The following is a 46,258-nucleotide window of genomic DNA, read 5'->3' as shown; positions in this document are numbered from 1 at the left end:
GCGTTTTCCTGAAACTGCTCCACGACGGACTCGTCCGATACGTTGCGGATGTGCTTCAGGATGATGAGCCCGGTCATGAGACGGATCGGCTTGTTCGGCGCACCCATTTTGTCGTCAAACCGTTTCGAAAACTCGGTCTCGAACTTGTTCCAGTCAATCTTGTTCGCGAGAACGTAGAGGGGGTGCTTGTGGTTCAACTGCTCCTCAAGGGAACAGAAAAGGCTTGTCTGTGCGTGGGATTTTGGCGGTCTGTACATGGGAAAAATTGCAAGGTTTTCAGTCATATTTTAGAAAACCTTGCAATATTTTCACAGGGTGGAAATCAGTTTTTCCCAATAGTTATGCGGGCTGGGCGGGATTTTAAGGGACGACTAATTAACTATAAATATTCTCTTTAATTTTCTAAAGAGAGTATTTTTATTTTCTGCGCCATAGGCGCTTTACTAAAAATTTCTCATTCCTCTCTCCTAATTTCTCAGTAAATCTATGTACGACGATTATTCGATTAACGAAGAATTATTCCATTGGCAAAGTCAGTGCACCACATCCGAAAACTCAAAAACCGGTTTGCGCTACATTCACCACCGAGAATTGAATAGCAAAATTTTGCTCTTTGTCCGCGAATATAAAACCGATTCCGTGAGCGGTGCTGCCGCGGCTTACACTTTTTTAGGCCTCGCCGATTACGTTACCCACAAAGGCTCGCGCCCGATGAGCATCACGTGGAAATTAGAGCGCTCCATTCCCGCAAAATTCATCAAGAAAACAAACAAGCTCGCAGTGGGATAGGAAAAAATGAGGAATGAGTGGTTAGTAATTAGTGGGCAGTGCTCAGAGAGCGAAAATTTGCAAAATTTCATCTCCGGAGTTCCGATGAATAAATTTTGCAGGTAAAATGTTATCTCCGGAATCCCGACGGACAAATTTTGCGGGTAAAATGTTATCTCCGGAGTTCCGATGAACAAATTTTGCGGGTAAAATGTTATTTCCGGAGTTCCGATGAACAAATTTTGCGGGTAAAATGTTATCTCCGGAGTCCCGACGGACAAATTTTGCAGCAAAATAATCACCCAAATTTTCAAACGGTCAAATTCTGAATTCAAAATTCGCGCAAATGATCTTAGAGAATTCTAAGATCAAAGTTCTAAGCTCTAAGTTCTTTCCTCCGGCGCGCCATCATCTACATTTTTCATTTAAAAAGTTGTTAGTTTTTCAACCATTCAATAGGAGACAAAAAACATGTTCAAATCCAAAATTGTATTTGCATTGGCGATGGGGTTCACATTCTTGATGATGAGCGCTTGCGATGATTCTAGCTCGTCGCCGACCGATGACTCGGAAAATAATTTGTCTAGCGTCTCAACTCCCGCAACAAGTTCTTCGAGCGGAAATTCTGAAATTGAAAATCCGACTTCGAGCAATTCCGATGACGATGATTTCGAAATCTTTACCTCTTGCGATTTCAAAAAATCGGACGATACTTGGATTTTAGAAAACGAAACGATTCAGATGATTATCAAATGGGACGGCGATAATGCGCAAGTGACGACTCTTATCAAGCAAGAAACCAATTCGGAAGCCGAGTGTGAATTGCTAATTAAATTGATGGGCGACAAAATGCAGCATACCATTGACTCCTTGATGAGCGAAGATACTCCCGAGGAAGATCAAATTGAATTTGAACCGAGCAAGCAATATTGCAAAGGTTCCACTTATTATGTGGAAATCGAATCGAAGACAAAAGAAAATGCCAATCGCGACGAAACTTATGAAGAAGCAAAGCAAAGTTGCCAAACAAATTAGACGCCATCATTTCATTCCATAAAAAAACGCCGAAAATTCTTCGGCGCTTTTTATTTTTCAAAAGTGAAAAATTAGAAGTGAATCACGCGGACGCGAATCACCTTGTCGAGTTTCTTCAACGCATCGATAATGGAATCATCCACAGAAGATTCGACGTCGATTAAGTTATAACCGATCTTGCCATTCGACTTGTTGCTGAAGCTTGCAATGTTAATGTTCGCAGCGCCAAAGACCTTCGTGATTTCTGCAATCATATTCGGAACGTCTTGGTTGATGACGACGACGCGGCTCTTGACTTCGGCATGCGGGAAGCTATCGAGCGGCGGGAAGTTGACCGAGTTGCGGACAACGCCGAATTCCAAGTAATCCTTGAGTTCTTCGACTGCCATCACTGCGCAATTTTCTTCGGCTTCTTCGGTGCTTGCGCCCAAATGCGGGAAGACTTTAATCTTCGGATTCTGCAAAGATTTTGCATCGGCAAAGTCCGTGAGGTATGCGCTCAAACGGTTTTCATCGATCATCTTGTAAACGGTATCCATGTTCACGATTCCGCCGCGGGCAAAGTTCATAATGATCGAGCCCTTGAATGCAGCGAGATTCTTTTCGTTCAACATGTTTTCGGTAACGCCCTTGATGAACGGAACATGCACAGTGAGGAAATCCGACTTAGCGATGACTTCGTCAATCGTCTTCACGACAGTCACCACATTCGAAAGCTTATGCATGTTTGCAGCACTCGGATACGGATCATAAGCGACGACATTCATATTCTTCCAACGCGCATAGTTCGAAACGAGCACGCCGATTTTTCCAAGGCCGATCACGCCAAGAGTCTTGCCCGAAAGTTCGGTGCCCGAGAACATCTTCTTGCCTTTTTCAATCGTCTTATCCAAAGCAGGATCATTCGGATCGAGTGCCTTCACCCAAGCTTCGGCTTCGGCAACGTGGCGCACTTCCATTCCGAGAATCGTCATCACAAGTTCCGCAACAGCGTTTGCATTTGCACCCGGCGTATTGAAAACGCAGATACCCTTTGAACTCGCTTTGTCGATGGTGATGTTGTTCACGCCTGCACCGGCGCGAGCGACTGCCAAAAGTCCGTCGAAAGAATCTGTATCGACTTGAGCGCTGCGGACGAGAATCGCATCAGGGGATTCCATCGATTCCGAGACTTCATAGTCCTTGCCGAAGAGGCCGAGACCTTTCTGGGAAATGTTGTTCATGGTTTTAATTTTACGCATAGTGAGTTCCTTTGTGAAGGTTCAATAAAAATTTATTCTTCGATGTAACGGCCGCGACTCTTGATGAGTTCAACGAGTTCGTCGAGGGCTTCGGCTTCGGGCACATTCTTCTTCACGCAAGTTTTGCCTTCGAAAAGATTGATGAATCCCGGAGCACCGCCGACATAGCCGAAATCAGCGTCTGCCATTTCGCCCGTTCCGTTGACAATGCAGCCCATCACCGCAATCGAAATATTCTGCAAATGCCCAAGGCGTTCGTGAATTTTTCCGAGAACGGTTTGAATGTTATACAAAGTCCGTCCGCAACTCGGGCAGCTGATGAATTCCGTTTTGCTGCGGCGAATGCCTGCGGCTTGTAAAATATCAAACGCAAGAAGCACTGCCGACTTTTGATCTGCCGGATCTTCGATGACAACAGCATCGCCAAAGCCATCGGAAAGAAGGCTTCCAAATTCTGCGGCGACTTTTAATTTTGCGCGTTCCGAGCTGTCGATTTTTTGATAAAGGAGAATCGGATTTTTTGCGCCTTTCTGAGCGAGCGCCGAAACGAGAGCGCGAACGCCGAAGGTGTAATTGTCACCCGTATAAGCGATGAGCGCATCCGCGGGCACTTCACGTTCGCCCGCAGCAAATGCTGCGACATCAAACGCATCTTTGAATGCGACGATATTTTGCGAATCAATTCCGATAAACGCAAATTCCGGAGTCCGAGGCTTTCTCGAAATGCTTACCACCGGAGCGACTTCGCCTACGCGGACGATTTCATTTCCGCCGAGAGAAACTCCCGAGAAATTGACCGACGAAGTCTGCAAACGTTCATAATGATACGGATCTTTTTTCCATTCCGGAGCTCCGAAGCGGAGTTCTTCTTTCGGTAATGCGCAAGCGCGAATGAGTTCGTGCGCCACAGGAACTTCGGCGACAGGATCTTCCGTAAGCGAAACGCGAATCGTATCCGCTAAGCCGTCGAGCAAAAGCGAACCGATTCCCACCGAAGATTTTAAGCGACCGTCTTCGCCTGCACCAGCTTCGGTCACGCCGACATGGAACGGATACGGTTTGAAATGTTCTGCTTCGAGTCTTGCAGCGAGCATCCGATAAGCGCAAATGGCGACTCGCGGCGTCGAAGATTTTAAGCTCACAACGACTTGATCAAAATGTTCCGCTTCGCAGACGGCGAGATATTCCATCGCACTTTCGACCATGCCTTCGACGGTATCGCCGTAACGATACATCATCCGCGCCGAAAGAGAACCGTGATTCACGCCGATGCGAATGGCACGACCCAAGCGTTTTGCTTCTTGCACAAACGGGGTGAAAGTTTCAAAAACTTTTTCGCGGCCTTGATCAAAATTTTTGTCGGCTTGCAAATCGAGAGTTGCAATGCCTGTATCGACGAAATTACCCGGATTGATGCGGACTTTTTCTACCCACTTAAGCGCTTCGAATGCCGCTTTCGGTTGGAAATGAATGTCTGCGGAAACGGGAACTTTGCAACCCGCTGCGCGGATTTGTTTCATCACTTCTTCGAGGCCTTGAGCGTCGGCGAGAGTCGGCGCAGTAATGCGGACGAGTTCGCAGCCAGCCTTAGCTAAAGCCAAAGTTTCGGCTACTGTTTTTGCCACATCTTTCGGCTTTGTCGTCGTCATCGATTGCACGAGGATCGGAGCTCCGCCCCCGATAATTGCATCGCCAACATGAACAGGAATCGTTTTTCTGCGAACCGGCGAGAACCGATTCGAAACATAAGGAAAATCAAAAGTTGTAGCCATGCGTTGAATATAGAATTTTGCGGGAATAAGAAATTTTCTTTTTTCCGCGCCGAGTCCTTGCGCCTTATTTCTTTTTCGTTTCGGCCAAAAGCATTCCGCACAAAATCAATGCAGCGCCGAGGATTGCGACCAAAGTCATCCGTTCCCGCAAGAATATAACGGAGCAAAGAATGGAAACAAGCGGAACCGCATAAATGTAATTGGAAGCGAGAACTGTCCCAATCATTTTCAAAACTTTATTCCAAACAATGTAGCCGAAAAGCGATGCGATAATTCCTAAGAAAAGAAAATTTCCCGCGACGATTGGATTTTGAAATGCGCGCCACGGAATATCGGCGCCCGTTGCAAATAAAACCGGAATCGATGTGAGCGATCCATAAAAGAAAATTTTCCGCGTAATATAAAGAGTCGGATAACGCAGAGAAAGAGGCCGCACAATTAAAGAATAAACCGTCCAAACAATTGCCGCGACAAAGGCGAGTAAATCGCCAACCGGGGAAACTTTCAAAATAAATTTTCCGTTTAAAACGACGAGAATCATTCCGCACAAAGTAATGAGCGAACCCGTAATTTGCCGTTTATTCAAGCGTTCGCCCGCAAAGAAAATTCCCGTCGCAATCATAATGAAAAGCGGATTTGCGCAAACGATTAACGAAACATTCGAAACATACGAAAGGCCGAGCGCCGTATTTTCGGCGATGAAATAAATGGAGCCCGCTGTAAGTCCGCAGCATGCGAGAAGAAGTTCATCTTTCCAATTTCCCGCATAAAATTTTTGATGCGATAAACCGAGAAGAATCAAATACGCGAGAAGAAATCGCAAGAGATAAACTTGCGTCGGAAGAAATCCCGCATTCAGCAAAACTTTCGTCGAGACGAAACTTGCGCCCCAAACGATAATCGTGAGAATCGCTAAAAAATGCCAAAGACTCATGCGTGAATTTTTCATCGCTCCAAAAATAAAAATCAAAAAAATGAATTGAAATTCTTCAAAATTTTCATCGCATCAAAAGCGCACAGAAAATCCGATGTAACCCGGAAGCGCTGTGAGCGAAACCCGTTCTGTTTCATGCAATTTTAATACCGCAAAACTCGTTAACGATCCGACGAAAGCGCCCGCGACAACATCCGTCGGATAATGTTTCCCCGCCCAAATGCGAAGTACGCCGACCAATGTTGCCGACGAAAGCGAAACGCTCCAAACCACAGGCACCCAAGGCGATTCTGGATTTTTTTCTTCAAACCACATGCCGCTAAAAACGGCGAGCGAAAACGCTGCGCTTGCATGTCCCGAATAAAAAGAGCCCCAAGCTTCGCCGCGGTCTTTATCCGCATCCGCATACAATTCGGGACGCGGCCACAATCGAAAACTGCGCACGAGTAAATTCAATCCATTTTGCAAAAGTCCAATTTCGACTGCAGTGACAAGAAATGTCGCAACTTCTTCACCATCGCTTTTGTCCGTTGCCCAGTTGTAACCTTCCCACGCAAACGGAAGTAAAATGGCGAGACGCATCCAATCGCTTACTTTATCTGCATTGCGATTATGATTTCCGGCAAATGGTCTATCCCACAGAAGAAGCTCACTTTTTGCGGGCAATTCACTGCGGGGTTCCATATCGTGATAACGCACACTTCCCCAAATCGATGTGCCAATTCCGAGAGCGAGCAAAGACAAATCCGTTTTCAGTTTTAGCGAATAAGGAGGCTGAGAAGATGAAGACAAATGCGAAGTCATTTCCGCCGAAGCGATCCGCGGAAAAATTCCCCCAAGTGCGATTAGGGCGACGAAAATTGTAAAACGGACCTTCGCCATTTTCAAAAAAAAAAATAGATTTATTTTATGCAAGAAAAAAGCTCCACATTGGAACCGCTCTCCCCGAATCTTGAACTTTTCAATGCGATTTCCGACGAAACGCGTTTGAAAATGTTGATGATTCTTTCGCATTCGGAATTTACCGTCAACGAACTCAAAGAAATTCTCGACATTCATCAATCGAATGCGAGCAGACATTTGTCCAAACTTTCTAACTGCAAACTTTTAAAAGACCGCCGCGAAGGAATCAAAGCATTTTACGGTCTTTCGGACGATCTTTATTTGAGCCATAAACTCTACGATATGATTTCAAAAGCGTGGGAAAATCTCCCCGACCGCGCGCTCGTCGAAAGCCGAGTCGAAGATCTTTTATTGGAACGCCGCAACACTTATTCCCCCAAATTCCACAAACTTTCCGAAGCCGGCGGCAGTTTAAAAGCGCAGATTTCTTTGTTTTCACATTTAATGGTTCCCTTTGAACACGCTATCGATATCGGCTGCGGTGAAGGCGGCGATTTGAGTTTTATGCTTGCGAACCGTTGCAAACGCGTCACCGCTATCGATATCAGCGAAACCACGGTGAATGGGGTGAAGAAAATTGCCCGCGAAAAAGGCGTGGAAAATTTGACAGCTCTCTGCGCAGACATGCGAAAAATTCCTTTGCCCGCGAATTCTGCGGATTTGGTTTTAATGAGTCAAGTTTTACATCACGCATCAAGCCCGCAAGAAGCTCTCGCCGAAGCGATTCGGTTGCTTTCTCCCGGGGGAACTCTCGCCCTGTTGGATCTCGCCGAACACCAAGAAGAAGAACTCCGCGAATCTCACGGACACTTGTGGCTCGGATTTAGCGAAGAACGCATTCGATTCTTGTTACAAAATCTCCCGTGCGAAATCGTTTCGTCCGAAATTATCCAAAGTGAAATTTCTGCCGAGAAGAAACTCCCCGCTATTTGCATCTTGGTGAAAAAAAAGTAATCGCAATATTTCCTTTTTCGCCAAATTTATTGTAAATTATAATCGTAACCAAAAGGAGTGAATCTATGGGTAAATTTGTAAAGATCGTTGGCATTGTCGTCGTATTCCTGCTTTCTCTGTTCTCGATTTATCATATCGTACAGACTCGCGCTCTCGACGAAAACGCTGCCGATTAACGCTGCAAAGTTCGAACTCGGACTTGTCCGCTCCATCTAGTGGGGCGGCTTTTTTTATTTTGCACTTATGCAAAAAGAAACCGTCAAAAAAATCGGGGCATTTGCCGGCATCGGCGTTGCCTTTTTCATTTTCTTACTCTTTATTTTCCGCGCGTTCGTTTTTGATGCGAATACGCTTATGCTCAACTCCGACCAATTAAATGGTATCGGCAGTAAAGTGCTGCGGGCGCAGAATTTCATTCTCACCGAATGGGACGATTCTCGTTTAGGCGGCGTCCCGACCATCGACGCTCTTTTTGGCGACGCTTACCATCCGCTCGTCCTCGTCGAATTTCTCACCGACCCCGCCCGCGCTGTCGGTTTCAAATTCATTCTCATCTTGTGGGTCGCATTCCTTTCGGCGATGGCGCTTGCGCGTTCGCTCACGGGAAGTCTCGCCTGGGGAACTCTCTTCGGATTTCTCTACGCATTTTCGCCGCAATATTTTTCGTATGTCTACGGCGGTCACGACGGCAAAATGATGGTTTTTGCGATTGCGCCGTTAGCGCTTCTCGCTATCCGAAAAATCATCCGCGAAGGAAGCATTCTCTACTTTGCTGTTTTCACTCTTTCTGTCGTGTGGATGATTTTGGGCTCGCATTTGCAGCTCACTTATCTCTTCCTTTGGGGCGCCGGATTTTATGCGCTTTTTGAAACTCTTGCGCTTTCGACGACTTGGAAAACGCGTGCGAAGAAATTGGGAATTGCTGCGGGCGCATTAGCGATTGCGCTTGGAATTTCGGCGTTTCAAATTATTCCGCCGTATTTATACACCACCGCAGAATCTGTCCGCGGCACCGGTGAAAAGACAAATTACGGACACGCGAGCAGCTGGTCTTTACACCAAGAAGAACTCGCTTCAATGCTCATTCCAGGATTTCTCGGCGTCGATGTTTACGAACAAAAAGAAGGCCCCGAACTTGCGGGCAGTTCTCTCATTTCGGTCGCTTACGCCGACATGCAAAAAAATCACATTCAAAGTTCACCCTTTTACTGGGGACATAATCCGTTCAAACTCAATCACGATTCCGCGGGAATCATTCTCACCTTCCTCGCATTCCTCGGATTTTTCGTCCGCAAAAATCGTCGAGCGGCTGCGTTCTGGTTTGTCGGCGCAGCGGTTGCGCTCACTTATGCGATGGGAGTGCATTCTCCACTTTTCAAACTTTGGTTTGCGATTATTCCGGGGATGAAAAGCTTCCGCGCTCCGAGTATGGCGATGTTCTGGCTTCCGCTTTTAATGCTCATGATGGCAATTCCCGTCGTCAAATCTTTTGCCGAAAAAGAAAGCCGCCGCGCTCTGCGTGCGGGCCTTGTAATGTTCCTCATTTTGCTCGGAATCGTTTGCGTTGCGCGCTTTGCGTGGACGAGTTTCCTCGGCGGTCCCGGACTTTTCATTTCCATCGCTTACGGCCTTGCGCTCATCGCAGTTCTCAATATTCTCGATCGCAATGTCGCATTTAAACCCGAAGAATTTGCGAATGCTTTTAAACTGCAATTCCGCGGTTCTTCAAAGCTTGAACTCGGCGCGATTTTTGTGCCATTTTTCCTCACGGGAATTTTCTTCCTTTCCAATCAAAATTTGCTCATCGATCCCGTCACCGCGAGTTACTTTAAGCCGTTAAATGAAACGGTTATGCAATTTGCCGCTGCTAAAATTTTGCCGAGTTTCTTCGTCGCAGTCATCGCAGTCGTCGCGGTTTGGGTCGTGATGACGATGAAATTTTCTGCGGTGAAAAAAGCTGCAATCGTCGGCGCTCTCGCCGCCGTTGAACTTTACACCATCGATGCGGTCTTCGTGCAAAATGTCGAGCGCAAAGAATATGTGCAGCCGACAAATCCCGTGATTCGCAGCATTCTCGCAGAACATCCCGATACGCTTTTGCGCCCGCGCATCCTTTCACTTTCCCGCGATCAAGCGCTCAGTTCCAATTCTTTCCCGCTTTACAATTTGCGAAACGCAGACGGTTTCCACGATAACGAACTCGCAAGTTACCGTCTATTCCGCGGCGGACAGAACAACGAAAATTATCTGTATAATGTAAACGCTGTCGCCCAAGGAACCGAAGAAAATGCGTTCCTTGATTTGATGGACATCGGCGATGTGATTTTCGATTCCCGTGCGGGAACGCAATACATTCCGTTAAAGCATGAAAATTTCGACGGACATCTTTATGCAGACTTTACCACTCTCAGCGATTCCGCAGCGGTAACAGCTCTACGCAACGGCGCCGATTTTAAGAAGACGATTATTCTTTCCGAAGCGCCCGCAGGCTTTGAATCTTCAAGTGAAATTCACGGAAGCGCAAAAGTCATCGCAAAACCGAAAATGGATGACATTACCTATCAAGTTTCCTCCGACAAGCCCGCGATTATGCTTTCTTCGGGCAATTTCCATCGTTATTGGAAAGCGACCGTCAACGGAAATCCCGCAAAAGTTTACAAAGCTTTCGGAACCCTCCGCGCTGTCGTTGTCCCCGCAGGCAATTCGACTGTGCATTTCGAATACAAATCGGACGCTGTCCGCTATTCGCTTTGGATGGGCGCAGTTGCGTTCGCCATTTTTATCGCGGTCATGATTATCGCAAATTTCTGCGCGCGAAAAGCGCGCAGAAATTGATTTTAAAAAATTAAAGCAATGGCGCGGCTTTGCCGCGCCATTTTCATTTTGCGCGCCTACGGCGCGCAGTTACTTTGTGTAAAATTTATTTGCTATTTTCACTGATAAATAAATCAATCGCTTTCTTCGTATAATCGTCTGTATTTTCTGTCGGAATTCCCGACGGAAGCCAGTAAGCATAATCGCCCGAAAGATAATTGTATAAGCCATCTAAAGTGCTGCCGTAGCGAAATTCAATGTGGAAAGTTTCGCCCGGATTATCGGAGGTAAATGCAAAATACGTAAACTTGCCCGAATTTTCATCGAGACTTTTGAATGTTTTTAAAGCGGCGCCCGCTTCTGCAAATTCGACGACGGGTTTATCTTCTAAATATTCATATTCATGCGAAAAAATTTCTTTGCCATTTTGATCGTAGCCCGAAATCGTATTGCCTTTAAATGTGAATTTTTCAACGCCATTTTCAAAGAAACAATCGAAAGCAAAAGTTTCATTTTCTTCGTTATACTTCACCGCTTCTTCGCCGGTAATTTCCAAAATGTAAGAAGTCTTGAGAGTAGAAACCAACATTTCTGCGTTATCGCCCGCGTATTTTTTTCCAAGACTATCCCAAAGCGCATTATACTTTTCGTCTAACATCGCCGGGAAAAGTTCCGTATAAGAACCTTCGAGTTTTGCTAAGAACGCATCGGTTTCTACGGCATCTGCGTCCGAAGAAGAACTGCTATCGCTGCAAGCCATCATCAATGCGGTTGCCGCCAATAAACCAAATTTTTTTGCCAAAGAAAGTTTCATTTGAACTCCTAAAAATGTCGTCGAGTAAAAAGACGTTCGCCTTTTTTTTTCAACTGTTAGTCTTCGCTAACTTTAGAAAAAGAATTAAAATTAGTCAAGACTAAATTTTACAAACTGAAAAATTTTAATTTTAAAACTAAAGTCAAAAAATTCTCCGCGTGAAGCGCTATTTTAATCTTTCTGCATTATCCCTTGTCCGTTGCAAATTTTGCAATTTACTATTTTTCCAAATTATAAAAGGAGTTTTTTATGAGTGTTTTGAAAAAATCCCTCGCTGCGCTCGGCGTTTGTGCTGTCGCAGCATCCGCAATTAGCTTTGAACCTGTTACCGCAGGGGCAACGGAATCCGCCAAGAAGCTTTACAACTTTTTAGCTGTAAACTATGGCGTGAAAACAATCACCGGCGTGCAAACAGGCGACATCGCAGATACTTATGACGCTTTGCCCGATGTCATTTCTTTTGAAGAACATTCCGGAAAAAAACCGGTTTTAGTCGGCCTCGATTTTTTGTTTGCAAACGGAATTAAAGCTTCCGATTCTTGGTATAAGGCTTACACGCAAAGCGCTGTCGATGCCGCAAAAGATATTTGGGCAAAAGGCGGTATTCCTGCATTTAGCTGGCATTGGAAAGATCCTAGCCACAAACAAGATGCGTTCTACACCAAAAGTGGAAACGCCAACGAATTCACCGAATTTGATTTTACTCAAGGATTTACAGATCCTAGCTGCAACACAAATTGCCTGTGGAATACCAATTCAGAAACTTACAAGCAAATCGTCGAAGACATCGCCGAAATTGCAGTTTACTTTAAACAGTTACAAGACGCAGGTGTTGCTGCAGTATTTCGTCCGCTGCACGAAGCAAGCGGCGCATGGTTCTGGTGGGGTTCTCACGGCGGAGCCGCTTACCAAGCTCTTTATCAATTAGTTTACGACCAAATGGTCAACATCAATGGCATTAAAAACTTAGTTTGGGCTTGGACTCCGCAACTTGCCAAAGATACCGATTGGGATCCGGGTAAAGACAAATACGATGTCATCGGCTTGGATGTTTACGGCGCAAATGATTATTCCCAAAAATTCATTGAAGCTTACACAGATCTCCAAACCAATTTTGCTGCCCACAATAAAATTTTTGCGATGACCGAAAATGGTCCGATTCCCGACCAATCCGTCATGGCAGAAAATAAAACTGTATGGTCTTGGTGGATGCCTTGGTACCAAACTTGGAACGGAAACTTTTTAGACCAAACCGTTGAATCCGTTTGGAAAGCAAATGTCAACAGCGAATGCGTGATTACAATGGATGAAATGCCCGGCTGGGATAAATATACGATGAGCACGACGAAAGTTGCCGATTGCATCGTCGGTTATAAATTGGGAGATTTGGATACAGCTCGTCCCGTTGAGAATCGCATTCCGGCGGATACCGCCACAAATCGTTGGCTTTACGCACAGTTATTGCCCGCAGACACTGCCCGCGGAAACATTATCATTAAAGAAAACGCAGACCTTTCTAAAAATTCTAAAATGTCTGTCACCGTATTTAACGGAAGCAAAACAAACGGATTCTGGTTCACCGTCGCTTTCCTCGGAAATAAAGATGCCGATTGGGGCTGGGCTCAACCCGAAGGCTGCTGGATAAACGCAGGCGATTCCACCGTTTGCGAATTGGATTTAACGACCACCGCAAAAGATCAAGTTGTTTTGACTGGCGCCGATTACACCAACTTTATGAGCAACATTGCAAAAGTTTATATCGAAGTTTCTGTTCCCGAATTTAATGGTTATGTTTTCTTTGACGATATCAAAGCAGACGGCGTCACTTTTGAAAACTTTGACGAAATGACAACCGTGAAAGCGGAACAAGCGCAAAATTTAAAAGCGGGCTTAGTCGGAAAAGGCAAAGAAATGAGCATTCAATCGAAAGCTCACGTTCAAAAAATGGCGCAAATTTCTTTCGCCGGCCGCAGCCTTTCTTTGACCCTTTCCAAAGCAAGTCAAACTTCGGTGCAACTCTTTAATTTGCAAGGTCATTTGGTAAAGAATTTCGCCAACGGTTCTCTCGCCGCAGGCACGCATCAATTTACGCTCCAAGGAATTCCGCAGGGCGCTTACATTATCCGCGTCAAAAATGCCGCCGGAATTTCTGCGAAGAAAATTCTCGTCAAATAATTTTCAACAAAAATTTTGACTCTAAACGCAAGCTCCGCTCCCGCGGAGATTTTTCTGTAAACGAAAAATCTTGGACGATTTCTGCATTCTAATTTTTTAAATTATACAACTCCCATTTCAAATTGTTAATTAAAGCTCCAAATTTTTCCTTTCCCATTTTTTCATTTTATATTTCAATCAAAAAGGAGTGTGTTTGATGAACTTAAAATTTTCTCTAGCTTTCGCAGCTATGCTTTGCGCATCGGCGCAAGCCGCTTTGTACGAAGCCGAAGATCAGCCGGGAATTGATGCGGCAAGCATCACCGCGGGCGCAGAATTTTCGGGCGGAAAATATGTCGCCGTTTCCAAAGCGATGACTTTTAACATCGAAGTCAAAGAAACCGCCGTTTACGATATCGAAACGCAGGTTCGCATTAAGCAATACGATTGGACTACTTCCAAAATTTTAGTGAACGGAGTTGAAGCGGGTTCAATGCTTACTACTCCGCGGAATTGCGATTCGAATTATGTCATCAAAGCTTCCGCAAAAATGCGCATCGGAAAAAATACAGTCACCGTTGGAAACGAAGCGATTGGAGTCGATTACATTCAAGTGGAAAAGCATCCCGATCCTGTTTTTGATATTGACCCAAAGCCAGTAACGCCTGGCGCTTCAGCCGAAACTTATAAAGTCAAAAAATTCTTAGTTGACAATTTCGGAAAGAAAACTCTTTCGGGGATGATGATTAGCGAACAAGTTTTCAATTACGATTACACAAACGATTCTCTCGGCTGCGGACTCGACAGCTTGGGAAAAGTTTTCTGCGAACGCGACCTCGATTCTGCCAAATGGAATGGGCAACCCGATATCGCAGGCTTTAGAGATCGCGCGGGCGATTACCCCGCAATCATCGGCTTCGATATGCTCTTCGCTGCCGGTGGACATTCTGACGAAGGCTGGTTCAAAGGTTATTCGCAAAACAATTTAGTCATGGCCGAAGAATTTTGGAAAAATAATGGCATTCCCACTTTCACATGGCATTGGAAAGTCGGCAAAGACACCGTCTTTTACACACAAAATGAAGGATTTAAAAATAAAGGTTGCGAAGAAGGCGTTCAAGGAACTGCGGCAAACAATACTTGCTTCAATTACACGAAAGCTTTCACCGACAGCACTTGCAAAGAAATCGATTCAAAATCCGAAACATATCAGTTAATCATCGAAGATGTTGATAAAATTTCAAAACTTTTCAAAGTGCTGCAAAATAAAAATGTGCCCGTTCTTTGGCGTCCACTTCACGAAGCGAGCGGTGGTTGGTTCTGGTGGGGAGTTGCGAGCGGTAATTGTTACAAAGCGCTTTACCGCTTAGTTTACGACCGCATGGTAAATGTCAATAAGCTCAACAATCTTTTGTGGGTTTGGAACATTAACACCGATCCGAAATACGGCTATGATTATTCTGCGTTAAATGCAGAATGGTATCCGGGCGATGATGTCGTCGATGTTGTCGGCGTCGATATTTACGACCCGCTTTTAAATCACAATTCGGGCGCAAATTATTTCAACAAAATCGTCGAAGATGTTGGCTCGCACAAGCTCATCGCCTTAACCGAAAACGGTGCCATTCCCGATATCGATAGCATCGCCGAAGACAAAGCCACTTGGAGTTATTGGATGACGTGGAGCCAGACTTGGAGCGGCAATTTCTTAGACAAAACGCCGACCGAAATGTGGAAGAAAAATATCGATAACGAAAATGTTTTGAGTCTCCGCGATATGCCAAATTGGAAAGAATATTCCGCAAGCATTCGTTCTGCAAATAAAAAATCTTCCGAAATTCAAATTGCGCAAATGGGAAAAGAATTGCAGATTACTTTGCCCGTTCATTCTTCGGCAACTCTCTTCTCGATGACCGGAAAACAAGTGCTGCATATCGGTTCGAATCTTCCGGCAGGAACGCATGCGATTAACATTTCAAAACTTCCGCAGGGCGCTTACATTATCCGCGTCAAAAATGCCTCTGACATTCAAACGCAGAAAATCCTTTTGAAATAATTTCAAACAATTACAGCAAAAGCACGGCGTTCGCCGTGCTTTTTTTATTCAAAAATTTTTCGTCGATTAAAGCATCGTTGCGCTGAATGTCGCATTGCAAACGACAGCATCACCGGAGCGAATTTCGCCGGTAAAGAAAAGAATGCCGCGGCGCATTTTATCGAGAGAAACGTGAACTTCTAATGTATCGCCAGGACGCACCGGACGACGGAAGCGACAATTATCGACGCCCATAAATGCGGGGCGTTTGCCGGCGCATTCCGATTCGTAACGAATACCTGCGAGAATTGCTCCCGCTTGCGCCATCGTTTCGATTTGAATGACTCCGGGCATCACCGGTTCACCCGGAAAATGTCCTTGGAAAAACGGTTCGTTGAACGAAACATTCTTCGAAGCGACAATCGTCGGCACTTCCGATGTAATATCCATCGAGAGCACTTGATCGATGTAGAGGAACGGATAACGATGCGGCAAAATTTGAAGAATCGCCGCATAGTCGTAAAGAACGCCCGGCTTAGTCGATTTGGGAAGAGTTTCGGAAAGCATTCAATAACCTCTCTAAAAGTTGCCGGTGAGCAAAATGCCCGCCGTTGTGAATTCTAATTCTTAATCTAGGTAAAATTGGCGCGGGCAAAGATAAATCGCCGATTAAATCAAGCATTTTATGCATCACCGGTTCCGAAGGCATGCGAAATTTTCCGCCCGAAAGAATTTCTAATGCGCTATTTTTTTCGCGGAGAAGCATGCCGCAATTTTCATCTACCGCAGACAAAAGCCCGCATTCCTTCGCCCGCAAAAAATCTTCTTCAAAAATGAAAGTTCGCGCCGGGAAAAGTTTTACCAAATCTTCGGCATCGTAAATTGCCGCGTATGCATCGTTCGCATAATTTCCATGCGAAATCGAATATTCAATTTCCAAAGTTTCGGCGGGGCTCACATCCATCCAGCCGCCGTTCCATTCAAAATGTTCGCGAATCGGCGCATCGTAAAAAAGTACTTCTTGCGGAAGGCCTGCGATTTTTCGCACCGTTTCGTACCACGGATATGCGCTGCCGTCTAAAATCGGCAATTCTTGCGACTGCGCAAACACTTGAAAATGAATTTGCGGATACAGCAAAAAAATCGGCGCTAAATGTTCGACTGTCGCAAGCGATGCGGTTTCATTTTTTCGAAGTCCCATCGACCGATGAATTTCGGGAATGAGTGCAGCAAAACTTTCGATGTCCAAAGAATTCCAAAGGCTTTCGCCATTTTCAGCAAACCATTCCAATTTTGCGGGCGGTTGTAAATTGCGATTGCAGCAAATTTTCACTCCCGCATTTTCAAACGAAAGCGAGCGCGAACGAATTTCCGTTTCAAAATTTTTTTTCATTCTTTTTCCGTTTTACTTTGCGCGTGAACACCGTATAAAAGAAACGCAGCGATTTGATGCGGATGATTGATTTCGCCCGAGCGCATTTTTTCGATGACATTTTCTGTCGTAAGAGAAAGAGCTTGAATTTCTTCGCTTAGATCAAAATGCGTTTCTCCTTGCGGAGAAACTCCGGTCGCACGGACCACAAAAAATCGTCCGCGATGTCTGTCGGGATTCATCGGAAGTTCTGCGACGAATTCAAATTTGCCGCCGCCAAAAGCGCATTCTTCTTGCAATTCTCGCTTAGCAGCTTCGACGGGAGATTCGCCCGCATCGACAATTCCCGCGGGAAATTCTAAAGAAATTTTTCCGGTGCCATGACGATATTGATGTTCCAAAATCCATTCGCCATTTTCTTTTTGCGCAAGAATCAAAACCCAATCCGGTTGCCAAATCGTATAAAAATCCGGAATGATTTTTCCGTTCGGCAATTCGCAAACTTCTTTGTTTACTTTTAAATATTTCGTGTCCAAGAGCGGTTCACTTGCAAGGACTTTCCACGCTTTCAATTCTTTACGCATAAATTCTCCACATAAATCAACTTAAAATATTTCCGCTAAAAAGTCGAATACGGATCGAGAAGAGAATCGTTAAAAGAAATATCGGTGTAAATGTAATGAAATTCTTTTTCCAAAAGATAAAGGGCGAGTTCTTTTGTGCTCCAATTTTTCTTCGTGCCAATGCTTTCAAGGCCTTTCGTCACGAGCGGAAGAGTCGCTTTCAAATCTAATTTCCACATCGCATCGTCCCATTCAAAAATAATCACGGGCACTTTCGGACTCGTCGCCAGGCCAACGCTTCCGCGGTCTTTTTTAATTTCAAAAGGTCCGAGTTTTAATTTTGTCGCCCGACGAAAAATTCCATTTTTCCCGGTGAAAAGAGAAAGCATCCGATAATCTTCATTGAGATTCGGATCCCAAGCGCGTTCCTTGTCAAAAATGCGATAAGTGAGAACGGCAATCATTTCGCCGAGCGGAAGATTTTCCACTTGTTCTGCGGGCATTTCTTTGGCGTAACGCTGTAACGTATCCGTCCAATAATACGATGTATCCGTGAGTAATGCGAGAAGAGATTCCGGCGGAACTCCTTCATCGACTTTCTGCACAATTTTTTCAAATGTCGCTTCGAGCATTTGCGTTTTCTGTTCTGTCGTTTGCTCAAAAGTGACAGCGTCGGCGGTCTTTTCGGCGGTGTGGCCAGCACAGGCAACGAGAAGCGCCAAGAGTCCGAAGAAAATTACCGGGGCAGCGGTGAATATTGTATTTTTTTTATGATGCATCGCGATACCTATTTAAAAATGCCGCTGAATGATCTGCTTCGAGCTTGTAAAGTTTCTGGCTACCAAGGCGGCGGTCCAGGCGGACAATTCCGCAACAAAACAAACTCGGGAGTTGACCTTCGCTTATCCGAATTTAATTTAGCAATCAAATCTTGCGAAAGCAGAAGTGCGAGCGAAAACAAGGTTCATGCGCTGCATCGAATGCGGCTTGCGATTGCGCTCAATGTGCGCGAAGCGCCTAAATCCGCATCAGAGCTTAAATTCCCAGGCAGCATGGGACACATTCAGCCGTCCAATGAACTTTACCCGCAATTCATCGCAGACGTTCTCGATATCGTTGCAGCGACAGGCGGCGATACCAAAGAAGCGGCGCGGGCTTTTGGACTTTCACCCAGCGCGCTCACCAAAATTTTGCACGCGGACAAAGCTGTTCTCGCAAAAATTCAACAGCTCCGTCAAAGCGGCGGAAAACCTGCACTTCGGCGTTAACGCACAAATGAATCCGTATAAATGAATCAGTACAAATTCACTTCTCATCAGAATTTTACTTCGGAGGAAAAATGAAAAAATCCATCTTGTTAATTTTCCTTTTGCTGCTTTCTTTCGCAGGAATCGCTTCGGCAAAAACCGCGGCGTGGATTAGCCTCGAAGGCGATGTCGATCCGGGCATGTATGAATATACCGCCCGCGCAATCGGCGATGCCGTACAGAAAAATCCCGATTACATTATCTTCGATATCAATACATTCGGCGGAAGATTGGACGCCGCCTTTGATATTGTCGATACGATTATGGGAATTAAAAATGCAAAGACAATCGCATTCGTGAGCAAGAAAGCGATTAGCGCCGGCGCACTCATCGCCCTTTCGAGTAAAGAACTTTACATGCTTCCGGGGACGACAATTGGCGACTGCGCACCGATTGTGCAAAATAGCGATGGCACACCGCAAATCGTCGGCGAAAAAATTCAATCACCGCTCCGCGCAAAATTTCGCAACTTAGCGCAGAAAAATAATTATCCCGAATTGCTTTCGATGGCGATGGTTTCTCCCGATTTATCCGTTTTAGAATTGAAGCATAAAGATTCCACTCTCGCAGTTGAAGCAGCGAAATACGAAAAATGGAACGCCAAAGAAAAAGCATTTTGGGGAACGCCCAAAGTTCTCGTCGAAGCGGGAGAACTTCTCACGATGACCGACGAAGAAGCTGTTGCATTGCATTTTTCGAAAGGAACTCCCGAAAGCCGCGACGCCTTTGAAAAATCTTTAGAAATCGAAGCGACTCATGAAATTGAAATCACTTGGAGCGAAAAACTCGCCCGCTTTATCGCAAACATTTCGGGCATTCTTCTCATTCTCGGATTCGGTGCGCTTTACTTGGAATTTAAAACTCCTGGCTTCGGCATTTTCGGCGTCGTGGGCATTCTTCTCATCGCGACCGTTTTCCTCGGCCAATATGCGAATCACTTAGACGATTTTCTGCCCGCAATTTTCCTCGTTCTCGGCATCGGACTTTTCGTTTTAGAAATTCTCGTTTTCCCCGGAACATTTTTCTTTGGAATCGGCGGCATTTTCTGCATGGGAATTGCGCTCGTTTTAACCTTTGACATTACGAGTATTCCCGCATTTATTCCGGGCGGAAATTCCTCTGCGATTCTCCCAATTCTATTTTACATTATCGGCTGCGCGCTTCTCGCCACAATCTTCCCCATCGTCGCTTCGAAATATCTGATTCCGCTTTTGCCCGAAGGCTGGACGCCAATGCTCAAAGCGGATTTGGAAACGGCAAAATCTCCCACCGAAAATGTGGCCTTAGTTCAAGTCGGCGAAAAAGGAAAAGCCGAAACGTTGCTTCGCCCCGTTGGACACGCTCGCTTTAACGGCAAATCATTCGATGTGCAAACAAAAGGCGAAATGATAAACGCAGGCGAAACCGTCTGCGTTATCGAAATCAGCGATGGAAGAATTTGGGTCGAAAAATCAGAAGATTTTTCCGTATCCTAAAACTTCGCGGACTTGTTCCATATGAGCGCGTGCCACCGGCCGCGCTTTTTCTGCACCCGCATGCAAAATTTCATCGATGCGTTCGGGATGCGCCATCAAGTCAAAATATTTTTCGCGGGCTTCGCCGAATGTGCGTTCGAGAACTTTTTGCAATTCGCCTTTGGCGTAGCCCCAGCCCATGCCGCCTTTGCGATAGGCTTCTGCCAATGCAGCGGTTTCTTCGGGAGTTGCGAATAAACGATAAAGATTGAAGACATTGCAAGTATCCGGATCTTTCGGCGCTTCAATCGGGAGACTGTTCGTCACAATTTTTCCGATTTTCTTTTTGAGCTGTTTCGGTTCAAGGAAAATTTCAATCGTATTGTCGTACGATTTGCTCATTTTACGTCCGTCTAATCCCGGAATGACATCGGTCGTTTCTTGAATCAACGGTTCTGGAATTTTGAAAACTTCTTTGCCCATTTGTTTGTTGAAACGAATGGCGACATCGCGGGAAAATTCCACGTGCTGTTTTTGGTCTTTTCCAACCGGAACCACGTCGGCGTTGAACATCAAAATGTCGGCGTCCATTAAACACGGATAGCAATACAATCCCATGTTGATGTTCGTATCCAAATCTTCGCCAGCGGCACGGTTCGCTTCGACTTTTGCTTTATACGCATGTGCGCGATTCATAAAGCCCTTCGGCGTGAAGCAGCTCAGCGCCCAACTGAGCTCGAAAATTTCGGGAATATCGCTCTGCTTGTAAAAAAGTCCTTTTTCCGGATCGAGTCCGCAAGCGAGCCACGTTGCCGCGACCTTGTGAATATTTTCGCTCATTTCTTTGCCGTCGTGAACGGTCGTGAGCGCATGATAATCCGCGATAAAGTAAACGGTATCGTAATCTTTGGTGAGTTCGAGCGCGGGGCGAATCGCACCCAAATAATTGCCGAGATGCGGCGTTCCTGTGGGCTTAATGCCCGTAAGCGAAATTTTCTTCATAACTAGAATTTAGAAAATTTGACTTTTTGCAATCGAAAATTTGCCAAAGAAGCAAAGTGGAAAAGGAAACCCTCCCGCCTGTTTGCAACAGGCGAGGGCGGTTTTTATAAAGCGTTAGTTGATGTTACCAACCCGCACAAGTAATTTTATCAACATGGTCCGATGTGCAAATCACATCACCTTCATTTGGTTTAGGCGATAGAATATTATTTGATGAATTATGTCCACCAGCTGTTGGTGAATTCGAATTGACTTGTATAGAACATCCTTCTGATGCATTATTCCACAAGCAATTGAATCTTATATTTGTACAAGATGCTGTCGAACTTGTTATAGAATAACACGAATCCGCCTTGATTACCACTGGCTCATCCTTAGGTAAATCCAAAGGATACACCGTTCCACTACTAGTCTTATAATCGTACGTAAAGTTGCAATTTGCAGCGCCCTTATCATTTTTCACTTCAAATTGGTAAGTGACAGAGGTTTCATAAGAAGGCGCCGTAAAGGAAATCGCATCGCCCTTATAACTATATCCGCTCATCGATGTTGTGAAACCATCCGAAAGGTTATATTCGCAACCGTTTGAGCAACCGCTCAAAGATTTTGGTTTGACAGAAATATTTGAGCCAACTTTTTTGGCAGCATTATCCGGGCAAGTAATGGTCGGCGCTTTTTCAACAACCTTTACCGTCTTGGAACATTCTGCGGCAGGATTACCATTTACTTTAATCTTATATTCATAAGTTCCTAAAGCTGTTGGTGTTTCTGTATATGACATAGAATTACATTGAGGCCATGATTTATCAGAATTATTCACAGCAACAGAAACATTCCAACATGAGCCTAAATAATTGCCCGTAATCGTTACACTTTCACCAAGCCCGATTTCTTCACTCGAGACATCGCAAGAAATTGCACTTTGAACTTCCAGTTTTGCCGAGCATACACGATAGCCGTCAAGCATCACTTCATAAGTATGCGTGCCGAGAGAATTGGTGGCCGCGAACTGATTGTTCCAGCAAGAACCATAACCGCAGTCCATCGTTTTAACAACAGAACCGTTAAGCATTATATTGAGCTGTTTGTTTTCTGTAATTCCTTTTATATTGATCGTGTTGAGCACCAACTGTTCTTGAGGGAAAACTTTCGATTTGGCAAATTCACAATCCATCGAAACGGCCCCCCCCCCTGTTCCGCTCGCTTCATACACGCCAGTAAAGGAACAGCTACCGCTTCTGTTCGAAGATTGATTGGTAACTGTTAAACTGTGCACAACAGAGCCTGCGCTTGAAGGCGCGGTATAAGTAATTCCCGTCATCGGTAAAGTGCCCGAAGCCATCGGGTCTATTCCCGTGAGCGTATAAGAGCAACCGTCATCGCAGCCCGTGACCGAGGGAGTAATCGTGACTTTTTCGCCGACTTTTGCTTTTACATCTTCGCAAGAAACCGTCGGAACAATTTCCACTTTCTGCTCGGTCACTTCAAATTTTCCACATTCCACTTCGTTAAACGGACGATCCGAATTCGTTGAGCGCATCTTAATCGAATATTCGCCGACTGCTAACGATTGCGTTCCCGCATTGGCTTTGTTCGGATTCGTCGTATTTTTATCCACATCGCCGCCAGTCGCCTCCGCCAAGACGACATCGCCCAATGAAACTTCGTAACCGCATTTTGCATCGGGACAGCCCGAAAGCGAATACGTCGCTACCGGAATGCCTTCGCCTATCACGACCGACGTTTTGTTAATGCTGCAAGACGCCTTAATTTCTCCGCTCGTAATCCTTTCGGTTTCGCACGGATCAATCGCACCATTTTGCATATTCGGCGTAATCTTAAAGTAAATCGGTTTGCCTAAATTTTTCGCATAGCTGTCCATGTCTTCTTCCAAATCATAGACAAAGACATCGCCAGTCATTTTACATCCGCTATTAGTGCAAGAAACATTTTTCGTTGATTCGTTTTGCTCATAGACGAATTTTTGAATTTTATAGCCGACGATACTTTCGGCATTTTTCATCGTCGCCGAAATATTCCAGAATCCCGATTTGTATTCCGCTTTGCAGTTGCTGATTTTGGGCATGTGTTCGCAACTCGTCGTAATCGACTTCACGGTAACCGATTTTCCCGTTTCCATATTCCGCACCAAAATGCCGCGGATATTTTCAATATCAAATCCTTCGGTATTTTCAATATCCTTCAAATTGAGGGTTAAAACTCCAGTTTCGTTCGTCACAAACGGATCGGCATAAATCGGTTTGTCGTAGCCCCAGAAGGATTCGCTCTTGCCATTTTCGCTGTAGAGAGAAATATGCACTTCTGCTGCCAAAGGATTATCCAATTCCACGCGCAACGTTGCGTCGCGCAAATTCACGGTTGTCGCAGTCGTCTGGGTAATCGCTTTTCCCATCGGCACAAAAATAAGTCGGCGAGCAAGAACTGCTGTTAAACCAACTCGAATAACCGACCCACGGTTTGACAGAAGTGCCCTTCGGCACGATGCCTCCCACATAAGCCGCGCGGAAAGAGCATTTTACCGTCGGCGGAGTATCCCAGCATTCGGCGCCGTAATCTTCGCTTGTCCAACCGATATCGTATAATTTGAAATTCGGATGCGAAAGCGCAAAGCCCACCGATTGATGCGCATGATTGGCGTACGCCGCAGCGCCTTTCAAATTCAGCAAATTAAAGTCTGCAGAAGCACTCGTTGTGCCCGAATAACCGACGACGACTTTGACATTCAAATGATCGCCATCCTCTTTCTTTGCGAGAGTCGCTTGCATCGTCACAATTTCCGTCGAAGAAACAGAAAGGGTAGAACTGCCGTTCACAAGTTCGCGTTCTAAGCAAGCTCCGCCAGCGACGCAAACTTTTGCGGTCAAATCGCCCGAGCTATTTGTAAACACATTCAAAATCAAGTATTGAGTGCCGAGTGTATTGGAGCGCAATACGAATCCCGAATTGTTAATGCCCGCCATCGATTTATTCGAGCCCGAGCCCGCTTTCGGAACTAAGAATTGCGCCGTGAGCGTGCCGTAAATTCCCGCATCCGCCGAACTCAAAATGAGCATCGCCGGCTTATTCGCTTCGACTTGATCCGCAATGCCGCGTCTTAAAGAAATGTGACCATCTGAATAATCGAGCGCTTTAAGCGCATCTTCCGAAATGTTGGATTTTTCGGCAACATACCATTTTGCATTTTTCGCTTTGCCCGCTGCGCTAATGCAATACTTGGCATTTTCTGTTCCCGTCGTCGATTCGCACGATGCGCTCGTCGTAAATTCATCGAAGAAGCAATGATCATCGTTTTCGTTAAAGTGCGCGATGACCGTATTATCGACCGAAATCGAAGGCACGCTGTATGCGGTATTTCTCAACGTTTCCGTCGGGCAGTTGCCACCTTCGCACGACCAATAATTAAAGCTCTTATCGTCGCCATTTTCAAGGGCAAATTCCGCGGATTCTCCGGTGTAAACGCTGTATTCGCAGCCGTTCGTTTTCGCATTGTCGTAAGAACAGAGATCGTCTACCTTCGAGCCGTCGGCGCGGTAAATCGTCACGTTAATGCCCGGATTTCCGCTAATATCTTTGCCAGAAAATTTCACGGTCAATTTCGATTTTTTCGCTTTGAGAGATGCGTAAATAATCTGCGTGCTATTTTCTTCGAGCGGCGCTTTTAATGTCACCGGCGGAATGATGACTTCGCATCCAGTCGGCACAGAAGAAGCCGCTTTTCCCATAATATCGCCTGCGACGCCGCAGCTCCATTTTTCATTCGCAACATCGACGGAGCAATCCGTTCCCGTTACCGTAAACCATGTTTTGGTAGAATTGCAATTCGGGCGGTCATCACCTATCAAAGTTCCGCATTCCGGAAGAGCGCACTTGGAAACATCTTCGCGAACGATCGTCACAAACGAAGCGCTGAGAACCGTTTCCGTCGGATTCGTTCCCGGGAGACATCCCGAACTTTCGGTGATAAAGAATGTCATCGAGCCCGTGCCATTCACACTGGTGACGTTAAAGACAGGAGTTTCCGGATTGGACGAAGAAATTTTCACCTTGCAAGTCCGATCGGAGCAAGTAACGCCCGATAACGGAGTCACCGTCCAACCGTCGGTTTCCGAGGGTTTTAAAATCGTCACTTCATATTCTGCTTGTTCCGTCGAAGTGAGCGCTGAAGTCACCAAAGACAAAGTTGTTGAAGCCCCTTTCGCCACTTTCACGCTCGATTCTTTGAACGAAACATAAATTGAAGATTCTTTCGAGCCTTTCACAACAACATAGAACGGAACTGTAGAAGCTCTGCCGTCCACGCTTGCCATGACGCGGCAAGTATAATAGCCTTCTGGAATTTTATTCGTGCCATCGTACAAGAGACCCGTCGGCGAAATTTCATTGTCGCAAGTTACCGCCGGCGATTGCACTTCGGAACGTCCATTCAAAGGAATTAAGCCGTAATAATCTTCCAATTTTCCCGGCGCTTGTTGCGTCAAATAAACCACACGCGGAAGCACGATAAACGACGGATCTACCGAAACCGCACTCGCCAAATTATCCAAGCGTTCATTATTCCGATATTGCGATTCGACCGTAACGCCGAGCTGCGGAGAAGTCGCGACGTAATACGCATCCATGTGCCCGAAATCATCATCCTCCGAGCCTGTGCCCGAGCCCGAACCGCCGCTTGACGAAGACGACGAATTGACGCCGCCGCAACTCGAGCCATCATTATCGCAAATAATTCCCGCATCCGTCAATTCTTGCACCAATTCCGGATTGTAGGTAATCGAAGACGATTGCATGGTTCCCATGCCCGCACAAGTTTCTGCCGTCGCATAAATCGTCCCGTTGATTTTCATGTTCAACGTATTTTCAATTTTCTGTTCTGTATAGATGAAATAATTTTTGACATCCGAATCTTTGATGTTGCTCGCCCCTTGTTTTAAGAACAAGAATACATGCGAGCCTTCCGTTGTCTTTGGCAGTTGCGTATCCAATTTGTCATTAGCAATAATGATAAATTTGCCGTCCAAAGTGCCGCCGGGATTTGTCGAAGAGGTTCCGCCGTTCACTTCTACGACCAAAAATCCGTTATACAAATTCTGTTGTTTTAACGTTTCATCTTCATTATTTTCTTTATAGCAAGCATTTAACTTCGAAACGATATCGTTACTCCAAGATGTAATGCCCGCAGCACAGCCTTTTCCCGAAAAACTCGCAAATTTACTATAACCCGTCGTCAACACATCATCGACTTTATACGAAGAACCATCGCAACCCGGTTTCTTTTTCCAAATGGAATCGCAGTCTTCTTTTACCTTATCTGCACATTCAAAAGGCACTTCCATCGGCAAATTAGAAATCACATGTCCGTTGGATTTGAACCACGGAGCCACATAACAAACCGGACGGAATGCAGCCATTTCATGCGTTCCAGCAGCAAAATTTCCTTGCTTTTTACAATAAAGTGTAGATTGCACTTTTCCATTTTTATAGGAAAGATTCACTTTATCATTGCGGAATTGATATTCATTCCACACATTCCAAAGATCAAAGAACCAAGCGCCGCCGACAAAATATCCCGGCGTATTTTCTTTCCAATAATCATTGTATTGGCTTTTAAATTCTACATCAGGAACTCCACTTTGATTGAAGTAAACATAATACTTGTCATCTTGCGCGTTCTTCTCGGGAAGCGGGGAATAACTTTCACTATTCCAAGTCGACCAATTCGAACAAGCTCCGCTCGCTCGATATTTTTTGCAATATTTCCAACCCCAGCCCCAATATCCATATTCTTCACACGGATCTGCCGGCGTTAAGCAGCTCCGATAATTCGTTGCATCTGCCGATTCGGTAAAAGTTTTATCACTCCGCAATGAATTGTAATTTTTCGAAGAATTTGCATGGCGAATATAAACTTGCGAATGTTCGTTAGTTCCTAGGAACATTTGATAATAATATTGTTCCAACGGATCCGAATTCCAAAAATCGCTGACAATTGCCGAATCTGTTCCAGAATGCGCTATACCATCCGCCCAAAGGAAATTCAAATCTCCAGGCATCCAAACATTTCCCGCTACAGAAAGTTCCTTGCCACCGTTTGTCGTTTCCGAAATGACAAGACCATTTTCACTGGTGCACAAATTTCCTGCAATGCGAAATGGTTGGTTAGAATGCTTCTTCAAAAGTCCATTCACCATCACATTTCCTGCGACCGCACAATCCCCGCCTTCTTGCGTATAAGCTTTTCCATCAAAATAAACATCGCCGGTCATTTTCAAGTTGCCGTTAAAAGTGCCGCCGACATAAAGACTTCCGCCGTGAATGCCTTGGTTTTGCGGTGATAAATTTCCACCGACACAAGCGAGTTTTCCCACGTAAACATCGCTACCGCTTAATTCTGCGTTTCCTGTCACCACAAAATTTTTTTCAATACTTTGCGGGTTTCCTTTCCAGTTTCCATTGATCACTGCCGAAGTGACGCCTACATTACCCGCTCCCAAATACGAACCGCCGAAATATGCGTAATCAAAGCTCACCTTTTTCTTCGTTTGCGCTTGAGGAATAAAAACTTGGTAAAGGCCATCGACATTAAGAATGGCTAATTCTTTGTGCTTTGCAGCGCCTTCGCGGGCGCGACCTTCGGCGAGTATTTTGAGTTTGTAAGTGGTATTTTCGGTATTCGCCCCGACGAGCCACACTTCGTAATTTTGTCCTGCGTGCGCAAGTTCTGCAAATCGGCTTGTCAAATTGAGCGGTTTATTATCGCCATCTTTATATTGCTTAATGAGAGCGCCGACATCGTTTGCGTGATACGCCATCCACGACCGCGCCGATTCAATTCCAGCGACTGCGCTTTGATAGGCTTCTTCTTGGAGCATCCGCGAAGCCGAAGAACGTTCTTCCGAAGTAATCCAACGGTAAGTTGCGGTAGCAGCAATCGTCGCCACCAACATAAAGAGAAGCACAACGATTAACGAAACACCTTTCTTGTTCTGCATAAACCCAACCTCCATCAGTTGCGCGGACCATTACTCGGCACCGGAACGACTAAAGAGACTTCACCTGTTTCCCCAGCATCATTTTCAGAAACGCCACCGCGCTTGACTTGCAAAATAAGCTTTAACGCTTTCACATTTTGCTTATCGCTCGATTCCACATACGGTTTATTTTCATCAAACTGATAATAAGAACTTGCGATTTGCAGTAGTCTTAAATTTTCAATCGTAACCGTTCCGTTGAAAGCTTCCGGCGAATAGCTCGCAAAGGTAAATGCTAAGCACACATTTTTCACCGAATCTTTTACCGTAAAGCGCATCTTACGCGGAACAACTCCCGCAGCCGAAGTCGCCGGTGGATAAAATAAAAAGTCATCAATTTCATCGGGACGATTGCCGTTGACATCGCGGAATCCCACAGCCATATGATCGCGCCCCGGGACGAATAACCGCGATTTATCATTGTCATGACTCGGATATGGCATTTCAAAAGAAATTTCATATTCCATTCCCTTGCCGAACGAAAAATAATTTCCCGACTCCGCGCAAAGAGCCGCCCAATTTTCCGAAGCGTCATTCTTTAAAAACGCAAAAGCTTGGTTCACCAATTTTCCATTTTCATTCGGCGTATTCGTTTTCAAATCGAAATTCGAAGTAAAGCCGCTGAGAAGAACCGAATTGCTATCGGTATTCTTCGCGTTGAAATAATTGAAATTGTTTTCGCCATAACGCGGCACCATCCGGAAAGCCTGTGTTCCGCGCGTCGGGAAAAGTTGTTCATCTTGATTTTCCACACCCGAAGCATCGCTTCGAATCGAAGGAATTGCGGCGAGAACTTGGAATTTTTTCACATTCGTCGCCATTTCCACCATCAAATCATCCACCGCATCATGATCCGAACCCGCAGCGGCACATGGTGCATCTTCCACACCAGACGCTTTTTCCAAAATTTTACAAGAACGCTTTAAAACGCCATTGAATAAAACCCAATAGACTTCTTCAACTGCGCCAAATTTTCCGTTATCCTGATAACGGATTTTGCGAAATATTAAACTATCTAAATTTTGTCCTACTGCAGGATTCTGCGGTGAAATGCGATAAGAAGAAGAATCGCGCATCGTTTCTGTCGCCACATTCGGATTCATAAAAAGAATCGCTTTATGCGAATCGCTAAATTCATCATCATCACCCGCGACCGTTTCTTCAAGAGAGCTTTTTGCGCCCATTTGCGAGACATCGTTTTTGAATAAAATGCCGACATTTTCCGCTTCTTGAGAAGCTTTCAGCATATTTTGTGAACGCACGCGAAATTTGGTGCTATCCGAAAAAGCTTGTCCAGCAATCAAAACGACGATGCCTATCATCGCCATATACACGACCAATTCGATCAGAGTAAAACCTTTTTTATTCATCGGATCACTCCCGAAATATGAATAGATTGCGTCGATGACTTAAACGGCCACTCTACGTGGACTAGCAAACGCTTTGCGTAAACATGCGAAATTTCTTCGTATTGCGATTTGGATTCTGCAATATAATCCGCATCGGATGAAATTTCTACACGGACAGTATAAGGAACGGTCATATCGTGCGAAACAACTCCGGGTTGTCCTTTCCAAGTCCGCGAAATTTCGGGAATCGTAATCGTCGTATCGCGGTCAGGCAGCGATTTCACCCCCGCCCCCCGCAAAGAATCCAGAACCTGCTGCGCTACTTCTACCGCGCCATCGCGCCCGCGGATGCGCAAAAGGGTATCGCGATTTCCCGATTGCAAATTGGTCAGCGCCACATAAAGCAATCCGAGAACAGCGATAGAAACAAGCACTTCCATAATGCCGAATCCGCGTTTGCTTTTTCGTTTATTCATCACCATGAGCGCCTCTTACAAATCGGACCAAGAAGAACCGTCATGACTCATCTTCGGAGTCACCGCATTCTTTTTCGCTGTTTTTACCGCCGCCCCAAAAAGTGTTGAACTGCCATATTGTGCTAAGAAATATCCCGTAGGCGTTGCCGCAAGTCCTAACTGCGGCACAAATTCTGCGCCCGCAGCTGAAGATTCTGTACCGCTGCCTTCTGCTGCAAAATTTGACCCATCAAATCCATCTACCGCCGTCGAAACGAGATTCATTCCCACGACCATTTCCAATTGCCCGATTTCTTCGGTTCCATTTTTACAAGAACCTTTCACCATCACGAGCAACGATGCCGAAGACATTTTCACGCAAACGGTATCGCTCAACTGGTTCGCTTTATTCGAAGCGGTTTCCATAAACGCCGCGATATTAAACGCAGCATCTTTCGCACGGCTATTAGCAACTGCCTGCTGTAAACTCGCATAACCTGCAGCCGACAAAATCCCGATGATGATTACCACCGTCAGAACTTCGACCAAGGTAAAACCGGATTTAAAAAATCTACTCTTTTGCACATTACAAATCTATACTATTTTACTTCCTTGCGTAAACAAAAAAATACAAAAGAGGACTTTTCTAATGGGAAATTAGGAATGAGGAATATTATAATGGCGCTGCGCGCCCTTTCTAATTTACCAGTTTTTCTCTTAATTTTTCGATTTCTTCAGCGAATTCGGGAGAATGTTGCATTTCGCGTTCGACCGCTTTAATGCTTGCGATAACCGTTGAATAATTGCGACCGCCAAACTGAAAGCCGATGCTTAAAAGCGATTCTTTTGTCAGTTCGCGGCAAAAATACATCGCAATTTTCCGCGGTTCCGAAATCGATTTGACGCGGGAATTGGCATTTAACGATTCCACCGAAATGTGGTAAGCCATCGCGACGATTTCTTTGATCGATGAAATCGTGGGAATCGGTTTATCCGCAATGTCTGCGGGAGACGTCACATTGCACGATTCGCAAAGTTCTTTGAAAGTTTCTAGCGTTAAATTGACGCCCAAAAGATCGTGATAAGCGAGAAGTTTCGTCACGACCCCTTCAATTTCGCGGACATTTCCCCGCTGATGCGTTGCGACCCAGTGGAAAATGCGTTCTCTTTCTTCGGCGGGGATTTGCAATTTCGCCGCTTTCCGACGCAAAATATTTAAGCGCGTCATTAAATCGGGCACATTTACCGCAATGCTATTGCCGTCAAATCGGATAAATCCTTCGTAAAGATTCGGAATTTCCGAAGGACGACGATCCGCGCAGAAAACCGTTTCCCGTTTTGCAGCTACCCGTTTCTGGAGCACATCAAAAAGTGCCTTTTCCGTGGCGCCGCGACCTTTCCCAGCGAGCACTTGAATGTCGTCGATTAAAAGCAACTGCGAATCTTCATAAAGATGGCGCAATTCTGCGGTGGCTTCTGCCCGTTCCAAGCGAGATGCATTCGGATCTTGCGTGCGCATAAAATCTTTGAGGAATTGTTCCGAAGTACGATAAACCACCGACGACGCAGTCTTATACATAATCGCATAACGTCCAATCGATTGGAGCAAATGCGTTTTCCCAACTCCCGGACCGCCGAATAGGAAGAACGGATTCATCGCCGATTCGCACGGATTTTCAGCGATAGAACGGCACATCGCTAACGCAATTTTATTGCTGTCGCCTTCGACGAAAGTATCAAAGCTGTAATTCGGATAAAATGATTTGAGAATCGCTGCGTTTTCGGACTGCTGTTCTTTTTCTTCGCGGAGAACTTGTGGCTTATGCACAACCACTTCGGGCTCTGTCGAAAGGACTTGCACTTGCGAAGCTTTGCTGTTTTTCGAAACCGAAATTTTATAATCCGAAACTTCGGGCAAGACTTGCTTAAAAGCGTTTAATATCGCATCGCGGAATTGTCCGTTAATCCAAGAAGCCACCAATTCATTTGCAGCGATGAGGTTGGCGCAGCCGTCTTCAATACCGTCTAACGTCAAATTCTTTTTGCCAAACCACATATCAAAGGAGTTCGCCGAAAGCGAACTGCGTAAGCAAGAAAGAACATCGTCCCAAACGCTTAACGAAGCATTCGGAAGACGGATAACGTTATCTATCAACATGACCCACAATCACGGAAGAAGTTTTACCTACCCGAAAACACAAATGCGAATTTAATAAATCCTAGCGAAGATGGCGAAATTTCTTAAAAAAAGGCAAAAAACGGCGAAATTTCGCAAATTTCGGGCATACGCAATTTTTCGGAAAATATCATCTTTTCAATACGCACATATCCCCCTTGCAAATCACATTTTAAGCAACAATTTATCCACAGATATTTTCTCAAACAACCCTTGCCAAAATGTAAGCTTTAATTTTTAAAAATGAGAAATTAGAAATGAGGAATGAGAGGTTTAAATGATGCGCGCCGAATTCTCTATTTTTATTACCGAGCCGCAAGCATGAGTGCCAATTAAAAATGGATAATAAGCAACAGGAAATTGGACAGTTGAGATGCAGGTCAAAATGCGAAAGTTAAAAACGGTTAATTTGAATCCGCACGGAACGAGCAAACGCTCTCATTATTCATGGGAAATATCAACTGTGAATGGAATACAAAAAAAAATCCTTTCTCGTAGAGAAAGGATTTTTTAAGCGGGACGGACGAGGCTTGAACTCGCAACCTTCGGCGTGACAGGCCGATGCTCTAACCAAAATTGAGCTACCACCCCGTTTCTGGGCGATAACGGATTCGAACCGCTGACCCGCTGCTTGTAAGGCAGCTGCTCTGAACCAACTGAGCTAATCGCCCCTATTTCTTCTGACTTTTACCACCCCAGAGGATTCCGAGCGGAATCACAACCAAGTAAGCAATCACCAGAATGATCGGTGCGACCGTCAGTGATACAGGGTTTTCTGCAGGCCCTTGAGCGAGACAGATGAATCCGATCACTACCAACAAAGTTCCGAGAGCGACTAAAAGAATGTTCTTTTTCATTTCTTCATCACCTTGCTGAGTGTTATCACCGTTAGGGTAGCCCAAATATATAAAGTTCTTTTTGCGCTGTCAAGGGGAAAGGCTAAAATTTTTCAAAATTTCTTTAAAAATTTCACATTTTCTGTAAATTCGGCTTAATCTTGTAAAATTCCGTTTACTTTTCGGAAATTTTTTGCGTTTCAAGCGTCTTTAAACAAATGGGAGCCTTTTTGAAATTCTTTAATCTGGAGAAATCATGCAAACAGAAGACATGAAAGCAGAAATTTTGAAAGGACTCAACAGCGACCAAAAAGCAGCCGTTCTTTACGACCATGCGAAAGACGGTCCGCTTCTTATTTTAGCAGCGGCGGGCTCGGGAAAGACTTCGGTTTTAACGCGGAGAATTCAATGGCGCGTTTTACAAGGCGCAAAGCCCGAATCCATTTTAGCGCTCACGTTCACGGCGAAAGCAGCGCAAGAAATGCGGGAACGCGTTCAAAAACTTTTCCCGGACGCAGACATTCGTCTGAGCACATTTCATTCACTCGCCTATTCGATTTTACGCGAAAAATTTGACGGAAAATTCGGCTGGGAATTTGCGGGATTTTTGCGGGCGCCCAAACCGGGAACCGCCGAAGAAGAACGCTTCGCATGCGCTCTCGCCGAAAAGAAAATTTCTCCGAATGCGATTTCCCGCGATGATTTATTCAGCCCGAATCTTCCGCATAAATTAACTCAAAAATTGAAAAGCATTCGCGAAGGCGTTTTGCAAACCGGAAACATCGTATTCGAAGATTTGATTTATCTCGCAACAGAACTTTTGCAAAAAAATGCTAGCGTGCAAAAAGAAATCCGCGGGCGTTTTTTAGAAGTGCTCGTCGATGAATATCAAGACATCAATCCATCGCAATATTTACTTGTCCGTGCAATTCTCGGCGAAAATCAAAATCTTTTTGCGGTCGGCGATGACGATCAAGCGATTTACGGATTCCGCGGCGCAGACATCGGAAACGTTTTCCGCTTTTGCAAAGATTTTCCGCATTCTACATTACTCCGATTGGAATGGAATTATCGCTCCGTTCCGCAAGTCTTAAATTTGGCGAATAATATTTTTCAAGAAAAGCCGTTACTTCTCCGCAAAACTTTACGCGCAGGAAATAATTCACCGAAACCGATTTTTTTAGAAAATCGCCCGCCCGAAATTTGGGTGAGCGATGACCCGCAAACAGAAATGCTCCGCATCGTGGCGAAAATTCGCGAGCTCCGCGAAGCCTATGATTTGGAATTTCAAAACTTCGCCATTCTTGTCCGCTATAATCGGCAGCGGCTTTATTACGAAGAAGCATTGGCCGATTTTTGCATTCCCGTTTTCCGCGAAGCAGAAGGCGACGAGCCCGAAGTTTCGGGAGTTCACATCGAAACCGTTCATGGTTCCAAAGGCCTCCAATATACTGTCGTCTTTTACGCAGGTCTCGCCGAAAAGCTCACGCCGGGCGCAACCGAAGGAAGTCGAAAACAAAAAAAGCTTCAACTCGATGAAGAGAAACGTCTGTTCTACGTGGGCGTTACCCGCGCAGAGGCAGTGCTCTTTTTATTATATTGTAAGAAGCGTTTTTGGAAAGGAAAACTTTCCAAATTTAAGCCGTCCCGTTTTTTGCGCTACGTCGATAAACCGGTTCAGGAGAAGTCTTTTATGCCGCTTACGCTTTTTAAAATCCGCTCGGTGCTGCTGGTTTTAGCTTATATGATTAGCGCAGTGCCGCCGTTTCTTTTTCGCAGTCTGTTTATGCGGAAATCTGTTCCGGCTTGGGTTGAATCGCGCGTGCAAAGTTTTACAAAATTCTGCTTTCGCGTTTTGCGCGTCGAAATTACCATCGAAAATCAGTCCGCGCTTTCTCGCATCGATTGGAACCGCCCCGTTTTCGTCGTCGGCAATCATCAATCTTATTTTGACATTCCGATTGTCTTCCTTTCTCTCGGTCGCACGATTGGATTTTTCGCCAAGAAAGAACTCACTTACATTCCGTTTTTGAATTTTTGGATGAAAGCGTTGCATTGCATTTTCATCGACAGACAAAATTCTCGGGTCGGCGCCGAAATTAAAAAGCGCATCGAAAATTCCAAAGAAACAGTTCACGTTTTCGTTTTCCCCGAAGGAACGCGCAGCAAAGATGGCGTCGTTAAACCTTTCAAAAGCGGCGCTTTCCGTCTCGCTGCCGAATTGAATGCGATTATTTTGCCGGTGCACATTCAAGGTTCACGCGAAACTTGGGAATCGAGAAAGAACACCGATAAAGTTGCGGTCAAATCGACGATTTTTGAACCGATTGATGTAAAACTTCTCGCTGCCGATCATCCGATTAATCCGAAAACAGAACTCGTTCCTCTCGTTTATGAGAAAATTACGAGCGTGACGAAATAATCAGAATCGTTAAATAATAAAGCTTGCTGCAAATTTTTGAGAACTTAGAACTGAGAACTTTGAGCGGAGAAAACTTCAAACTCGAAGCTCTAAAATCTAAGTTCTAAACTCTTGCATTTCCTTACTAATTGAATGATTAATTGTCCGTCGTTTTTCTTTTTTCAGCGAGGAAAAATCCTGCGCCGAATAGACTGACAAGCATGCTCACTAAATACGCTAAAAGCTGCACCATGACCGCAGAAAGGCCGGGGACGCCGATGCGTTCAAAAAGCGATTGCGCCAAAAGTTCGCGCGGACCAAAACCGCCGATTGAAATCGGTAAAGCGCTGATGACAGCGACCATCGGAATGAAGAAAAAATACCACGACACATCGATCGAAAGTCCAATCGCAATGCCGCAGAAAAAGTGCACCACCACGCGAAGGCTTTGCGTTACCGCGGACAATGCTGTAATATGAAACCAAAGTTTCCAATCGCGGAAAAGTTGAAAGCGTTCTTGGAAATGTAAAATCCGAATTTGCACGGACATCGGAAAAATTTTCCCCGAAAACCAAGCGAGAATGCGCCCGATGCGTTTGCTGAAAAGTCCTGCGAAAAGAGTGCAAAATCCGAGAAAAACCCAAAGCGACGGCAGCAAAAAAAGTCGCTGCTCTGGATCGCGGATAAAGAAGAGAAATCCCACTGCAAGCGCTAGAATATTTAAAAAGAAAAGTCCGAAAAGACGATCAAAAAATGTCGCCGTTAATCCGCCGCCGACGGTTTTTTGCGAACCTTGCATGCGGATGTCGTAAACTTTCTTCACATCGCCGCCGACATTTCCGGGCATAAAATTATTGAAGAAAAGCCCGACGAAATAAAGCTTCACCAAATGCCAATAACCGAGATGCACATTCTGTTTTTCTAAAAGCAATTTCCACTGCAAGCAGCCTGTGAAATTTGAAAGTCCCAAGCAGAAAAGTGCGATGAAGAGCGGCGCAATTGAATGCACCGAAAACAAATCCCAAATGTCGCCGGTATCCCAACCGGGAGCCGTCACGATTTTATCGTACACAAAATAACAGGGAACCGCAGTCACCAGTAATTTGAGACAAAAAATCAAAAATGATTTGAGAGATTTATTCATCCCTTCGGCTTTTGAGCGAGGATTCCAATCGAAAGCTGCGTATAACGCGCAAGCGGGACGCGGTCAAAGGCATCTAAGAACGCATCTTTTGCTTTTTGATAAGCAGAACCTTGGAACGGATATTTCGGAAGTTCCACATTCACTTTGAAACAAGCTTCGCGGAGTGTGCGATAAATGAAATTCGGGCGCATCCAATCGCCGTATTCGTATTTCAAATTGAAGCCTGCGGTTTTCAAAAGTTTCCGCAAATCGTTAATGGAAAATTGCGTTTCCCAACCGGCGAACCATTTCTTCATCGCGATTAAAATGTGCTTGACGACCGTGTATAAATGATAAGTCTGCGGCACATCGCAAAGGATATAACCACCCGGTTTGACAATGCGGAAATTTTCTGCAATCAGCGGATTCGGATTGACGAAATGTTCCGCTAATCCTTGATGAAAGACCAAGTCAAATGTCCCGTCCGGGAATGGCGACTTAAAAGCGTCCCCGCGGATACAATGCAAATTTTCTTCTAAGTTTTCACGGATGCGGAGCGCTTCGACCGTTTTCAAACTTTCTGCCGAGAAATCAAGAACGTAAACATCGGCGCCGTGCTTTGCCAAGTCCGCGCTATCGCGGCCCGAGCCTGGACCGACTTCGAGAATTTTCATTCCCTGCACATTCGGAAAATGTTTATAAATCGTCTTCAAAATCGTCGGCGACGCAGGATAAACTTTGGAAAGGTCTTTTTTCCGGGCCCAAAAACGGTCCCAAACAGATTGATCAGGTTCTTGAATTGACATACTTTGATAAAATAGAAAAAACGGCTTTTTGAACGAGAACTTCCCTACTCAATATACCCTTCTTGATCGTAGCCTTTGTGATATTTCTTGATTAAAGCGACAAGACTTTCGACGCGTTTATCGTTTACAGCCATCTTTTCAAAGCGTTTGACTTGATTATCGTAGCGTTCAAGGCTTCCGTTTGCAATGCGAATTTCAGCATCTTGCGGAATGAAAAAGCTCGCGCGCTCTTTAATTTTTGCGAAGAATTCGGTCAGATAAATATGAATTCCAGCAAGGTCTAAATCGCCGAAATGAACGTAGCGATTAGGAATTTTTGTGAGCCATTTGATTAAATCGAGAGTTTGCGGATAACGCGAAACAAAAAGAAGTTGAATATTTTCGAGATTCAATTCTTTTCGCATGGAATTTCGCAATTCTTCAAAGATCATTTTTTGTCGTGCGACATAACGAAAATTTTCCATGTTTTCTACGCCTACGACAACGACGTTTTCGGGCAACTTAAAATTTTCAATATCGGCGATAAATAAAAATGTTCCTTCGACAGGATGGATGACAAAAGAATTTGCGTTTAAAGTCGCTTTGATCGGTTCGTAAGAATTGACGAGAAAGCCGATGCAGCTGCGCACTTTTTGAATTTTAGAATTCCCGGTAGTGCGCGCCAAATCCGCTCTTAAAATTTTCTTTTCGTTCGATAAATTTAAGCCTCGAAATGCGTCGTCTTTGGAAATTAAAAATTCCTGCATCGCTTTTTTATCGGGAGCAAAGTAAATCAGTCCGCGGCCATTTTTCACTTGAACAAGAAATCCTTCTCGAGTCATTTCTTGAAAAATTTCATTTTTACATTCGCTGGCGTTTAGCTTTTCACCGCACAAAAGAAATTTTATTTTTTCAAGCAAAGCTTCGGTGATTTTAAATTCGCCATTCATGTCGCAGAAATCCTTGTCATAAGCGGGCGCACAACGGTTTCGGACTTTGCATTTTTTTCCAAAAGATACGTGTAGCGATATTCCGAAACGCTCTGCGTTGTAGGCGAACCATTTACCAAATAAATGTTTCTTGCGTTTGCAAATTTCAAAATGCCGTTCGCATTGGTCGGGTGAAGTCGCCCGATTTCATCCATCATGCAATGCAATTTAAAGTCGCCAAACTTCCTGGAAATTTGCGTTTTGAAAACATTGATGAGCATGATGTTCACCATCGCTTTTACCAAAACGTCCGTGCCTTCGGAGCCGACATTTGAAATTTTATCAATCCAACCGGTATCGTTATCGTTTTCTTGAACGCGGAATTGCAAGCGGAACGCATCCGAAAGTTTGAGCTGATCGCGGTTCGGTTCGTCTTTTAAAATGCGCACAAATTGCAGCAGCAATTCCACCGCTTTGCGATTCGCTTCTTCGGTCCCGGCATCGCTAAACAAATTGATTTCGCCCATCTTGTACTGATTTTCTGCATTGAACGTTTGAATCGATTCCAAAAGCCTCATCAATTTATCGTTGCTTTCTTCGGTGCGAAGCGCAATGCTCTTGATGACGCCAGCAAAATTTTTTTCATTGAAATCGCGATTGACGCCGCTTACGATTTTTTCAACTTCCTGTTTTTGCTTGGTCATGTTACCGACTTCTCGCGCGATGCGCGTGAGAATTTCGGTGTAGCGCCCGCTTGTGCGTTCGCGGTAATCGTTGATTTTATTGTTCAGCAAAAAATCATTCAAGTTTTCTGCAAAAGCGATGTAAGAATATTCCGAATTCAAATCCGACGGAAATTTAAATGTATTACGCGGTGAAAAATTATCGCGGAATTTGTTGATTGATTTTTCTAAATCTTTTTTACGATTCAAAGAATCAATAACAGCTGAGGTCAATTCTCGAATGACTTCGGAACAATTTTTGGTGCAAGGCGTTTCGCCTGCGTCCTTAATGTTTTCAGGGCACAGCGAAGACAGCGCTAATTTCTCGGTTTCCGAGACATCATTTTCCATCGATTTTTTGCGTTCGTTTGACTGGTTTAAAGAAGTTTCCTGTTCGAATTTTTGAGCGTTCAATTTTTCGCGACGCGAATTAAATTTGCCTTGCAAATCATTCAACTTAGATTCCAGCGTGCGCTTTTCTTCTTTAAATTCTGCTTCGCGATCAAAAAGCTCTGCTTTATCGCGGCGATAAAGCGTCACGAGTTCGCGATGCGATTCAATATCATTTAATTCTGCGGTCAAGCGCAAAATTTCCGATTCGCATTTGCGCAATTCATTCACATCAACATTTTTACTTTCGAGTTCATTTTCTTTTTGCTTTTGAATTGCATCGCATTCTTCTTTTGCACGATTTTCTTTGTCTAAAATTTCAGCCTTCACTTGAATTTTAAAATCGCTTGTCGCCTTTTCAAAAGCGGTAATGTCATCGCGATACGATTTTTCAATTTTTGAAATTTCCCGTTTTTTGGCATCGCGGATACGTGCGATATTTTCTTCTGCCGCAAGAATTTTCTGCGAGACTTCCGTCACTTTTTGCTGAATTTCATTTCGGCGTTTTTCAATTTCTTCGGCATCTTTGCGTTTGAAATTTTCCAGTTCATTACTTGTGCGTTTGATTTTAGAAGGAATCTGCACCAAGTCAATTTCTAAATTGCGAATTTCTTCTTGAAGCGCTTTGATTTTTGTGCCGTAGCTGCGATCCACCGACGCGATGCGTTTTTCTAAATCGTCCTGCAAAGATTGGACTGCGTTAGAATTTTCAGCAAGCGATTTTTCGAGCTCACGATGTTCGTTTTGCAAATCTTCGGGAGTGCGAATTCGATTCGGAAGTTCTTCTAAATTCAGTTTCACACCAAACAGCGACTCGCCCGCTTCCGTTGTTAACTCGGGCGAAAGCCCGCTATGATAAAGAACCGTTTCTTCATCGATGATTTTTCCAATCGAATTTTCCCAGCCGACTTTATTTGTCGAAAGCCATTCGTAAAGCGAACCTTTTTGCTTTTCTAAAAGATTGTCGAGTTTTTCAAGTGCCAAAGCAATTTTTTCACGAACACTTGCAAGCTTATGATTTTCCTTTTCAAAATTCGATTTACAGTCTGCAATTTCGGCATCGCGCTGCGACTGCACTTTCGCAAGTTCACGAGCAGCATTCGCCTGTTTTAATTTGTCTGAATTTTCCGATGCGCGCAAATTTTCCATCTGCGTTTTGCAAGATTGCATTTCTTTTTCAAACGGATGAAAATACTTCAATTCTATCAGCGATTTTTCGTAGTCCGTTTTTTCGTTTTGCAAATTCTGTTTCAAATTATTTGCCGTTTCAATTTCAGAATCAAATCGCACAGAAGCCGCATTCTTTGATTTTTCAAATTCAGCAAATCGATTTTGCTTTTCTGCATTCAATTTCGATTCCGATTCGATAATGCGCGCCTGTTGCACTTGCTTAAATTCGCCGAGTTTATCATTTACCTGTTGAATCAATCGTTCGTATTTTTCAGCAACGCTTTCAAATTCTCGCGTAAGCAATCGTTTGCGTTCTTCTTGATTTTCTTTTTCCATTTTTAAAACGCTTTCGCGTTCTTGTTTCTTCAAAACTTCTTCAATATTTTGCGAAACATAATAAGCACTTTTTTCGCGGCAATTTTTCAACTTTTCATCGGTCAATGTGAGCGATTTTTTAAGGCCGTCGCGTTCGCGCATAAACTTGTCATTTTCTTCACGCAACAAACGCATCGTCGTATTTAACGCCTGTTCCTGTTTTTCAATTTCACTAGAAATCGCCGGCAGTTGTTCCTTCGTAATTCGATAAGCGTAATTGAGTTCCTTACTGCTTGTTTCAATATTTTTTTTCAAGAGCAATAACGCATGGTAAACATTCACAACGCGCTCGGCTTCAATACGCACAACGCATTCGCCCTTTTTATTTTTTTCAAACCATTTCCCAATATCGCTATATTCTTGTTCAAATTCCGAAACTTGATTTCTAAAATATCGTAAATCGATAAAAGCGCTTTCGCCATCCATCGATTGAATAATCGTATCCTTGATAAAATCCGCATCGAGTTTTGAATTCAAGAAAACGTTCTGAATGCTGCGCGGAATATTTTGATAGCGAGAACTTTCGGCCAGTGAAAATTTATAGAATTCCTTTTTCACATTTTGATGGTTGCCGTAAATGATATCGCGGAAAGTTTCGTAGCGATCTACTGTTGAACTCATGTAAATCGGACGATGATAAATTTCGTTTAATCGAGCGCGAATATTTTTTGTTTCCGTGGGAACTTCGCCATTTTCGTTCACGATAAAATCGCGATGATATGGTGCATCGATAAAATGAAAACTCGCACGCCCCGAAGATTTGCTCACCAAAACACAATAAGCGGATTCGTCTCGCACCACTTCGTAAACGATGTAGGAATTGTCTTTTTCAAAATAAAAATCGTCAAACGATTTCTTTTCTTTCGGAATGCCGAGTTTTTGTTTGTCCGCATTGTAAAAGAAAAGGAGCGCACGCAGCAAAGTACTTTTGCCAACTCCTTGCGTTCCAATCAGGTGAACATTTCCGTTCAAGTTTATTTCGGCATAACGCACATGCGCACTGTTGATAAAGACAATTTTATTCAGGTAACGCATCGGCACCCTCCACCACATTTAAGCAGTTCACCATTTCTTCGAGATAATGAAACGCAGCAGTCACGCGAAAACTTCCGTCCACTTCATTTTCAACTTCGATAAATCCCATTTTCGATAAATCATCGATTAACTTATCGACAATTTCTTCGTGAGATTTTTTATCGCTATAAAGTTTCGGCGCTTTTTCTTTTAATTCTAAATCGCAAGAAATGCGTTCCAAAATTTTTGATTTTGTAAAAACATATCCCGATTCAAAAGAAGAATTAAAAGTTTTCAAAAAATCCAAGCGATCAATCCAATCACAAAAGCGAGAAAGTTTTTCACCCATCGAAACTTTCTGTTCCGTGCGCGAAAAATAAAAGTAGCCGTTTCCGCTTTCCAAAATAAAACCGACGCCTTCATAATATTCGCGATAAGCGTCCAAATCGTCTTCGATTAAATCGTAATATTTGCGATTCAATTCGTCTGTACTATTGACCGAAATAAAAGCGCCTTTGCTCAAAATTTCAAAAATTTCTTTGCTCGATTTTAACATCATTTCTCCCAACTATTTCGCATAAATCAAAGGATATTCAAAGCCAGCCATTTGTTCGTACTTGTCCGAAAATTCAAGTTCATCGTAAAAGCCACTCGCCACCTGACAAAACAAAACGAGCTTTCCTTCTAAATCGATTTCGAACGGAAATTTATAATTCATAATAAAGTGGAATAAATCGCTACTTTGCGCAGCGAATGCATTTTTTAGTTCGACGTGATCGACCATCTGTTGGACAAAACTTTCGACATTCAAATCTTCAGCGGTCAAAGCTTCGGCGCATTTTCCTTTTCCTGTTCCCTTGAGATGATTTTTGTGACGAACTTCTTGAAGAATGGCAAGGCCTTCGTCGCCGCGCAATTTTTCTAGCGAAAGTTTGATGCGATACGCGGGCAATTTTTCCATCCAGACGCCATTTGTTTTTTGCAAAATATTTTTGACATCGGTATTCGTTTCTAGAACTTGCTGGTCGCGAAAATATTTGATAAGGCGAATTTTTTTGAGTAGCGAGTTTTGATGATCAATCAAATTCAAATAATCGATAATTTGCCGTTCGATTTCAAGCAAATTATGACTCGATTCATTCAAGTCCGCTTGCAAATCATCCACGACCAAGCGCATATTCAAATCCATCGCCGATGTAAAAAAGAGAGTTTCTTTTTCTAGTAATTTTTCCGCTTCGACAATCATGAGTTTAATGCCGTCGCGCTTTTCATCGAGATGTTTGAGCTTTGATTTTTTGATTTTGTAATTCGGCTCGTTTTTATAAGTGTCATCAACATTGCGCTTTAAGTCGATTACATTTCGTTTGGTGTTGAGCGCGATATTTTTCAAACTGCGACGGACTTCGCGTAAATAATTATACTTTTGATTTTCATTATTTTCTTGAAGATAATATTCAATCGTTTCTTTTAAATGGTCAATATTTGCTTTGACACTTTGAACGTTAATTTCTTCGTTGACTTCTAAAACTTCTTCAAAAAATTTGAGATAAATATCTTCGAGTTCTAAAAAATTTCCGTTGTCGCGAATGACTCCGTAATCGACCAAGTAATGAATGCGTTCCTTTTTGTAATCGACAAGTTGTTCCGCAAAATCCATCCGAAACGAAAGCAATTTTCGTTTGGCAAACATTTCCTTTAAAAGTTGCTTTTCGCGCGAAAGCGCACCAATCAATTCATCGATAGAACGAAAATTCGACATAGGAAGTTAAAATATAAAAGTAATTACCGTTTTCGCAAATTGATTTTTCCGCAAAGTCCTGCTTAAAAGCATGTATTTCCAATATTCATTTTTTCAATTTTTGCAATTTTATCATTTTTCTAAAGCAAATATATTCTAAAAAAATGAAAATTCATAAAAATGCGATGTTTTGGTGAAAAAGGATAAAAATGCTAGCTCCTTCACTACGTTCAGGATGACACGGAAGGCTCGTCAGGATGACACGTGTGACACTTCAGGATTGCACGGAAGGCGCTTCTGGATCTCACGCCCATCGTTTCACATCCGGTTTCGCCCTGGGTGACACCATTCCTGCGATTTTCGCTGCGGTTTCCTTTGTTCTTTCAAAGACTGCTTTTGTATATTCCTTTTGTAAACTAACCCCAAAAACTTAGCGAGGCGAAGTGCTTACATTCTGGCTTATTTTTCTTGCGTTTGTCGCTGTTCTTTTGGCACTTGATTTGGGCGTTTTTCACAAAAAAGATCACGTGATTGGCGTTCGCGAAGCTCTCGTTTGGACTGGCATTTGGATTTTACTTTCGCTTGCGTTTAGCGTTGCGATTTATTTTATCTATGGCGATAGCGAACACGTTTTAGAATACTTGACCGGCTATGTGATTGAAAAGTCCCTTTCGCTTGACAACATCTTTGTGATGGCGGCCATCTTTACCTATTTTAAAATACCAGCGGTTTATCAGCACCGGATTTTATTTTGGGGAATTTTAGGCGCGATTGTTCTTCGCGGGGCGTTTATTTTGATGGGCGCTGTGCTGATTGAGCATTTCAGCTGGGTCATATATGTGTTTGGAGTGCTCTTGTTATATAGCGCGTTCAAGATGCTATTTTTAAACGAAGACGAACAGGATTTAAGTCAAAACAAGATTGTAAAAATCGCGCGGCGCTTTCTGCCACTCACGACAAAAATCGAAGGACATCATTTCTTTATTCGTGAAAACCACAAGTTATTTGCAACGCCGCTTTTTCTTGCGCTAATCGTCGTCGAATTGTCCGACATTCTTTTTGCAGTCGATTCCATTCCAGCAATTTTTGGCGTAACGCTTGACCCTTTCATCGTTTTTACATCAAACATCATGGCAATCCTTGGGCTGCGTTCGCTTTACTTTGCGCTTGCCGCCATGCTTGGAAAATTTGACAAACTCAAATACGCGATTGTTTTTGTGCTTGCCTTTGTGGGCATCAAGATGCTCATTGCAGACTTTGTTCATATTCCAACCGCAGTAAGCCTTGCGGTGATTGTCGTATCGCTTGTCGCAGGCGTTATTGCAAGCCAGGTGAAACGATAAAATTAGGAGTTAGGAATTAGGAAGGGGGTGCGGACAAAAAATTAATATTGCCTATTGGCTAATGGGAGATTCTCAGGTTCTTTCCCATATTTTTCTAGAAGCAGCGATTCTATTGTTTTCGCTTTGACTCCTAGATCTGCAATAGAAATCCAACAAAAATCTAAATCATAAACTTCCTTAATCAAAGATATGATTCGTCCTCCACGATGTCGAGTCTTTGAAGTCTTATTTTCCTTCATTTCTTTTATGAATCTCATATAAGCTGAAATTCGTGTTTTTAAGCCACCCTTACAATCAGTTTTTCCAATATAAACCACACACTTGCATTTTTCTTTTTTCTGCTCAAGTTCAGCCTCTTTATTTTCATACCATCCACCTTTTACATTTTGATAGCCAAGATCGCTTGCTTTGCAAAGCGTCATTTTTTGCTGAGGAGTTGACCTTCCTACAAAATAGACACCAGGTTCTTTTGGAATATCCACATTTTTATCTATTAAATCTTTGATTTTATAGACGACAACTCCATTCAACCGATTTTCAATGGGAGTTGATTTAACAAGGGTTTTGATTTCTTCCAAAAATGTCATAAAGATACCTTTTTTGATTATTTTTAGATGCGCTACGCTATTCAACTAAGACGGGACGAACAGATCGGCCAAGTTCGCGGTCGGTGTAGTCCACATACTGGCGGTCCGATTCGAAGTACAAGTTGCAGGCGTAGTAGCCGCTGCCGTCGATCTCGCCAGGAGTAGAACTCCAGTAGTTCCCGCCACTCCCCGCGTAATTCAAGTCAGAATCGCTACGGTGCCCCGCAGCTGGGAGAAAAATTGAATTTCCATTAGGGCCTGTGACTCTATAGCCATAGCCTCTAATCGCTCCATTCATATCGGTTATTTTCTTCCAAGTCCATGTGCATTTATTTATCAATTCCTTCATTTGAGCTTGCGTCGGCATTCTCCATTTGCTGCCCCAGTTGGCTGTTGCAGCGTCATATTTTGCATTCCCTGCAATATCAAAATTGAATTTATCATTTTCGACTGTCAGACTATTTTCACTTGTGTAGGTCTTTTTTGGCTTTATCTCACCCCAAGCAAAGTAATCCCCATAATGCGCAGGTGATTTTGCCCCCACATTCATGTCCGCCCACTTGGTGCCGCTGGGTAAACCTAAGTCAACAGCTTTTGCGTTTGTGCTTGCAAAAAAGTTAAACTGAAATAAATTAAATTGGTCCAATAAATCAAGCGGATGACTCATTACACCCACAAGACTCATCGCTTTACC

Annotated in this window: 34 protein-coding genes, 2 tRNA genes and 2 pseudogenes; 10 read left to right on the top strand and 28 right to left on the bottom strand. The window is 44.1% G+C overall.

Annotation, left to right across the window (positions count from 1 at the left end):
• Window positions 1-257 (bottom strand): transposase (locus tag B0H50_RS09160; RefSeq protein WP_233244693.1); only part of this gene is annotated, 257 nt, incomplete at its 3' end.
• A gap of 226 nt (window positions 258-483) precedes the next feature.
• On the opposite strand from B0H50_RS09160, the pseudogene B0H50_RS09155 reads away from it, so the two are divergent.
• Window positions 484-789, top strand: a pseudogene (locus B0H50_RS09155) (DUF3427 domain-containing protein); the annotation flags it as partial.
• A gap of 450 nt (window positions 790-1,239) precedes the next feature.
• Window positions 1,240-1,803 (top strand): hypothetical protein, encoded by a 564-nt coding sequence (locus B0H50_RS09145; protein ID WP_109587595.1) that lies wholly within the window; start codon window positions 1,240-1,242, stop codon window positions 1,801-1,803.
• 71 nt (window positions 1,804-1,874) lie between these two features.
• Here B0H50_RS09145 and B0H50_RS09140 read toward each other — a convergent pair whose 3' ends face one another.
• The 4 genes from B0H50_RS09140 to B0H50_RS09125 all read right to left on the bottom strand — a co-directional run bounded on the left by B0H50_RS09140 (window position 1,875) and on the right by B0H50_RS09125 (window position 6,632).
• Entirely contained in the window at window positions 1,875-3,026 is a 1,152-nt protein-coding gene (locus tag B0H50_RS09140; protein WP_233244691.1) for a phosphoglycerate dehydrogenase, read from the bottom strand.
• Between the two features lie 50 nt (window positions 3,027-3,076).
• Window positions 3,077-4,816 (bottom strand): (E)-4-hydroxy-3-methylbut-2-enyl-diphosphate synthase, encoded by a 1,740-nt coding sequence (gene ispG, locus B0H50_RS09135; RefSeq protein ID WP_109587594.1) that lies wholly within the window; start codon window positions 4,814-4,816, stop codon window positions 3,077-3,079.
• A 64-nt stretch (window positions 4,817-4,880) separates the two neighbouring features.
• Window positions 4,881-5,765 carry a DMT family transporter gene (locus tag B0H50_RS09130; protein ID WP_106199055.1) on the bottom strand — a complete coding sequence of 295 codons (885 nt, stop codon included), beginning with the start codon at window positions 5,763-5,765 and terminating at the stop codon, window positions 4,881-4,883.
• Window positions 5,766-5,822: 57 nt separating this feature from the next.
• Entirely contained in the window at window positions 5,823-6,632 is an 810-nt protein-coding gene (locus tag B0H50_RS09125) for a phosphatase PAP2 family protein (RefSeq protein ID WP_106199045.1), read from the bottom strand.
• Window positions 6,633-6,659: 27 nt separating this feature from the next.
• Here B0H50_RS09125 and B0H50_RS09120 point away from each other — a divergent pair, with 27 nt between their 5' ends.
• Both B0H50_RS09120 and B0H50_RS09110 read left to right on the top strand, forming a co-directional pair.
• Window positions 6,660-7,607, top strand: a complete 948-nt coding sequence (locus B0H50_RS09120; protein WP_109587592.1) for an ArsR/SmtB family transcription factor — start codon at window positions 6,660-6,662, stop codon at window positions 7,605-7,607.
• Window positions 7,608-7,850: 243 nt separating this feature from the next.
• On the top strand, window positions 7,851-10,442 hold the full coding sequence (locus B0H50_RS09110) for a glycosyltransferase family protein (RefSeq protein ID WP_106199043.1): 2,592 nt from the start codon (window positions 7,851-7,853) through the stop codon (window positions 10,440-10,442).
• A gap of 85 nt (window positions 10,443-10,527) precedes the next feature.
• On the opposite strand, the gene B0H50_RS09105 is transcribed toward B0H50_RS09110, so the two are convergent.
• Entirely contained in the window at window positions 10,528-11,235 is a 708-nt protein-coding gene (locus tag B0H50_RS09105) for a hypothetical protein (protein ID WP_106199042.1), read from the bottom strand.
• Window positions 11,236-11,484: 249 nt separating this feature from the next.
• Between B0H50_RS09105 and B0H50_RS09100 the strand changes: the two genes are divergently transcribed.
• Both B0H50_RS09100 and B0H50_RS09095 read left to right on the top strand, forming a co-directional pair.
• Window positions 11,485-13,410: a glycosyl hydrolase gene (locus B0H50_RS09100; RefSeq protein WP_106199041.1), complete on the top strand. Its 1,926-nt coding sequence runs from the start codon at window positions 11,485-11,487 to the stop codon at window positions 13,408-13,410.
• A gap of 196 nt (window positions 13,411-13,606) precedes the next feature.
• A complete protein-coding gene (locus B0H50_RS09095; protein ID WP_106199040.1) occupies window positions 13,607-15,445 on the top strand; it encodes a glycosyl hydrolase in 1,839 nt (612 codons plus the stop codon).
• A gap of 66 nt (window positions 15,446-15,511) precedes the next feature.
• Here B0H50_RS09095 and fabZ read toward each other — a convergent pair whose 3' ends face one another.
• Genes fabZ through B0H50_RS09075 form a run of 4 tightly spaced genes read right to left on the bottom strand, consistent with a single transcriptional unit; the run spans window position 15,512 to window position 18,138 of the window.
• The gene (fabZ, locus tag B0H50_RS09090; protein WP_106199039.1) at window positions 15,512-15,991 is read right to left on the bottom strand and encodes a 3-hydroxyacyl-ACP dehydratase FabZ; all 480 of its coding nucleotides are present in this window, start codon (window positions 15,989-15,991) and stop codon (window positions 15,512-15,514) included.
• Window positions 15,960-16,817, bottom strand: coding sequence for a UDP-3-O-acyl-N-acetylglucosamine deacetylase (locus tag B0H50_RS09085; RefSeq protein ID WP_106199038.1), 858 nt, complete (start codon window positions 16,815-16,817; stop codon window positions 15,960-15,962). The genes fabZ and B0H50_RS09085 overlap by 32 nt, the downstream gene beginning before the upstream one ends.
• Window positions 16,814-17,380: an NUDIX hydrolase gene (locus tag B0H50_RS09080; RefSeq protein WP_233244689.1), complete on the bottom strand. Its 567-nt coding sequence runs from the start codon at window positions 17,378-17,380 to the stop codon at window positions 16,814-16,816. The genes B0H50_RS09085 and B0H50_RS09080 overlap by 4 nt, the downstream gene beginning before the upstream one ends.
• A 35-nt stretch (window positions 17,381-17,415) precedes the next feature.
• Entirely contained in the window at window positions 17,416-18,138 is a 723-nt protein-coding gene (locus tag B0H50_RS09075; RefSeq protein WP_106199037.1) for a hypothetical protein, read from the bottom strand.
• Between B0H50_RS09075 and B0H50_RS09070 the strand changes: the two genes are divergently transcribed.
• On the top strand, window positions 18,130-18,627 hold the full coding sequence (locus B0H50_RS09070) for a peptide chain release factor (protein ID WP_233244687.1): 498 nt from the start codon (window positions 18,130-18,132) through the stop codon (window positions 18,625-18,627). The genes B0H50_RS09075 and B0H50_RS09070 overlap by 9 nt on opposite strands.
• Window positions 18,628-18,698: 71 nt before the next feature.
• A complete protein-coding gene (locus B0H50_RS09065) occupies window positions 18,699-20,141 on the top strand; it encodes an NfeD family protein (RefSeq protein WP_106199035.1) in 1,443 nt (480 codons plus the stop codon).
• Here B0H50_RS09065 and B0H50_RS09060 read toward each other — a convergent pair.
• The 10 genes from B0H50_RS09060 to B0H50_RS09015 all read right to left on the bottom strand — a co-directional run bounded on the left by B0H50_RS09060 (window position 20,118) and on the right by B0H50_RS09015 (window position 33,053).
• Complete coding sequence (locus B0H50_RS09060; protein ID WP_106199034.1) at window positions 20,118-21,122, bottom strand: tryptophan--tRNA ligase; 1,005 nt, start codon at window positions 21,120-21,122, stop codon at window positions 20,118-20,120. The two genes, B0H50_RS09065 and B0H50_RS09060, sit on opposite strands and share 24 nt — an antisense overlap.
• Window positions 21,123-21,246: 124 nt before the next feature.
• The gene (locus B0H50_RS09055; RefSeq protein WP_146193723.1) at window positions 21,247-23,535 is read right to left on the bottom strand and encodes a hypothetical protein; all 2,289 of its coding nucleotides are present in this window, start codon (window positions 23,533-23,535) and stop codon (window positions 21,247-21,249) included.
• A complete protein-coding gene (locus B0H50_RS09050; RefSeq protein WP_109587589.1) occupies window positions 23,459-28,132 on the bottom strand; it encodes a pilus assembly PilX family protein in 4,674 nt (1,557 codons plus the stop codon). The genes B0H50_RS09055 and B0H50_RS09050 overlap by 77 nt, the downstream gene beginning before the upstream one ends.
• 14 nt (window positions 28,133-28,146) lie before the next feature.
• On the bottom strand, window positions 28,147-29,541 hold the full coding sequence (locus B0H50_RS09045) for a type II secretion system protein (RefSeq protein WP_109587588.1): 1,395 nt from the start codon (window positions 29,539-29,541) through the stop codon (window positions 28,147-28,149).
• On the bottom strand, window positions 29,538-29,996 hold the full coding sequence (locus B0H50_RS09040) for a type II secretion system protein (RefSeq protein WP_233244685.1): 459 nt from the start codon (window positions 29,994-29,996) through the stop codon (window positions 29,538-29,540). The genes B0H50_RS09045 and B0H50_RS09040 overlap by 4 nt, the downstream gene beginning before the upstream one ends.
• 15 nt (window positions 29,997-30,011) lie before the next feature.
• Window positions 30,012-30,560 (bottom strand): pilus assembly FimT family protein, encoded by a 549-nt coding sequence (locus tag B0H50_RS09035; protein ID WP_158275899.1) that lies wholly within the window; start codon window positions 30,558-30,560, stop codon window positions 30,012-30,014.
• A gap of 112 nt (window positions 30,561-30,672) precedes the next feature.
• Window positions 30,673-32,133 carry a DnaA ATPase domain-containing protein gene (locus tag B0H50_RS09030; protein WP_106199030.1) on the bottom strand — a complete coding sequence of 487 codons (1,461 nt, stop codon included), beginning with the start codon at window positions 32,131-32,133 and terminating at the stop codon, window positions 30,673-30,675.
• A gap of 533 nt (window positions 32,134-32,666) precedes the next feature.
• Window positions 32,667-32,742 (bottom strand) — tRNA-Asp (locus B0H50_RS09025).
• Window positions 32,743-32,747: 5 nt separating this feature from the next.
• A tRNA-Val gene (locus B0H50_RS09020) sits at window positions 32,748-32,822 on the bottom strand.
• Window positions 32,823-33,053 carry a hypothetical protein gene (locus tag B0H50_RS09015; protein WP_106199029.1) on the bottom strand — a complete coding sequence of 77 codons (231 nt, stop codon included), beginning with the start codon at window positions 33,051-33,053 and terminating at the stop codon, window positions 32,823-32,825.
• Window positions 33,054-33,243: 190 nt separating this feature from the next.
• On the opposite strand from B0H50_RS09015, the gene B0H50_RS09010 reads away from it, so the two are divergent.
• Window positions 33,244-35,409, top strand: a complete 2,166-nt coding sequence (locus B0H50_RS09010) for a UvrD-helicase domain-containing protein (protein ID WP_233244683.1) — start codon at window positions 33,244-33,246, stop codon at window positions 35,407-35,409.
• A 136-nt stretch (window positions 35,410-35,545) separates the two neighbouring features.
• Here B0H50_RS09010 and B0H50_RS09005 read toward each other — a convergent pair whose 3' ends face one another.
• From B0H50_RS09005 to B0H50_RS08980, 6 genes are all read right to left on the bottom strand, one after another.
• A complete protein-coding gene (locus B0H50_RS09005; protein WP_106199028.1) occupies window positions 35,546-36,532 on the bottom strand; it encodes a lysylphosphatidylglycerol synthase transmembrane domain-containing protein in 987 nt (328 codons plus the stop codon).
• The gene (locus tag B0H50_RS09000; RefSeq protein WP_106199027.1) at window positions 36,529-37,317 is read right to left on the bottom strand and encodes a class I SAM-dependent methyltransferase; all 789 of its coding nucleotides are present in this window, start codon (window positions 37,315-37,317) and stop codon (window positions 36,529-36,531) included. Before B0H50_RS09000 ends, B0H50_RS09005 begins: the two co-directional genes overlap by 4 nt.
• A gap of 44 nt (window positions 37,318-37,361) precedes the next feature.
• Window positions 37,362-38,138: a hypothetical protein gene (locus B0H50_RS08995; protein WP_146193722.1), complete on the bottom strand. Its 777-nt coding sequence runs from the start codon at window positions 38,136-38,138 to the stop codon at window positions 37,362-37,364.
• Between the two features lie 104 nt (window positions 38,139-38,242).
• Entirely contained in the window at window positions 38,243-41,917 is a 3,675-nt protein-coding gene (locus tag B0H50_RS08990; protein ID WP_158275898.1) for an ATP-binding protein, read from the bottom strand.
• The gene (locus B0H50_RS08985; protein WP_199191895.1) at window positions 41,901-42,455 is read right to left on the bottom strand and encodes a condensin complex protein MksE; all 555 of its coding nucleotides are present in this window, start codon (window positions 42,453-42,455) and stop codon (window positions 41,901-41,903) included. The genes B0H50_RS08990 and B0H50_RS08985 overlap by 17 nt, the downstream gene beginning before the upstream one ends.
• A gap of 9 nt (window positions 42,456-42,464) precedes the next feature.
• Complete coding sequence (locus B0H50_RS08980) at window positions 42,465-43,655, bottom strand: hypothetical protein (RefSeq protein ID WP_106199024.1); 1,191 nt, start codon at window positions 43,653-43,655, stop codon at window positions 42,465-42,467.
• A gap of 422 nt (window positions 43,656-44,077) precedes the next feature.
• Here B0H50_RS08980 and B0H50_RS08975 point away from each other — a divergent pair, with 422 nt between their 5' ends.
• Complete coding sequence (locus tag B0H50_RS08975; protein WP_106199023.1) at window positions 44,078-44,977, top strand: TerC family protein; 900 nt, start codon at window positions 44,078-44,080, stop codon at window positions 44,975-44,977.
• Window positions 44,978-45,018: 41 nt separating this feature from the next.
• Here B0H50_RS08975 and B0H50_RS08970 read toward each other — a convergent pair whose 3' ends face one another.
• Complete coding sequence (locus B0H50_RS08970) at window positions 45,019-45,564, bottom strand: hypothetical protein (RefSeq protein WP_146193721.1); 546 nt, start codon at window positions 45,562-45,564, stop codon at window positions 45,019-45,021.
• Between the two features lie 37 nt (window positions 45,565-45,601).
• A pseudogene (locus B0H50_RS08965) lies at window positions 45,602-46,258 on the bottom strand (hypothetical protein); the annotation flags it as partial.

Origin of the sequence: Hallerella porci (assembly GCF_003148885.1) — a bacterium.
Lineage (GTDB): Bacteria > Fibrobacterota > Fibrobacteria > Fibrobacterales > Fibrobacteraceae > Hallerella > Hallerella porci.
This window is presented reverse-complemented; position numbering and strand designations above follow the sequence as displayed.

Bases quoted from the DNA above. Each gene is read 5' to 3' on its own strand.
- B0H50_RS09100 (WP_106199041.1), top strand. From the start codon at position 11,485: ATGAGTGTTTTGAAAAAATCCCTCGCTGCGCTCGGCGTTTGTGCTGTC.
- B0H50_RS09080 (WP_233244689.1), bottom strand. From the start codon at position 17,380: ATGCGTAAAGAATTGAAAGCGTGGAAAGTCCTTGCAAGTGAACCGCTC.
- B0H50_RS08980 (WP_106199024.1), bottom strand. From the start codon at position 43,655: ATGTCGAATTTTCGTTCTATCGATGAATTGATTGGTGCGCTTTCGCGC.
- B0H50_RS09070 (WP_233244687.1), top strand. From the start codon at position 18,130: ATGATGCATCGCGATACCTATTTAAAAATGCCGCTGAATGATCTGCTT.
- B0H50_RS08990 (WP_158275898.1), bottom strand. From the start codon at position 41,917: ATGCGTTACCTGAATAAAATTGTCTTTATCAACAGTGCGCATGTGCGT.
- fabZ (WP_106199039.1), bottom strand. From the start codon at position 15,991: ATGCTTTCCGAAACTCTTCCCAAATCGACTAAGCCGGGCGTTCTTTAC.
- B0H50_RS09030 (WP_106199030.1), bottom strand. From the start codon at position 32,133: ATGTTGATAGATAACGTTATCCGTCTTCCGAATGCTTCGTTAAGCGTT.
- B0H50_RS09085 (WP_106199038.1), bottom strand. From the start codon at position 16,817: ATGAAAAAAAATTTTGAAACGGAAATTCGTTCGCGCTCGCTTTCGTTT.
- B0H50_RS09140 (WP_233244691.1), bottom strand. From the start codon at position 3,026: ATGAACAACATTTCCCAGAAAGGTCTCGGCCTCTTCGGCAAGGACTAT.
- B0H50_RS09055 (WP_146193723.1), bottom strand. From the start codon at position 23,535: ATGGGAAAAGCGATTACCCAGACGACTGCGACAACCGTGAATTTGCGC.
- B0H50_RS09120 (WP_109587592.1), top strand. From the start codon at position 6,660: ATGCAAGAAAAAAGCTCCACATTGGAACCGCTCTCCCCGAATCTTGAA.
- B0H50_RS09010 (WP_233244683.1), top strand. From the start codon at position 33,244: ATGCAAACAGAAGACATGAAAGCAGAAATTTTGAAAGGACTCAACAGC.
- B0H50_RS09075 (WP_106199037.1), bottom strand. From the start codon at position 18,138: ATGCATCATAAAAAAAATACAATATTCACCGCTGCCCCGGTAATTTTC.
- B0H50_RS09095 (WP_106199040.1), top strand. From the start codon at position 13,607: ATGAACTTAAAATTTTCTCTAGCTTTCGCAGCTATGCTTTGCGCATCG.
- B0H50_RS09105 (WP_106199042.1), bottom strand. From the start codon at position 11,235: ATGAAACTTTCTTTGGCAAAAAAATTTGGTTTATTGGCGGCAACCGCA.
- B0H50_RS09065 (WP_106199035.1), top strand. From the start codon at position 18,699: ATGAAAAAATCCATCTTGTTAATTTTCCTTTTGCTGCTTTCTTTCGCA.
- B0H50_RS09110 (WP_106199043.1), top strand. From the start codon at position 7,851: ATGCAAAAAGAAACCGTCAAAAAAATCGGGGCATTTGCCGGCATCGGC.
- B0H50_RS08985 (WP_199191895.1), bottom strand. From the start codon at position 42,455: ATGATGTTAAAATCGAGCAAAGAAATTTTTGAAATTTTGAGCAAAGGC.
- B0H50_RS09000 (WP_106199027.1), bottom strand. From the start codon at position 37,317: ATGTCAATTCAAGAACCTGATCAATCTGTTTGGGACCGTTTTTGGGCC.
- B0H50_RS09050 (WP_109587589.1), bottom strand. From the start codon at position 28,132: ATGCAGAACAAGAAAGGTGTTTCGTTAATCGTTGTGCTTCTCTTTATG.
- ispG (WP_109587594.1), bottom strand. From the start codon at position 4,816: ATGGCTACAACTTTTGATTTTCCTTATGTTTCGAATCGGTTCTCGCCG.
- B0H50_RS09040 (WP_233244685.1), bottom strand. From the start codon at position 29,996: ATGAATAAACGAAAAAGCAAACGCGGATTCGGCATTATGGAAGTGCTT.
- B0H50_RS09130 (WP_106199055.1), bottom strand. From the start codon at position 5,765: ATGAAAAATTCACGCATGAGTCTTTGGCATTTTTTAGCGATTCTCACG.
- B0H50_RS09045 (WP_109587588.1), bottom strand. From the start codon at position 29,541: ATGAATAAAAAAGGTTTTACTCTGATCGAATTGGTCGTGTATATGGCG.
- B0H50_RS09125 (WP_106199045.1), bottom strand. From the start codon at position 6,632: ATGGCGAAGGTCCGTTTTACAATTTTCGTCGCCCTAATCGCACTTGGG.
- B0H50_RS09145 (WP_109587595.1), top strand. From the start codon at position 1,240: ATGTTCAAATCCAAAATTGTATTTGCATTGGCGATGGGGTTCACATTC.
- B0H50_RS08970 (WP_146193721.1), bottom strand. From the start codon at position 45,564: ATGACATTTTTGGAAGAAATCAAAACCCTTGTTAAATCAACTCCCATT.
- B0H50_RS09005 (WP_106199028.1), bottom strand. From the start codon at position 36,532: ATGAATAAATCTCTCAAATCATTTTTGATTTTTTGTCTCAAATTACTG.
- B0H50_RS09060 (WP_106199034.1), bottom strand. From the start codon at position 21,122: ATGAAGAAAATTTCGCTTACGGGCATTAAGCCCACAGGAACGCCGCAT.
- B0H50_RS08995 (WP_146193722.1), bottom strand. From the start codon at position 38,138: ATGACTCGAGAAGGATTTCTTGTTCAAGTGAAAAATGGCCGCGGACTG.